Raw genomic sequence first — 57,671 nt, 5'->3', positions numbered from 1 at the left:
GCTCGTGCCCGGCAAGCCGGAAGAAAGCCCGCTCTACCTCGCCTCGACACGCCAGCATGAGGATGACTGGGAGCCGATGCCGCCGAAGGAGGCGGACAAACTTTACGCGGAGCAGCTTGCGTGGATCAAAGACTGGATCGCCGGTGGCGCACCGTGGCCGGATGAAGCGAAGCGGAATGCCATCGCCAAAGCCAATGCGAAGAAGTGGAGCGCCGAAGACGGCATCACGGTGAAAACGACGGGCGCGCTGTCACCCGAGTGGGCGAACCGGCGCTACAAGCCGGAGGCACTGTGGGGCTATCAAAAAGTACAGAAGCCGGAAATCGAAACGCGGAACGGCGAGAATCCAATCGACGCACTGATCGCGATGCGGATGCCGGAAGGTGTGAAGCCAGCGAGCGCCGCGGATGCGCGCACCTTCATTCGTCGTGCGACCTTCGATTTGCTCGGCCTGCCTCCGACGCCGGAAGAGATTGCGGCTTTTGAGAAGGCGTTTGCTCAGGATGGGGATGCAGCCACGAAGGCTTTGATCGACCGGCTGCTTGAATCACCGCACTACGGCGAACGCATGGCGAGGCACTGGCTGGATGTGGTGCGCTACGCGGACAGCAGCGGTTTTGCTAACGACTACGAACGCGGCAATGCGTGGCGTTACCGCGACTATGTGGTGCGCAGTTTCAATGAGGACAAGCCCTATGATCAGTTCATCAAGCAGCAGATCGCAGGCGATGAGATGAAGTCGAACGATCCGGAGATGCTCATCGCCGTCGGCTTTCTGCGCATGGGGCCGTGGGAACTCACCGGCATGGAGGTGGCCAAAGTGGCTCGACAGCGTTTCCTCGATGACGTGACGAACAGCGTCGGTGAAACCTTCCTCGCACACTCACTGCAATGCGCTCGCTGCCACGATCACAAGTTCGATCCGGTGCCAACGCATGACTACTACTCCATCCAAGCCTGCTTCGGCACCACGCAGCTTGCCGAGCGACCCGCGTCGTTTCTGAAGTCGGAGAACACGGCTGGATTCGAAGAAAGCAAGTATCTGGAGACACGCCGGATCGAGCACATGGCCGTCTTGAAACAGCTCGACGATAAGATGCTCATCAATGCGGAGAAATGGTTCGCTGAAAAGAAGCTCGACCGCACGGTCTGGGACAAGGCGGTGGCCAATGCTCGGAAGTTTGTGCAAGGCGGCGGCCAGATGAGGAAGGCACGCAGCTTTACCGGAGTCTTCGAAGTGGCACGCAGCGCATTGCAGAAGCAAGGCCTGCCGGAGGGTCAGTATCCGCCCAAACTCGTTGGATTCACGCCGGAAGACTTCGGCAACGAACGTGTGGCGCGCAAAGGTCTCGAGCGGCTCAAATGGGAACTCGACCGCTACGAGCCGTTTGCCTTCAGCGTCTATGATGGCCGCACGCCGCAGATGGTCAGCGTGAACCAGCCAATGCGCATGCCGAAGGATCGCATGACCGAAGGTGAACTCGAGCAAACCGCGATCCTCGGCGGCGGGGATCCGTTTTCCCCCACGAAACCGGTGAAGCCGGGCGTGCTGTCGATTCTGAACACGATCGAGTTTCCTGACGCCATCGAAGGACGGCGCACGATGCTCGCCAACTGGATTGCCAGCGCCGACAACCCGCTCACCACGCGCACCATCGTGAACCGCCTGTGGCTCTGGCATTTCGGCCAGGCCATCGCTGGAAATCCCAACAACTTCGGCAGCACCGGCAAGAAGCCCACGCATCCCGAGCTGCTCGATTTCCTCGCGGCAACGCTGGTGGAAAAGAAGTGGAGCCTCAAGGAGATGCACCGCCTGATCATGACGAGCGCCGCGTATCGGCGGAGTTCGGAGCTGCAGATGGCGGATTCCAAGTTGAGCCGCGAAGACGCCGAGAAAAGCTATGCCGTGTTCAAACCGCGGCGGTTGATGGCGGAAGAACTGCGTGACGCGATGTTGAGCATCACGGGCGAATTGAATCCAGTGATGGGCGGCATTCCGAACCGGCCGGAGATCAACATCGAGGTGGCGATGCAGCCGCGCATGGTGATGGGCACGTTCGCCTCCGCGTGGGTGCCGAACCCGCTGCCCCAACAACGCCATCGCCGCAGTTTGTATGCGCTGAAGATTCGCGGACTGCGCGATCCGTTCATGGAGGTCTTCAACGAACCCGCGCCTGATTTTTCCTGCGAAGCACGCGATGTCTCAACCGTAACGCCGCAGGTCTTCAGCCTGTTCAATGGTCAGGCGAGCTATAATCGCGCCCTGGCGCTGGCGAATCGGGTAATGAAGGAGAAGGCAACTGATGCCGTCGGACGAGTCTTTGAGCTGACATTCGGCAGGAAGCCGGCGGCGGACGAAAAGGCGCTCTGCGAAGCGCATTGGAAGCAAATGGAAGCCAAGCAGGCTCAGATCTCTTTTGCGAAGCATCAACCACCGCTCACCGTAAAACGCGAAGCGGTGGAGGAGAACACGGGCGAGAAGTTCAGCTTTCATGAAAAGCTGCCGGCCTATGCCGACTTCGTTCCCGACCTGCAGCCTACCGATTGCGATGCTAAAACACGGGCGCTGGCCGACGTGTGTCTCGTCCTGCTGAACTCGAACGAATTCGCCTACCTCTACTGAGCCATGAACCGAAACTTCTTTCCCTGTGCCGGAGCACGTGCGCTGCATGCGCCGACGCGACGTGAGTTTGTCTATGGTCTCGGCACCACACTGGGCAGCGTGGCATTGACGTCATTGCTGGCCGCCGAGCAAAAAGGCCCGCTGGCGCCGAAAGGCCAGATGGTTCCCGCCAAGGCGAAGAACTGCATCTTCCTCATGATGGAGGGCGGACCGAGCCACATCGACTGCTTCGATCCGAAGCCAGTGTTGGAGAAGCTGCATCTCAAGGAGTTCACGCGTGAAGGGAAGATGAAGTCGGCGATGGAAAGCGGGAAGCGCTACTATGTGAAATCGCCGTTCAAATTCGCGCAGCACGGTCAGTCAGGCGCGTGGATGAGTGAACCGTGGCAGCATCTGCCGAAGGTGGCGGATGAGATGTGCTTCTTCCGCGGCTGCCAGGTGGACTCGGTAAATCATCCGACGGCGATGTATCAGATGAACTGCGGCAATCGCTTCGGTGGCGATCCGGCCATCGGCGCGTGGGTGACGTACGGCCTCGGTTCGGTCAACCAGGACCTGCCGGGCTTCATCGTGCTTCCGGAGGTCAGCTACCCGCAGGGCGGCAGCGCGAACTGGGGCACTGGTTACCTGCCGGCACAGTTTCAAGGCACTGCGCTGCGGTCCAAAGGTTCGCCCATCCTCGATCTGCAGCCGCCGCAGGGCATCACGCCGGAACATCAGCGGGCAAACTTGGATCTGCTGGCGAAGCTGGATGCGACGCACGCGGCGGATCATCCGTGGCATGACGAATTGAAGGCCCGCATGAACAACTACGAACTGGCCTTCCGCATGCAGATGGAGGTGCCGGAGGTGATCGACCTCGAACAGGAAGACGCGAAGACCAAAGAGATGTACGGCATCGGCAAGGACGCCACGGACGCGTTTGGCCGGAAGTGCCTGCTGGCACGCAAACTCGTGGAGAAAGGCGTGCGCTTTGTGCAGCTCTACAACGGCACCTGGGACAGCCACGACTACATTGAACGCGCGCACGGCAATCTGATTCGCGGTGTGGACCAGCCAATCGCCGCACTGATCACCGACCTGAAGCAACGCGGTTTGCTCGACGACACGCTGATCGTTTGGTGTGGCGAATTCGGTCGCACGCCCGACAACGGCGTGCGCGGCGGCACGGCTTACGGTCGCGATCACAACCCGAAGGCGATGACCGTCTGGATGGCCGGCGGCGGTTGCAAGGCAGGGCATACCATCGGCGCCACCGACGACCGCGGCATGGAGGCGATCGAGGAAGTGCGCCATGTGCGCGATCTGCACGTCACGTTGCTGCGTTTGCTCGGTCTGGATGACAACAAGCTAACCTTCTACCACGCCGGCAGATTCAAGCAGCTCTCGCAGATCGGCGGGAATCCCATCGACAAATTGATCGCATAAAAAGTGAGCGAAGGAGGCGGCACGGGACGTTCCCTTTGCCCAATGAAGAAGTTCGTCCTCCTCATCTGCCTGGCCGCACTCGCGGGTGCCGCGTGGGTGGCCCTGAAACCCTCCCAAGGAACCCAAAACACCCTAACCGTGTTTTGCGCCGCGGGCTTAAAGAAGCCGGTGGAGGTAATCGCCCAAGCCTACCAAAAGGAGACCGGCAACGAAGTGCGGCTTCAATACGGCGGCACGGGCACGCTGCTAAGCCAGATCAAAATTACTCAGCAGGGCGATTTGTTCATCGCCGCCGACGATGGATCGCTGGCAGATGCCAAGAAGATGGGAGTGACTCGCGAGGAGTTCCAGTTGGTGAAACAAAAGCCGGTGCTGGCTGTGGCCAAGGGCAATCCCAAGAAGATCACCAGCCTTTCCGCGCTGAAGCAGGACGGCATCAAGCTGGCGCTGCCAAACCCAGAGGCGGCGAGCATCGGACGCGTCACAAAGCGATTGCTGGGAGCCGAATGGGACGCACTGGCTGCCAAGGCCGCCGTGATGAAACCAACCGTCACAGAGATCGCCGCGGACCTGTCCCTCGGAGCTGTGGACGCGGCCATCCTTTGGGATGCCACTGTGCCGCAGTTTAACGGAGTGGAAATCGTCGCTCTGCCAGAACTGGCCAAGCACGCGGAATTTGCAACGGCGTCGGTACTGGCCTACTGCACTCAGACTGCAGAGGCAATGCGCTTTGCGAGATACCTTGCGGCCCCAGAAAAAGGAGGAGGCGTCTTCCAAAAACACGGTTTCAACAACGTTCCCGGGGACAAGTGGGTCGCCAGACCTGATTTGATCGTCTACAGCGGCGGTGTTAACCGGCCTGCCATCGAAAAGCTGCTGCAGGATTTCGCCACGCGCGAAGGCATCACGATGACAACAGTTTTCAACGGTTGCGGTATCCTTTGTGCGACGATGAAAACTATGGGTGACAGCAGCAACCCGAAGTTCCCCGACGTCTATTACGCGTGCGATGTGTGCTTCGTGCCCCCCGTTGCCGAGCAGTTTCCCGAAGCCGTCATGCTGACGGAGGCGGAAATTGTCATCGCCGTTCCTAAGGGCAACCCGCAGAACATCCGCACGCTTGCAGATCTGGCACGCCCTGGCCTGCGGGTGGGCTTGTGCAACGCGGAACAGTCCACTCTCGGCTTCCTGACACGGTCGATGCTGAAGTCTATGAATCTCTGGGACAGCGTGAGCAAAAACTCTTCATCTCAGGTGCCCACGGCCGATTTCCTGGTCAATCAAATGCGCACCGGCTCGCTCGATGCCGCCGTGGTGTATGGCATCAACATTCATGGAGACCCGACGCACTTTGACGCCGTGCCATTGCCAGCCGACAAGTCAAAGGCGGTGCAACCTTTTGCGGTGCGCCATGATTCACCGAATCAGCAGATGGGCCATCGTCTGCTGGCTTATCTGCGTGAGCACCACGAGAGCTTTGAGACCGCTGGGTTCGTCTGGAAAGGTAATACAGCTCCGGTTAAGAGCGCTGATATCGTGCTGCCTGAGTGGTTGAAACAGAAGCAATAGTTCTGGCAGGACGATCATCCTGCCTTGAGGACCTGCTCCAGACCGCTCGCGAGGAGATCGTGCTGCCAGTTCATAAGGTGACCGGCCGGATTGCCATCGATGACCAGTTCTTCAATGGTTCCCCGTGATCCAAGCAACGAAGGTTCGATTTCGAGTCCTTGTGCCACTTTCTCCCGGTGGGCACAGAGCTTGTCGATCTGATCCCGCTGCGCATCACTGAGGCGTCCTTTGATTTTCTTCGCACGCATCGGCCAGTCCGCAGACGAAGACGCCGTGATAGCTGCCACGATATCGAAAAACTCTTTTTTCCAGCGAGGGCGCCAGCCATTGGGAGGATTCAGCGACTGTCCCGTCTCAAATTGTTCGGCATAGGCAACCATCTGCTTGTTGGACATGATCTTGAAGCAGGGGGTGTCCCGCTCCTTTGCAATGCCTTCACGCCAGTCCCACATGGCTTTCAAAATGGCCAGACCTTTGGGATGCAGACGCCCGCATCCCTGCACGCGCCAAGGGTCCTCACGAGCCACGTTGTCACGCGCGGCCACGTCTTCCTGCAATGAACGACAGCTTTGGTGGAACCACTCTTCACGGCCTTTTTCACGAAGCTGCGCAACGAACTTGTCCGCAATCGGCAGCAGATAGCGCACATCATCCACGGCATAGGAGAGCATGTTTGGCGGGAGCGGACGACGGCTCCAGTCAGCCTTTTGAGAAGCCTTGCAGAGATCGAGATCAAAGTTGTTCTTCACCAGCGCCGCGAGGCCAAACTGGCGCGCCCCAAGAAGACGTGCTGCGATCTGCGTGTCACGAATCACCCGCGGGCTCCAATTATAAGTGCGCCGAAGCATTGTCAGATCATAATCGGCACCGTGGAACCACAATTCGTGTGCATCGAGCAATTCCAACAACGGCGAAACATCGGAAATGGCGAGCGGATCCACCAATGAATAACGACCGGCACAGTTCACCTGAAGAAGACAGAGCTTTTCGTGATAGTGATGCAGGCTGTCGGCCTCTGTGTCGAGGCAGCAGCGCTTGTCGAGACTCTCTGCGAGCCAGACCCGCATTTCACCGACCCATCGTTCGAGATGAGCCGACGTATCGATGAATTCGTAATCCGCCTGTGTTAAACCGACTTCGCTCATTTGAGTCCCATCAGGAGGATTTCAGCATTGTTGCTGGTGCGGTTGATGTTGCGAATCAGCGTCTCGAGAGCCTCTACCGCAGGGATGGCAGCAAGCTGTTTGCGCACCTGGGTGATGCGCCTGAACTCGTCAGGGTGATAGAGCAAATCATCACGGCGTGTGCCGGACTTAAGCAAATGAAGCGCAGGAAATATCCGGCGTTCGGAGATTTCACGATCGAGCGTGGCCTCCATATTGCCAGTCCCTTTGAATTCCTCAAAGATCACCTCATCCATCCGGCTCTCGGTTTCGATCAACGCGGTGGCGATGATCGTCAGGCTGCCGCCTTCCTCAACATTGCGGGCAGCGCCGAAGAACTTCTTGGGTTTCTGCAATGCCTTGGTGCCAACACCTCCTGACATGATGGCTCCTTTTCCGCCCTGCATGGCATTATAGCCACGTGCGAGACGCGTGATGCTGTCGAGCAGGATGACGACATCTTTTTTCATTTCAACCAACCGGCACGCTCGCTCACGAACAATCTCGGCAACCTGGCTGTGCCTCTTCGGGCTCTCATCGAAGGTAGAACTGTATATCTCACAGCCCTGCACGGTCTCCTCAAAATCAGTGACCTCCTCTGGACGTTCGTCGAGCAGCAAGACAATGAGAGTGATCTCTTTGTGATTTTGCGAAATCGACTTGGCAATGTCCTTGAGGATCACTGTCTTGCCCGAACGGGGCGGTGCACAAATTAGACCTCGCTGCCCCTTGCCCAACGGCGCCACGATGTCGAGAATGCGGGAACTGACAGCACAAGGCTTGGCGGTTTCCAAAATGATGCGCTTGTTGGGAAAGGTGGCCGTAAGCTTGTCGAATTCGGTGGGTATCTCCCAATTCTCGATCGGCACCCCTTCAACTTCTGTAATGCGATCGATCGCCAGATATTTGTCCCGATCTTTGGGCGCCTTGGCAATGCCGGTGATTTTCTGACTCGGGCGAAGATTAAATTTCCGCACCAAGAACAAAGGAACAAACACATCCTCCGGCAAAGGAGCGAAACTATACTTGGGATACCGAATGAGTCCGTAGTTGTCCGGCCCAATTTCGAGTATGCCTTCAACCTTGAGGCGGGTCTTGTGTTCGGCCATCCATGAGCACACGTCATAAATAAGCTGATGCTTAGTGCGGCTGGCATTCAGTCGAAACCCGACCGAATCAGCGAGTTCCAATAAGTCCGCGAGCGAGTTGTTTTGCAGCTCATTGATCGACACTTCCTGAGGAAATGGAGGCTGCGCACCTTCCGCCTTGGGCGGTTCTGCCGCCTGCTGTTCCCCAGCGTCGGGTGCAGACAACGTGATGGATGCGCTCTGCCCCTGCTGCTCAGAATTTGACTGAGAGGGATCAGCAGGAGAAAGGGATTCCGGCTCTTGTTGGGCGACGGGAGCCGCAACCATGGCGGGGGATTCGGTAGATTGGTCGTTCATGCTTGCAAGAGTGGACTTGCCAGCGTCAGCACCTGAGCATCAAGAGAGGCCAGAGAACCGTCATTCCAAATGACGGCATCGGCTCTTTCAACCTTGGCTTCGATGGGCCACTGGGCATCCAGAAACTTGTGAACGGTCTGTTCATCGAGTCCCCGGGTTTCCATCATCCGCCTGACCTGCACCGACCGGCTGGAAGCCACCACGATGACAAAGTCTGCTGAAACTGTAGATCCAATCTCATAGTGGAGGGGAACTTCCGCAAGGAAAAGATTCACTCCTGTCTTCACTGCGTCTCTTCGGCCCATCTCAAGCGCGGCGAGAACGGGCGGATGTATTAAGGCTTCCAATTTCTGCCGAAGCAAAGGGCGCGGAAGAACTGTGTCACGCAACCATCTGCGGTTAGCCTCGCCGGTAGGCAACTGCGCTTGCACTCCAAATGACGCAACCAACTGCTGAACCACCTCTCTATCTCTCAATATCCCCGCTACTGCATCGTCCGCAGAGAAAGTCCTCACAGCCGAATGAAGGCTGTGCCCATACAGACTTGCCATGAAGGCACTTTTGCCACAGCCTGCCCCGCCAGTGATAATCCATGACTTCATGAGTTGGGTGAACGGTAATCAATTCAGCGGGACGTCCAGCGCAAAAAATTAGGCAGGAGGCTTTTTACAGCACCCCTGCCTAATTGAACTTTCGGAGAAAAATAACCTAATTTACGGAGCTGCCACGGAAGGCAACAATGTGCCTACTGAACCAGGCCCTGCTGCTGCATCACCTTGCTGAGGAGCGACTGATTTAATTCGCTGACCCGAAGGATCGATCAAGTGCGCTGTGACAAAAATCATGAGATTGCGTTTGAAATGCTGCTCAGATTCAGTCTTGAACAAACGTCCCACAAAAGGAAGGTCTCCAAGAAGTGGAATTTTATCCTCCACATCCTGAACATCTTCGCGAATCAACCCGCCCAAAGCCACGGTCTGACCATCCCAAATTGACACACCTGTGGTGACTTTACGAACCGAGAAAACCGGCTGGTTGATCACATTGGGCGTAATCAAACGCTCCGGCTGACTAATTGGAATGTATGAAGTATTTCCAGGGGGAATACCAGCCGTCAACTGAATCGGGAGAACCGATTGGCTGGATGGAGAGAAGATTGGTGAACCATAATTGATGAAACCATCAAATTCCACCACTTCTGGCGACAGGCTAAGTTCAATAGTGTTTCCATCGGCGCCAACCGTTGGCTCAGCTTCAAGGCGGACCCCAGTCTGGCGCATTTCAAAAGCCGTCGGTGTTGTGGGAGTAGCGATTTGCTGACCGCCACCACCACCCAGGCTGAGATTACCACCATTTCCTTGCGGCAACTGCGGCGGGTCGAATTCCGTTGGGTAAATGAACTCACGGGTGACTTCCATCGTAGCACGAGTACCACTTTTGGTGGTCACACTTGGAGCACTCATCAAATCCACCCCTTTTTTCTGGCTCAAGCCGCGAATAACCATTTGGAACTGAGGGTCTGTGAAAATACCAGCAGCTGAGAAAATCCCAGGAGCGACATTTGAAACGCCAGTTGTCGCCCCCGTCGTCAGCAGATTGTCAATGCTGTTGTTGCTGACCGCGTAGTTACCAGAACGCAGACCAGACGAAATTGGGCCAGAGCCTGTTGGGAAAACTGGCGTTGTTCCAGCTGGCGGAAGCCCCGCCCCATTTGGAACAGGTCCTGCAAATGCGCCAACGATCGGAATTGCAGGAAATACTACAACGGGAGGGGTTCCCGTTGCTACTGAGGGACTCACATAATTACTCGTGAATGGATAATTGGCGGGAGAGAATGCGTTGCCAGATCCTGTATTTCCCCCTCCCAAGAAGACATTGTTTCCATTCATTCCAACGCTGCCGAGGAGCCAGTCAAATCCCAGTTCCTCTGTGTTCTTCTGAGTCACTTCGACAAATTTGGACGTAATTACAACCATCTTAGGTGCCGACTTTGTGGTGGACTCAACATAAGCCTCCACCAAATCCAAATTGGGTTGAGTATTCCTAACCACCAATTGAGAAGTGGCTGGATTATAGCTAGCCGAGGAGCCTTCGGGAAAAGTAATGCCAGCTGCTTCCAGAATCTGCTTGGCAGACTTCCTCGCTATCAATCCACTGCCGCCACCGCCACCACCGCCAGCTGCAGCAAAAGGGTCTGCCGGAGCCGCAGGAGCTGCAGCACCCACATCTCCCCCGCCTGAACTCAGGAAGTCTGGGGGCACTCGGTAGCTGCGAGTGTACTGCTCACTGGCATTCTCGGAAAGCGGCACCACAAGGACAGCATGCGCCTCAACTTTATACTTCATCTGAGCAAGTTCAGTCACATAACGAAGCGCCTCAGACATCGGCACATCCTTCAAATCGAGGCTGATCGACGCATTACTTGGCGCATCACCCGTTCTGAGAATGATGTTAACACCTTTAACTCCGGTGTTGTCCGTGAAGGTATCCAAATCACGGCTCTTGACCCGCAAGTACTCAATAGCTTCTTCAATGGTGGCTCCTTGGAATTGCACTGTGGGGAAAATGATTCTGTTCATCTTCTCCGTGAGGTAAGCACCCGGGCTGCGTCCCACACCATAATCGATGGTCACAGCTGTTCCTTGAACCGGAATTTTGTCTTCCCAAGACTCAGCCACTTGGGCCAGCATCTTGGCGCGGTTTTGGTTATATGCAGCCTTGAAGTACTCCATGCGTTTACGCTCGGCGTTTTCCATACCACGGCGGGCTGCACCATTGTATGGATCCACGCGCAGCACGTCTTGATACTGGCTGATTGCCGTATCATAGTTGCCGATTTCCACAGAGCTATTAGCGAGCAGAAGTCCTTTTTGAACTTTGCCAACATTCTCAACGTGCTCCGGGGTTAGAGCCGGAGGCCAGCGATCTGGATCCTCCAATTGTTTCAAAAAGGAAAGCGCTCCCTTATGGCCAGGGATGGTAACCAAAGCACCTTCAAGCAATTGACGAGCCTCCTTGTAATTGCCAACCTTGGCGCGTTCACGTGCAACCACGACACTACAATCTGCATGTTTTAGCTGCGCAAGATCAAGCCAGTCACGCGTGAGCGGGGCATTAGGGAGGGCATCAATCGCCGCCTTATAAGAGCCTAGAGCTCCTTCATAATCGCCTTCGCTGAAAAGCTTATCGCCACGATCCATGGCGGTGCGGGCATCCTCGATACGAGCATAACGACGAGCGATCTCGCGATTAGCCATTCCTGACACGGAACTTTGAGCCATGATCGACGGCGCTGCCGCAGTCAAAACGAGGAGGGAAAGGTTGAACACCAGACGGGAGTGATGGGTCATAAAGCGAACTGACAGCATTTTTGTGGTAAAGTAAGATTACTAGCAGAAGGGGGAGAGCTTTGGCGAGTTAATTTTTCAATCGGTTGAAAAAAGGCGATGTGTTATCCTTGCTGAATTTCAATGGTTTCAGAGGTAGGTTTGCCATCTTTTCCGAGAGGCGCGATAATCGCTTTGGTCTCCTCCAATTTTGTGATGTAATAAGTGATACCTAGGCCAGGAAGAACGAAGGTTTTGCCCTCCCGAACACCTGGTATGATGTGGCGCTTCTTCCAGCGAAATTCCAAGACGGCTTCATACTCCGCAAGATTGATCTCCTTGCCTTGGACAAGTTCAAATTCCTTGTTGGAGGACAAGTCGAGAGCTTTAAGAACAAAAACATCCATCTGCCCGAGAGTCGGGTGCTGAATGGTGTCTTTTTTTGACGAGAGAATCTTGAAGCGCACCACTCCTTTTTCAAAACCAAACGGCTCGTTGATGCCGGCAAACTTACTACTTTTTGGCTCGGGGGCCAACCGTTGGATTTGGAACGTTTTACCATCCCCGCTGACCATCTTTAGGATATAATCGTGGCTAACCCGCTTCTGCAAATAGAGCTTGGTCGTGTAGGGCGGCATCGAATTCGCATCCCTCGGATTGGTCTTGGCGTTAAACTCCTCCAGATTGGAAAACCCGTCATCGTCAGCGTCCAAATCCCCCACATTCGGGGAGAAAATGTGAGGAAGCTGGGCTTCCGGTGGGCTTTTGGACCGATCACCCACCAGAAAAACATTTGTCATTGGCTCACGGAACTTTGGCTCGGCAAGGGTCAGATCAAACAGTTCATTGTCCTTCATCACCAGGAGCACCGACTTGTTCAACGGTACGGCCTTGCCGTTGCGAACAGGCGAAACCCATGAGTATTTTTTCTTGATGGTATTGGTGGCATCCTCGACCGCCTGGGTGTTGGGAGCGCTCAGCTCGTTTCTAGACGTAGCCTGCGTCAGAGCAAGACTGTCCTCGAATCCTTGAGATTCGAGGACGAGATAGACTGCCACGCCAATTGCGAGAAGGGCGGAGATCGTCAGGATAATTTTTTCGTAGCTTTTCTGCATGGTGCGATAAGGCAGCAGGGGTGAGTAAAAATCGGCAAAGATGGGTGATTGGCAGAAATGGAAATCCTAGCCCTTGGCGGCGTCCAGAAACTTAATCAAATCGATCTCCAGCCTGACCTTCAAATCCTCTTCGCCCACGACGGACACCGCATCATCAGGCGCCGCAGGTGGAGGCTTGATCACATCTGATGCAGCAGCCGCAGACTCAGCGGAAGCCGCTTCGGCTGTCCCAGCCCCTCCATCAGTTGGCAGCGCCTCAGGAGGTTTTACATCCGAGCGAAGGGGCCCTTCCTGATGCTGGTTTTCGATGCGCAGCAGCCGCAGGGTCGTAAAATACTTCATTTCGGAAGGGTTGGCAAGCCGGCTGATCAGGAGCTGGAGCGGGCCTTGATCCAAGGTCAGGACTACTGAAATCTGCCTTTTCTCGTAGATGCCGGCGGCTGTTTGCTGCCGCCCCTGCATCCCCGCTGTATTGTTGCCCTGCACCGAGGTCTGCCCCTGTTCGACAGCCAGCTTCGAACGCTCCAACAAATCCACGGACTTTACACCACACTTCAAGAACAGTTTCACCAGCTCGTCCATCGCATCGAGAAAACTTGAGAGCTCGGCGGCTGCGGCTGCGGATTTCGGCAGCCCTGTAGTATAATCGTCGAACCCAAAGGCAAACTCAGATGGTAGCTGCATTCGGGAAGCCGCCTCCGCACGTATCTCCGCAATTTTGGTCTTGAGCTTTGCCTGAAACTCGATGTCCTTGATCGCCTGAACTGGCGGCTGAAGGTAAAGCAGGGCACCACCGAGCTGATTGACCATGGACGCATACTTGTCGACCAAGGCCTGCTTGGCCTTTAGATTGCTCTCGGTTGGAGCCAGGGGAGCCCCCTGTAGTGCAGCCACCTGACTGCCCATGCTCAAATATCCGTCTTTGGTTTCAGAGTAATTGCTCCATTCATCAAACACCAAATATCCCAAGGCAAGCGAGCCTGCGATAATGACGCCAAGAATGGCAGCGAGCGGTTTGTTTTCACGAATCCAGTCCATGGTCTTTATTGAAATTTCAAAGGAGAGCTCAGAGGCATTTTAATCTCGAAGTGGTAGGCGTAGCGGTCTTCCTCGACCCCGCTGTCAACTTTCACGTATTGATCACGTTTGGTTTCAAAATCTGGCACGAGGAAGGCGTCCATTTTTGCCACCTTGGCGGCAAAGTCATAAACCACCTTCTGCTCGCCTTCCGTGTTCCTGCGATACAACCCTTGGAGACGCAGTTCATAGACAGGAGCCGCATTAGGGTCCGTTGCAGCGGCCGCCCCTCTTTTCTCCTCGTTACCCCCACTCCAAAGAGCAGCCGTGAGCGGCTTCCCGTCTTTGGTCACTTCAACCACAGTCAACCAGATGAGGTCATTGTCGAACTGCTGATTGAGGCCATTGAGCAATCGAACCCACCAAGAGCGGTCGGTTACCGCCTGCTCCAACTGCGAGCTCCTCTGGCGCAACTCCTCTTGCTTGGCTTCCAACTGACGAATTTGATTCGCCAGATTGGTCAAACGAGTACCTTCCACCTGGATGGCTGCTGCACGGTCTTGAATTGCCACCGTGGCGTTTTTAAACCAGAAGAGAGAGGCTCCAAGCGCACCCATGATACAAAGCCCCGCCAAGACCAGAGCCGGCGCACGACGTGCCGCATCACGCGAAGAGGCCAGAGCATCTGGAACCAGCTCGATTTCACACGGGCAAGCGCCCATGCCACGCAAGGCCAGACCCGCCAGTTCACCAAGTGCCGGAGCATCCACCTGGGCGGCTTCCGCGCTCACACCACGATCCAACTGAACACCGCGGAGGCCGTTGAACAACTCGACGGGAAGTTTCAGTTTTTCTGCAAAGAATTCAGCTATGTAACCCGCCGCCGACCCGCCGCCGGCCAAGAAGACCCTTTTCGGAGCACTGCCACCCTGCTGGCTGCGATAGAAAGTAATCGTCCTCATGATTTCGGCATGGAGCCGGGTCATTGAGTTGCGCATCACCTTGGACATGGCGTTCACCCCTTCATCCGGATGATCTTCAACCGCTCCACCAAGAGCAACAAAGCCTTGCGAGCGCTTCTGGCGCTCCGCCTCGGCAAATGGAACATTGAACTCCTTGGCAATCGCGTTGGTGACCGCCGCACCTCCGACGAGCAGATTGCGGGTAAAAAAGCGATCTCCATCGACAAACACCAAGTTGGTCGAACGAGCTCCCAGGTCCACAACCAAAGCGGGCTCATCGACATCGGGATAGCTGTAACGGAACGCGTTGTAGAGCACGAGAGGCCCCACATCGACACCCACCACCTTGATCCCACAAGAGACGACTTCCTCGTACATCTCGTTCAGCGGCTCGCACTTCATCGCGGCGAGCACCACCTCGACCTCACCAACGTCCGATTTGGCGACCACTTCGTAGTCCCACGAAACTTCGTCCAACTGCCACGGAACATTCTGACGCGCCTCAAATTCGACGATCTGGGCCAACTTGTCCCCTTGCACCGGAGGAAGTTTCACAAAGCGACTGAACACGGGATGGCCAGGCACTGCACACCATGTTTTTTGCCCTTTAATTCGCAGTTTTCCCACGAGTTCGCTGAGCGCCACCTTGAGTTGCGGAAGGCGGCTGACATCCACTGAAGGATCGCCATCCATCTCCACAATCTCATACTTCTTCAGAATCAGGTCCCCCCCCGACGTTTTGCCGAAGACCGCTCCACTGACACGTTGGGAGCCGAGACTGATGACTGCAATGCTGTTTGGATCTGCCATGCTGAAATGTTTCTACGCGTGATCTGCCGGGGATGGATTTCTCGGGCGCTTGTTACTTCGCCTTGACCGGCACATCGTAGTCACCCCACAAAATGCTAAACGGGGTCTGCGCCTTGCTCAAAAGCATGCCCTGTAAAAAGGCAAAACTGTCCTTCTTCTCCTCCCACCAAGGTCCTTTGCCCAGATTTGTGTCACCTGCGATGCGCTTACCCTCGGCAAAGACCTCAACCCCCCATCCTTTGACATCAGATGAAACAGTCACCACATCCTTTTGAAAAACGGACTTCATCGTAGCAGGCGAGATATAAGCAAGGGCATGATTCTCACCAGCGGGTATGCTGACAAGATCCAAAGTTCCTTCGACAACCTCAAATTTGCCATCTGTCGTCGTGTGTTGTAGCGCCACATAGATGGCCATTTGGAGCGAATCATACGTTCCTTTGTTACCGCCTGCACTGACGGGGAGTTTGACATCGAACTCGATGTCCACCTCTACCCAGTTTTTTGGCCGCCAACGCTTCTCCCGCACATTGCCGGCTGAAAACTGCGGGGTCGGCTGCTCAGCGACCGTCACACGCTTGATGTCCACCTTGATCGCAGGCAAAGTTTCCTGAACTGCAGGAGCCTGGGCATGGGACGCCGTAGCGAGGACGAGGAATGCAAAGGCCGTTGTGAGGAGTTTCATGAATGCTTTCGGTTGTTCTTGTTAATTTAGGGTTTTATCAGCAAAACACCCTGCGCATCAAGCAGGGATTCTCAGAAAGTCGCGAAAATACTCCACCATGCGTGAAAATCCGTCTTCGAAGGACACTTTGGGTTCCCAATCCAAAGGTTCTCGCGCCAGCGTGATGTCGGGTTGACGTGCTTTCGGATCGTCCGCAGGCGGTCGCAAAGTTCGATTTGGGATTTGCTGCCGGTGATCTTAAGATTGGCCTTGGGCAAGTCCATCAACGTCATCTCGGTCGGATTGCCAATGTTCACCGGTTCGTGATGGTCACTTACAGAAAGGAAAGCCGGCAGGTTCCGTCACATCGGCAGACTTCTTTTCAGTCTTCTTTTAATTGCAAATTGAGAAGGCGTTCGTTGGAGAACGGGCGGAATCGCGAGGCGAGCCCATGATGGTTGAAGCAAAAGACCATGTGACACCCCCGAAATCATCTCGAGCTTGTGCGACAAGGCTTTTACCACGTAAACTGGCCCTCCACCATGCTCACCTGCACCCGACTCGCCATCCTGTTTCTCTTCTCCATTGTCCTGCCCGCCTGCGGACCTTCCTCGGACGTCGAATCAGAAGTTGCTGAACTCGAAAAAAAGAACAACCAGGCGCCGGCCAAGACACCGAACGACACCCCGCCTGCCCCGCCCCTGACGAAAGCCCCCGGCCCAGTCACCAACGACGTAAGGGCCGAGATCATTCTGCTCGTGCCGGATGTCCGAGTGCCCATGCATGAATTCCAGCGCAACGGCCTCGCCATGCTGGTCGGCAGACAGGCAGGCTACATGCTCACCACCAAAGATGCCGCAGGCAGCAGCGCGCAGCAGATCGAGCAGTTTCGCCAGGCCATCGCTGCCAAGCCCGCAGCCATCATCGTCGAACCTATCGATCCCCCGGCGCTCGCCGCCCTGATCGTCGAAGCTCAAACCGCCGGTGTCATCGTCATCGGTTTGGACAAGCGCATGCTCAAAGAGGGCTGTGCCAGCATCGTTTACAGCGACCAACGTCTTCTCGGACGCATGGCCGCCGACACCGTGATCGAGGCCCTCAAGCGCAAAGCGACGGAAGAAAGCCAACCCGAAGTCAAAGGACGTGTTGTTCAGTTGCGAGGTGCCGCTGACGACCACGACTCCGCTGAAATGGCCGAGGGTTTCAGCGAGGGCCTGCGCACCCAGCCCGGCGTCATTCTTGTCCATGATACTCCGGCCGACTGGAGCGCAGAGGCAGCGACGCAGCGCACGGCCGAGGCGTTTCGTCTTCAGAAAAACTTCGACGTAATCTACGCACACAACGACGCCATCGCGGTCGGTGCGGCGAAAGCCGCTGAAGCCGCAGGGCAGCGTGAGAGCATCTTTATCATCGGCACCGACGGAATTTCCGGCCAGAAGAAGGGCATGGAACTCGTCCGCGAAGGGGAGATCGACGCCACCATCGTCCGTCCCGCCTTGGTCGATCTCGCCTTGCAAATCGTCGTCAAACTCCGTGCCGACAAGACCTTTAAGCCCGAGCCTGCGTACGAGATCCAGCCGGTGGCCGTCGTTCCGAAAAACGTCGAACAATCCCTCCGCGTCGGCACCTACAAGCTGCCGCGGCTGTAATGGCACCCGGCTCCTGATCAGGCACCCCCCTCTCAATTCAGGTGTGCGCATAAAAACCGCCCATTTCCGGCGGTCTGCGGACAAAAACCACCCACCGTTCCCCTGCCTCAATCTCCGTGATTGCCGCCCTCTGCCACCGTCGTAATCTTCACTCTGCCATGGTACGCCCGTTTGCCACCATCCTCCTGACTCTCCTCACCCTCCCCTTCTTGAGGGCCCAGGAAGCCGCCGCACCCAAACCGGACGCCAAGGAGCAGCTCGAAGCCGCGCAGAAACTGCTCAAACAAGTCTCGCCTGGCGTGTTTGATCTCAACGGCATCCAGATCACCGCCGCCACACGCGAAGTGCGCATCCCGTGCAACATCCTGCATCAAAAGCTGCCGATCGAATACGCCCTGTGCAACGACACCGGTGAAAAGCTCCACGAAACGATCCTGCAGACTGCCGTTCGTCCCATCCAGATTCAGCTCGCCCTGCTCCTTGCCAATTATCAGCCTGCCACCCTTGGCATTCTCGACAAGCTCGATCCCAAAGAAGAGCGCCCCTACCGGGCCAAAGACACCGAGCCCAAAACCCCCGGCGCCAACCGCCTCGCCATCCACGTCGAATGGAAGGACGGCGACAAAGTGAAACGCGTCCCGCTCTCCGACTTCATTCAGGACATCGACAAACGCAAAACACCCGACGACCTCGACACCTGGATCTTCAACGGCTCTCAAATCGACGAGACCGGCTTCGTCGCCGAACAGACCGGATCCATCATTTCCACCTATGTGGATCTCAGCGCCATGATCAACTCCCCTGCCAAGGGCAACCATCGCGACGATCTCTGGATCAGCATGCCCTCCAACATCCCGGCGGAAGAGACACAGGTCACGCTTATCATCACTCCCGCGAAGTAGCGCCCACTTGAAACTTTAAACCTGAAACTTGGAACTCCACCGACCATGAAAATCCCAACCCTTCTTCTCACCCTGGCGCTTGGCACCGCCTCCGCCTTCTCCCAGGCCACCACCCAGCCAGACCGCAATGCTTCCCTCAAACAGGAGCTGCGTCTCGGCGTTGAACGCGGTCTCAACTTTCTCCGCTCGAAGCAAAACCCGCAGACCGGTCAGTGGGGTGAGGCCGAACCCGTCGCCATGACCGGACTCGGCATCATCAGCTTCATGCTCGATCCCAACCGCAAACCCGGCGACCCCGTGCCTGCCGAAGTCGAGAAGGCCACGAAGTTCCTCATCAGCAATGCCAAGCCGGACGGCGGGATCTACGTCAAGGCACGCGGCAACTACAACACCGCGCTCGCCCTGACCGCGCTCATGCTCAATCCCAAGCCTGAAAACGAAGAGGTCATGCTCAAGGCACGACGCTACCTCGTCCACAACCAGCTCGACCTCGACGAAAAGGGCAAGCAGGACAACCCGCTCGACGGCGGCATCGGCTATGGCGATGACAAAGGCATGCACGCCGACCTTTCGAACATGACCTTCGCCCTCGAAGCGCTCTACTATTCCCAGGCCCTCCTCGCCGACAAAGGCGACGCCGCCAAAAACGAGCCGCAACTGAACATCAGCGCCGCCATCGACTTCATTCAGCGCTGCCAGAACCGCCCCGAGAGCAACAAGGCAGGCTGGGTCAGCAAAGATCCCGACGACGCCGGCGGCTTCATCTACAACCCCACCGAAACCCGCGGCGCCAAAGTTGAAAACCCTGACGGCAGCATCGCTCTTCGCAGCTACGGCAGCATCAGCTACGCCGGACTCCTCAGCTTCATCTACGCCGGCTTGGAAAAAGACGACCCGCGTGTCAAAGCCGTCATTGAATGGCTGGAGAAACACTACAGCGCCGACGAAAACCCCGGCCTCGGTGCCGCCGGTCTTTACTACTACTACCAGACGATGAGCAAAGCCCTCAGCATCGCCAAGATCGACTTCATCAAAACGAAAGACGGCAAGCTCATCGACTGGCGCAAAGACATCACCGAAAAGCTCCTCAGCCTCCAAAAAGGCGACGGCTCCTGGGCCAACACCGAAGGCCGCTGGATGGAAAGCGATCCCGTCCTCGTCACCAGCTACATCCTCATGGCCCTCGGCCGCATCCATCAGACGCTCTAAGTCCCCTGGGCGGTTCCGTAGTACCGGCTTCAGCCGGTCAAGTGCGCTGACAAAAGCCGCGCTCCACATCGCTCTCGACACGCGACCATCGCCTCCGGTAGTCTCACCGGCATGTCGCTTCATGCCCGCAGTCTCCTTCTGCTCCTTGCGTTTGTGTTAAACACGGTGGTGCAGGCGGAGAAACCGCAACTCACCACACGAGTCTTCAAAATCCCTTCCGACCTTTTGCCGGTGGGAGGCAGCCCCAAGGGAGGTGATGCAGGGGCTGCCGCAGCAGCCGATCCTTTTGCTGCAGGTGTTACACCAACCGCCCCTGATGACTCCGTCTCCCCCCGGGCCACCGCCAAAGCGATTCTCGAAGCCCAGGGAATCACCTTCCCGAAAGGAACCAGTGCGACATTCGATCCCACCACCGGCCTGCTTTCCATCACCAATACCCAGGCCAATCTCGACCTCGTTGAAGCTTACGTTAAGGTTCTCTCACTGGACTCGCCGTGCACCATCGCCTGCATTGTCACCGTCATCGAAGGTCCTGGTGAAATCATCCGTCAGGCCAATGCCGCCGCGTCGCACACGACAGACGCCTCCAAAGAACTCGCCACGCTGCTCGGCCACGCGAAAAAACCCGGCTCCAACGTTCGCGTCGTCGGAGATGCCTTCCTCGAAACCAAGTCCGGCACCCGCGCCATCACCAATGCCGTGCGCGAGCACGTCTATGTCTCCGCCCTCGAAATGGATGCGAAGAGCCGTTCATCCGCCGTCCAGGAAATGCGCCCGATCGGCCTGCATCTGGAATATGAGCCGACCCTCGGCGCGGATGGCGTCACCATCGATTCCACCCTCAGTTTGGAAGTTCACCCCGCCCCTCCGGCGGAACGTCAGTTCAGCCTCACCGAGCCCATCACCGGCAGCACCGCCGAGTTTCCCACCACCGAGATTCACTGCGCCCATTTCACCACCGCATTCACGAGCACCAGCGGCAGCACCAAACTCGTCGGCATTACCAAGGCCGTGGGCACGCCCAAACAGAGCGAAGACACTCTGTGGGCCGCATTTGTCACCCTCACCGTGCGCCGGGTCGAAAGCCTGCCCTCTCCTGCAGCAGCGACCGCGCCGGTCGCGCAAACACCTTCCGGACTGAAGGCCGCCGCATTCAACGTGCCCGACGGTTTGTTTGAATCGTTCATGGAACAGCCTCAGCCAGTGCAGGCGTGGTTCGAAGCCAACGGCATCACGCCGGTCAAAGGAGCCTCTGCCAGACACACCCACGGCCTCCTTCAAATCATCAACACTCCCGACAACATTGAGCGCATCGCCGCCCTGATCGATGAATGTCTCCGTCTATGCCCCAGGACGGTCGCGTTCACGTTGCACACGCTTCAGGCACCTGCCGCTTTCCTGCGGAACCTCACGCGCCAGATCGTCGCATCAGCCGATGACGCTGCCATGCTGGCAGCTGTGGAAGACGCGATGGCTCGTGGCGATGCCACTTTCATCGACTCCATCTTCCTCGAAACCAAATCCGGCATGCGTGCCTCACATGAATCCCAACGCGAACACGTTTATGTGTCTGAATTCGGTACCGATGACAAAGGCCAGCCTCATCTGGCTTTTGAGATGCGTCCGGTCGGATCCATCCTTCAAATCGAACCTGTCGTCCGGGCCGATGGACTCACGGTGGAGATCGCCCTGGACAACGAACTGCATACGGCTCTGCCGGAAACACGTCACGATCACTTCCGAGATCCTGCCTCAAACAAGGCCTTCGAGATGCCAGCCGTCGATTTCCATCTCACCAAAACCATCACCGGCATTAGCGTGACGAAAGGTGGAACGAAATTGATCTCACTCAACAAACCCACCGGTCGCGGCGACGCCGATGTGCTCTGGGCCACGTTTTTGAAATGTGATGTCGTGCCGCACGTGGCAAAGAGAGTCACGTCGGCTCCTGAAAAACCACGCCCTCTCATATCGCCGAGCCCTCACACCGACGAACAGTTCACCCGCGCCTTTCGTGTAGATCCACTGGTGATGGAAGACTTGATGAAACCAGAAGCGGGTTCCACAAAGAGCGCCAAACAAGTTTTTGAAGACGCTGGTATCTCATTTCCTGAAGGAGCTTCTGTTAGCTACGGTCCTGCCACCAGCCAGATCATCGTCCGCAACACTTCCGAAAACCTCGATAAAGTGGCGCAGTATCTCGAAAACTTGGACGATCGTTATCGCCCGCTCAACACCTCCTTCACGGCCCATGTCCTCCAAGGCCCCGGCCCGTTGCTGCGCCGTCTCACGGCCCAAGCCGCTGCGAAGAGCAATCATCGCGCCGAACTCGATGAACTGCTTGCCGCCGTGAAGGCCGGAACCGTGCAGCATCTCAACACCGCACGCATTGAAACCAAGTCCGGCACCCGCGCCACTTCCACACAGGCCAATGAACACATCGCACTGAGTGAAATCAGCGTGAACGACAAAGGAGTCCCCCGATTCGAGCAGGAAATGCGTGAGGTTGGATTCCGCGTCGAACTCGAACCCACCGTAGGTGCAGACGGCGTCACCATCGAAGTCACACTCGCTCCTGAGTTTCATACCGCTCCACCCTTGGAGCATCGCGAGTTCGTCATCGACACCCAAGGCCGCCGCCTGGAGTTCCCGCTCACGGATTACTTCATCGCCAAGACCACGACGTGCATCACCATGCCCGACGGCACCGCCCGTCTGCTCTCCCTCTACAAGCCCATGGGCAGGCCTGAATTCGAAACGGAAGACATCCTCCAGGCCGTCTTCATCACCTGCGACATCCTGCGAGTCGGAGAATAGGAACACACCCATCGCTGTTCCGTAGTCCCGGCTTCAGCCGGAATCAGACCGGCTAAAGCCGGTACTACAATACAAAAGCCAGTCCCGCTGCTGCCATCACTCCGCAAACTCCGTGTAGTGCTTCCGTCGCGGCGGCGAGGTGACGAGTGCCTTCTGTTTCCACAGCGTGGCCAGATGAAAATCCTTCTCGCAGCCGATGCCTTCCTGATAGCAGTTCGACAGATTCTTCATCGCCTCCACCACGCCTTCTTCGGCGGCAGCCTGGATGGCGGCAAAGCCGGTTTTGCGTTCCTTGGTGGTCTGACCGTGATTCAGGAGCACCATGCCTGCGAGATTCTTCGCCGGAGGATGCCTGTCCGTCACGCGTGAGAGCGTGTCGTAAACCTGCTGCCAGAGCGCGGGGTCAGTCTCCGCCTTCCGCCAGAGTAGATGCGCCGCCAGATACGCCTCCAGCGGATGCTTGGAACGGCTCATGAACGGCAGCACGAACGCGCCCGCCTTCTCAACATCCTCCGACAAGCCATGGCCTTGGAACAACGCCTCGGCATAGTAGAAGCGTGCATCGCGCCGCTGACTGGCCTCGAACGCCTTTTGATACAGCACCGTGCTGCGCGCCGGATCTCGCGGCATGCCATAGCCTGCGGCGAGCAAGTGCCCCTCAAGCAGCATTGCCGACACGCTGCCGCGCTCCGCGAACTGATGCACCGGATCCGCCCATGACGCATCGAGCCATTTGCCCTCGGCAAACAGCTGCCGCGCCATGCGATCGCACAACGTGTCGGCAAACGGTTTCCAAAACGTCTCCTGCGGGAACTCGCAGACAACACCCAGCAGCACGGTGAGCGCGGGCTTGAAGTCCTGCGTGTCCTCGATGCCGCGCATCCTTTCGAGAATCTCCAGCCGTGCCTCATCCATCTGCTCGGCATGCGTGAAGGCAGGCTTCAGCGCTCGCAGCGAGGCCGCTTTGAGAAACTGATCCTCCGAGGGCAGCAGCTCGTGGATCTCAATCCTGTCGTCCGCATCCGTGATGCGCCACACGTCCGCCTGATCACGCTGCACCGTGCAGGCGAGCACGCCCGTGCCGCGCGCGATCCGGGCACCACGCTGAACTTCAAACTGAAACGGCTGGGAGACCTTGATGAGATCAAAGGTCTCCACCTCAGCCTTCGCTCCGGCGGCCACGCTGATGCGCCGCAGCGGCCAGCGCGCGCGCATTTCCTCTTCCTGCCGCAGCAGCGCTTCCATCGGAGAATGGTCCAGTTTGAAAAACATCCCCTGCCCTGCCGCCACGTGATCCAGCAGCGACGCCACAGACACCTCGTTCCACGAGCGCACAAACGCCGCCGCACGTTCCATCGCACCCCGCTGGGCGGAGAGCTTGGCATCGGCACGCCTGTCTCCAGCCGCTTTCGCTTTCTCAAACGCCGCCAGAGCCAGCTTGATGTCCGGCTGCGTGCCGTTGCCATACTCATATCGCTCACCCAGCGGCATCCACGCGGAGGCCTCGCCGAGTTTCACCGCCAGTTGCAGTCCCTGCAGGGCGCTTTCCGTGTAGCGCGCCGGATTGTCCACGTCATCGACCACGCGAACGAAATCGCGCAATGCGTCATGACTGCCGCCCTCAACCGCCTGCCGCAGTAGAAACACCACTTCATCGCCAAATTCACCCGAAGCACGAAGGGCCAGCGCGAGCTGATGCATCGCCTCGACATTCCCCGCCTCCGCCAGCGGCATCAGCACATGCGAGGCCAGCACCGGTGCACCGGCTCGCAGCAGGCATTGACAGGCTCGCACACTGTCCTGCGGCGGAAGATCCGGAACTTTCACCGCTACCGATGTCGCAACAGCCGTCACGGGCTCCGCAGTCGCCGCCGACGTCGATGCAGAGAGGTGGTCCAGATGATGCGGCCAATAGACTATGCCGGCGATCATCGCCCCGCAGACCACAAGGCCGCTCAACAGAAAAGACGAGGATTCCTCCTCGTCAGGCTGGGGTTTCGTTTCGGCCGCCGCTTCCAGCTTCACCGTCGGTCTCGCGACGGGCTTCGGAGTCATCTGAGCTCCTTCGGCTGCCGGAGGCACGCCGTCCAGAATCACCTCACCCACCCGCTGCCCGGGACGCGGCTTTAAAGCCACCGGCTTGAGCAAGTAGCTGCGACGACTTGATCGGGGCCCCGCCAGGGGTTCCTCCATCGCCTCCGGTATCGGAGCTTCCTCCTCCGTGGCAAGATCCAGATCGAACACCTCGCCGCCGATGCCGAACTTGAAGGGCACTTCCACCTCAACTTCGCCGGAGATGACCCCGTTCACCGAGAACTGTGCCGCTGCGTAGAGGGCCACGATTTGAAACGTCCTGTCGCCGGTTCGATACAACGTGCAATGCTTCGGTAAAACACCCGTGCCCTCAATCATGATTTCGCATTCCGGCGCGCTGCCCATCACCAGCGACGAAAGCCTCGGACACGAAATCCGGTGCTCACCGTCTGGAGTGCGTAATGTCAGAACCGTCTTGGACATCGGCGCCGATTATGATGAATCGCACGACAGCGTCGAGTCATCATTCAAACAAAGAATCTCAGACTTCCTTACTTTCCTGCACCCAGCTCCTTGTAGTAGCGCTTCACGAGTTCGCGAAATTCGGCAGGCACCGGATCACGATCCACGGGCGCGAGGTTTTTCCCGGCGTCCTTCTTCGAGAGTTCCTCAACGACTCGATCCCGCAGTTCGATGAGAGGCTGGGTGATGCGCTGGTTCAGCACGGCGACCTGCGGAGCTTCGTTGCTGCGCTTGAGGTTGATGCGCAGTTCGCGTGCGCGGTCGAGCACCTTGGCGGCTTCGTTGCGAAGTTCAGGATTGTTGAGAAGCTCCTCCACATTGCGCAGGCGGTCGCTCCACTGGTCGTAGCCGTTGCCGGTGAAGACGCCCTTGTCGGTTTCTTCCTTCGAATCTTCAAAGAAAAGCGCCTCGGGCACCGAACCGCCAACGATCTGCGGACGGAAGCGATCGTTGTCGGAATCGCGATCCGTGGTGCGCCCGCCGGCGAATTGATCTGGCGTGTTGTTGCCGCCGCGATTGTCGCCCGGCCGTGATTGACCGTTGCGAGGCTGATTCGCGTCGGCGGTTTGCTGCCGCCCTTCACCACGCCCTTGTCCGGGTTGCTGGCCCTGACCTTCGCCCGGCTTTTGTCCCTCGGGTGAATTCGCATTCGCCTGTTGCTGACCCTGGCCTTGCTGACCGGGTTGCTGTCCCTGCCCTTGTCCCTTGCCTTGCTGCTCGCCCGGCTTCTGGCCTTGCCCTTGACCTTTTTGGCCTTCACCAGGCTGTTGTCCGGCTTCAGCCATCTTGGGATCCTGTCCCTCGCCTTGTCCCTGACCTTTCTCTCCGGGCTTTTGACCTTGGCCTTCGCCTTTTTCACCGAGTTGCTGACCGTCTTTGCCCTCACCCGGCTGCTTGCCATTCTGAGCGGTCTTCGGGTCTTGGGGCTGGTCTTGTCCCTGTTCGCCAGGCTTCTGGCCCTCCTGACCTTCACCGGGTTTCTGACCGCTTTGAGCCATCTTGGGATCTTGCGGTTCACCTTGGCCCTTGCCGTTAGGATCTCCATCCTTGCCGGGCTGCTGACCTTTGTCGGCGCTCTTTGCGTCTTGAGCCTCACCTTCGCCCTTTTTACCGGGTTTCTGGCCCTTCGGGTCTGACTTGTCGGACGAGTCAGACTTGTCCGACTTCGCCGATGCCTGCTGGGGACCTTTTTGACCCTCTTGACCTTTCTCCCCCCCCTCCTGCTCCTGCGCTTCCTTGATCAGTTTGTCGAGTTCGTTCTTCGCCACACGCAGCGCTTCGCTCTCACTGCCGAGCACGCTCTCCGCGGCTTTCTCAACGCCCTTCTGCAATTCATCGACCGCATTCGCGGCTTTGCGCTCGGCTTCCTTCGCCTCGGCTTGTGAGCCGTAGCGAAGTTGATCGCGCGTTTCCTGTAGATTTTCCTCCAGTCCGCTCGTCTGCGCTTTGCGAACGGCATCGTAAAGATTGCGATGCAGCAGCGGCTCGCTCTGCTCAGCCTGCTCGCTGAGTTCGCGCATGCTGTTGAGCAGTTTCTCAACGTTCTCCTGCTGCTCGGTCACCTGACGCGCCTGCGCCTGGTTTTGCAAACTCTGCGCGATGTCGCTGTCGGCGGGCTTCTGATTCTCGAGCGCTTCGCTGATCTTCTTCTGCGTCTCCGCCGCCTCGCGCGCCTGCTGACGGAGCTGCTTCACTTCTTCGGCGAATTTCTTGCTCGTTTTCTGGCGGAAGTCCTCCTGCATCTTTTCCAGTTCGCGCTGCGCACGCGTGGCTGAGTTCGCGGCATCGGCAAGCTTCTCCTCTTTGAGCTGCTCGGCCGCCTCCATGACCTTTTCACGCGTTTGATCGAGCTGTTCCTTGGCCTCGGCCATGTTCTGCGCGTTCTCAGGTTTCTCCATGCGGTCTTTAAGATCATCGAGGTCACGAAGAAGCTGCTCCTGCTCGGCCTGAAGACGCTTGAGCTGATTGTCGAGCTCTTCCTTCTCCTCTTCCGTCTTCGCCTGGGCGATCTGGTTTTGCAGCTCCTTCATCTTCTCCGCCAGCGCCTCCTGACGACGGGCGAGCTCCTTGAGGCGGTTCAGCACCTGCAAATTCTCCTGCTGCTCGGCGGTCTGTTCCTCCGTGGCTGCCTTCTCCTCCTCATAGCGCTGCTCCTTCTGCTTCATCTCCAGATCCATGAGCTGGTTCTGCTTCTGGCTCTCGCTGCCGGACATGGATTTCGACGGTTGATTCTGCCGCATCACCTGATGCTCGCGGCTCTGCGCACGATGCAGCCATTCCAGCGCGCTCTGTTCATAAGTCAGCGCCTGATTCAAAGGCGAACGCTTCTTCTCCTCCGACGCTTGTTGCAGCGGATCGAGCGCGTCCTTCATGCTCTTCCACGCTTCGGTGAGCGCGTTCTTCGCCTCGGCGTCCTCGACTTTCTCCATCGCTTCCTTCGTCTGCTCCAAGGCGAGCCCCTGCGATTGATGCACAACGTCCACATCCGGCGCGGCGGCTTCCATCACGCGTCCGGCATTCGTGTCGCGAATGATGCGCCACGTCGCATTCACGATCTGCTTCTGCAGTTCGACGAGCTTGTCGCTCTCGGCCTTTTTCCCGGGCTCACCGGGTTCACTCGGCGGCGCTTCCATCTCGCGAAAGATGTCTTCAAAGTGGCGCACGTCGGCAAAGAACATGTCGCTCATCGCACGGCGTACTTCGCCCTTCGGTCCGGTGTCCTCCGCCCAGAGGTAATAGCTCACCAACTGCCGCGGTTGCGCGTTTTCCTTCTCAAGCGTCAACTCGGCGCGCACATCCTGCTTCTTCAGAGGCTCGGTGATGGGATGCTTGAAGAGGATCTCCTTGCTGTTGCCGTTGATGCTGAAGACCGCGCCCGACTTCGTCACACCGAGATCGTCGGAGACCTTCGCTTCGACGGGCAGCTCCTGAATGCTCGACACCTGCAGGTCGCGCTTCGGAAAGACGACCTCGATTTTGGCAAGCTGGTTCGACTGCACCGTCACCTTGAACCACGGCGGATTCTTGTTCGCACGATCCGCCTCGTCCACGAGGTGCAGGCGATACTTCTGCGACTTCTCGGCCGTGAAGACACCTTCGAGTACCGTCGGATCTTCGCTGGAAGGCGTCAAAGTGATGATCGACTTGTCCTCGCCAAAGAGTTCGGCGGCGGTGAGATGCGGCCCAACGGGCGAGGCTGGCTTCGTAGTAGCTTGAAGCGACGGCTTTGCAGCGGGTTTGGCAAATGGATCGGACGCAACCGACGCCGGCTCAGGTGTGGGCGGCGTGTCGATCAGCGGTTTGTTGACCTTGATCTTCCACGCGATCTTCGAGCCTTCGAGTGCGGTGACTTTCTGCGTGTTCTTCGTCTCCTTGGAGGGAAGCTTGGTGTATTCCGGCGGCATCACGATGACATCCGCGCGAACCAGCGCCGGATAATCAAACACGGTGATCGTGTGCTCCTTCGACTTCTGGTTCGCAAACTCGACGTGGTATTTCGTGTCGGCATCCACCTTGCTGATCAGGCCGCCATAGACCTGCTCGTCCACCGTCAAACGCATCGGCAGGCGCTCGCGAACTTTGCCATCCGGCTCGCTGACGATCAGCATCGCGTCGGCGGGCACGGGCCCGTTGAAACGTGCCTCGATGATGAGCCGTGATCCGCGCTCGACCTCGGCATCACCGGGAGTCAGCGTCGCTTCAAACGCAGTGGGTTTTGAAGCCGTCTCGGCGACCTGCTGCGCGACCTTGGACTTTTGATCCGGCATGTTGAGTCGCAGTGCGACATCGATGGCGACAAACGCGATCACCGCGAGCCACGCGGCGGCCAGCGCACGGGTGTAGGGCTTGTTGGCGACTGTGACCGGCCAGTTCTGCGTGGCGGCACGTGCGAGCGCGTGATCGATCAGCCGCTCGTGCAGGAAACCTGTGGGCTCGTCGGCCTCCGGCTCATGCTCGATGGCCGTTAGGAGCAGCGAGTCGAGCGCGGGATGTTTCTGCTCGATGACGCGTGCGATCTCATGATCGCTCCAGATGTTCCGACGGCCTTTCAGCCACGCCACGAGACACAGCACGATCAGCCCAAGCATCGACCAGCGGTCCCAGCGCTTCGACAGGGCGTGACCGTTCAACGCGGCCAGCAGAAAGGTTCCGCGCACGAGAATCCCGATCGCAAAAGCAGCGGCGAGATGGCGGAGCAGTCGCGCGCGACGCAGGGCCTCGCGAACTTCGGAAATGCGGGCTTCGAGAATGGTGCGTGCGATCATGATGACGGGTTACGCGGTTTGAGCTGGGACGCTGTGCCTTGAACGGCCTGCGATGGCTGTTTCGAGCAAAAGCACGGCCAAAAGTAGGATCAAGAACCACCACCATAGGTTCTGGCGCTGTTCGGTATCGGTGGCGGTGAGGCGCTGGTCGGTGGTCTCGCTTGTGGCGGCGGTGTCGGAGGCGCTGGCGAGCTTGATGCCGTATTCGGCGAGCTTTTGCGGTTCCAACGGCAGGACGCGGCCTTCGTCAGGCGGGAGATTGACGGCGACGACCTGGGTATGCGCGGGGCTTTGCACCTTGTGAAGGCCGATTCCGGTCGCGGTGAAGGTTTCGCCCGGTTTCAGGGTGTGCGTCTTGTTCTCGGGATCGGTGATGGTGTGTGTCTGCGTGGCGTCGAACGGGAGCGTGTCTCCGACGAGCAATGTGGCGGCGGGGTCGTGGCTGAATCCGGCGGCGGCGAGCCAGCCGTAGAGCAGCGGCACGAATTTCGTACTGAGCGCGAACTGGCTGTCGCCCGGATGCCAGCCTGAGGCGAGCACGATGAGCGTCCCTTTGCCGATGCGCCCACTGAGGATGGCCGGATGGCCGTTGTCGAAACTGGCAAGCGTTTCGAGCGACGATTGCGGCTTCTTGAACTCGATCAGCCGATGCTTCCAAAAGCGGAGCTTGGTGAAGTCTCGCAGCTTGGGATCCGCGAAGGGTTTGAGAAGCGGGTGCTCGGTTTTGACGTTCGCGAGCATGCGATACTCATCGTCGGTGTCAGGAGCGACGGTGAGGTCGAGGCCGGTGACCGCTTTGAGCAATGTGGCGTCGGAAGGCACGGTGACGAGAAACCCGCCGCGCTCGACATAGTCGCGCAATCCGGCGGCCGGGGCGTCGCCAACGATGAAAAGGACGTCCGGGGCCTGCGCCGGGAGTTTTTCATCCGCCGTGAGCAGCGGGGCGAGCGTGTCAGTCGGCTGCAGGGCGCGGGCGAGGTAATAGAGCGGTGCAGAGGCCTCGTCACGCGTTGCGTCCTTGCCGAGGAGGTGGATGCGCACCGAACGCGGCTGCGGTGGGGCGATGAAGATGCGGTTGTCGAAGTCGAAGGTGTCGCCGCTGAGGTTGAGCGTGGTGGCGTTGGTCGAATTCGGCGGCGCGGTGAGGATGCGCGAGGCACCGGGCGGGATCTGCGCGGTGATCGTGTCGGTTTTGGGCGCGTCTTTCCAGGCGAGCGTGAAGTCGCGCAGCGCGGAGTCGCGCGTGTTGCTCAGCCGAATGCGGATGAGCGCATCGGTGCTGCCGTTCTCCTCGCGGGCGGCGAGGGCCATGCTGAAGTTGTCATTCGTGGCCGGATCGATGCGATGAACCTTGAGCGTGAGTTCCGCAGGCCAGGCAATCGTGCGCAGCGCGTCGAGGTGCGTTCCCTCCTGAAGATCGGTGATGAGATGAATGCGCTTCTTCAGCGTGGCCGTGCTGGAATCAAAGCTCGGCACCGCGGCGATCAGCGCGCGATCGAGCTGCGTGGCGCTCCAAGTGGGCGTCAGGTCTGCGAGCCGGCTTTGCGCGGCTGTGACACGGTTCGCGGGTGTGTTGCGATCTTCTTCGAAGCCCCACACCGTCGTGAGATCACGATCAAACACGGCGAGCGCGATGCGATCGGTGAGCTTGGCGGCTTTGAGCTGCTTTTCGGCTTCGGCGACGGCTTGCTTCCACAAATCAGCACGACGCATCGAAGCACTGCGGTCGAGCACGATGAGCGTGGCGTGGTTCGGCGATGCCGATGCGGTCGATTCATTTTGCACGAAGGGCCGCGCGAACATCAGCGCCAGCAGAATGAGCGCGAGGCAGCGTAGCAGGAGCAGCAGCCAGTTTTCGAGACGGCGTTTGCTGACAGGCACGGGCGTCTGCGCATCGAGGAAGAGCAGCGAACTGAACTCGACGCGATCCTGCGGCGGACGACGGCGCAGATGCAGCAGGATCGGCGCGATGATCGCGGCGGCACCGGCGAGGTAGAGTGGAAAGAGCCAGTTCATGAAGTGAAATTGGATTGAATCCTTCTCTTACTCCTACTCTTCCTCCCTTGAATCGCAGTCCAGAGGACAATCGCAAAGGGAGGAGGAGTAAGAGTAGGAGGACGAGGAAGAGTTCATGCGGCGACGCGTGCGGCGGAGGATTTGGACGCCTTCTTGCGCTGACGGGCGCTGAGGAAATCGAAGAGGACTTCTTCAAGCGGGCGGTCTGTGGGACAGAAATGGTATTCGACGTTGTGGCGGTCGGTGGCGGCTTGAATTGTGTCGCGATGCGCCTGCAGTCGCTTGAGGTAGGTCTCGCGGGCGATTTGCGGATCGATGAACCGCTCGGTGCCGGTCTCGGCGTCGCGGAAGTGTGCGGACTTCTCGAAGGTGAAGTCAATCTCGGCACGATCCATGAGATGGAAGAGCACGAGGTCGTGGCCCATCGCGCTGAGAAGCGCGAGCTGCTTCTCCAGATGTTCGACGGGTGCGAGGAGATCAGTGATGAGGCAGATCATGCCGCGTTTGCGCAGCAGATCGGCCAACTGGCCAACGGAGAGCTCGAGCGAGGTGCCGGCGGCCTTCGCGGGGCGTTCGAGCTCGGTGATGATGCGACGCAGATGACCGGGGCGGTTGCGCGGCGGCAGATGCTCCTCGATGCCATCGGCAAAGGTGGTCAGTCCGGCCGCATCGCCCTGCTTCATGAGGAAAGACGCGAGCGTAGCCGCCAGCGTGGCCGCGTATTCGGCCTTTGTGTAGCCCTGCGAGCCGAACTTCATCGACTTGCTGTGATCGATGACGAGCTGGCAGCGCAGGTTCGTCTCGTCCTCGAATTTCTTGATGTAAGTGCGATCGCTTCGCGCCAGCACCTTCCAATCGATGTAGCGCGGATCATCGCCCTGCACGTAGGCGCGGTATTCGCTGAACTCGACCGAGAAGCCGTGATAGGGACTTCGGTGCATCCCCTTCCACAATCCCTCGACGACGACCTTCGCACGAAGCTCAAGCGACTTGATGCGCATGAGCGCCGCGGGGTCGAGGAAAGACGTTTGTGAGCTGCGAGCGGGTGCTTGCACGGTATTCACGGGATTGGAGAAGGGTTAACAGAATCCCCAAGGCGAGCGCATGCGGGCTCAAGAAGCGAAACAAGCGAACCTCCCGGCTTCGAACCATCCTCAGAATGCAGAAGCTGCTTCAAGAGCTCTGCTTGCTTTCCTAGCACTGAATCATCAAACAGCTTCAGATACTGCGCCGCATTGATTCGAGCATCTCCAGAACCGAAATCATCTTCGTCGGCGATCACATCCAACAACTGTTTCAGCAACTGTTCACTCTTGGACCGAGACCTGAAATACCTGTCGGCAATCACACAAGACTTAGCGGATGCCAGGACTAGAAGCTCACGAATGTCGTCTAATGACAGATCTTTCTTCGTGATCAACTGGGACGCCTGAGCATTCAGACGACTGTCATACTCATCGCGACTGAGCCCAGCCCCGAAAGGCGACCGCAGGAGGCTGTTGAGTGAGAACGGCATACAGTTCGAACTTTGTGCGCCTTAGACCTTCACCGTCTCCAACAGCTTCGCGATCACCTGCTCCACCGTCACGCCTTCGGCTTCGGCTTTGTAGTTCACGAGGATGCGGTGGCGGAAGACGGGGAGGGCCATGGCGCGAATGTCGTCGGCGGTGACGTGGGTGCGGTTGTGGAGGAGGCACCTCGTCTTCGCGCCGAGGACGAGGTTTTGGCTGGCACGGGTGCCGGCACCCCAACTGATCCATTGATTGACGAAGTCAGGAACGCCTTCGCGGCCGGGGCGGCTCGCCGCGGAGAGACGGACGGCGTAGCGGGCGACATCTTCAGCGATGGGGACTTTGCGGACGACCTGCTGGAAGGCGAGGAGTTCGTCGCCGGTGAAGAGACGCTGCACAGGCTCGCCTTTGCCCGCCGTGGTGCGGGTGACGACGGAGACTTCATCGTCCTCGCTGAGATAGTCGATGACGATGTTCAGCATGAAGCGGTCGAGCTGGGCTTCAGGCAGCGGGTAGGTGCCCTCCTGTTCGATGGGGTTCTGCGTGGCGAGCACGAAGAAGGGTTCGGGAAGGTGCATCGTTTTGCCGTTCACGGTGACCTGATGCTCCTGCATCGCTTCGAGCAGCGCGGCCTGTGTCTTCGGCGGCGTGCGGTTGATTTCGTCGGCGAGGATCATGTTCGCGAAGACGGGCCCCTGGGTGAACACGAGCTGGCGACCGCCTTCGGGCGTGTCTTCGAGGATCTCGGTGCCGGTGATGTCGGAAGGCATCAGGTCAGGCGTGAACTGGATGCGCTGGAAGCTGAGGTGGCAGACATCGGCGACCGTTTTGATGAGCAAGGTCTTCGCGAGACCCGGTGCGCCGGTGATGAGGCAATGACCGCCGCTGAGCAGCGCGATGAGCATCTCATCAATGACATGCAACTGGCCCACAATGACCTTCCCGACTTCCGCAAAGAGGCGCTGGCGAGCGGTGGCGAGCAGTTCGACGATCTGGCGTTCGGTGAGAGGGGCGGGAGACGGCGGAAGGTCGGGAGGGGCGCTCATGAGATGTGTGGACTATCAAACAGCGGCGAGGGTGCCAAGTTTTCATCCACGGCGCGGGAAGACGAGATTGATCGCGCCGCTGAGTCTCAATCCGTTTACCGCAGAGGGGCAGAGAGGCGGAGGACGCAGAGATTGAATCCATCCATTCTCTGCAATCTCTGCTCCTCTGCCTCTCTGCGATAAAATCGAACCGCCCAAAGTTCACCGGCGGGACGACTACTTCGACCAGGCGGGCTCCGGTTCCCACGTCTTCTCGCCGTGGCCAACACCGATGAGTTCGGCTTCTTCTTCCTCCTCGGTTTGCTCGAGCAGCGGGGCGAAGCGTTCGGAGCGGAAGCCGAGTTCCTGCTTCACGCTGGAGTGCGGATCGTCGGGATTGTGGAGTTCTTTGAGAAGAATGAGGATGTCGAACTGCGCATCGGCCAGCTTGATCTCAGCATCGTCATTGACCGTGAACTTCGGATTCGAGCGACCGGCACGAAGCGCACGCACGGTGTAGATCTGATCCTTCTTGGGCAGGGACTTGTAGAGGTCAAAGACCCAGGGCTCGAATTGATCGTCGATGCACACGACCTGCTGACCGGTTTTGAACATGCGGGCGATATAGCGTCGCGAGGCGCAATCGCAAGAGGCTCCGCCGCAACTTTGTCGGAGCATCGGCGTTTGAGGGCGCACGTCTCATGCACCATCACTTTCTCCGTTTCTCCTTCGCCCTGCTTGCTGCGCTGGTCATTCCGCTGGCCTGCCACGCCCAAGTCCAGCTTCCCGAAGGCTTTCACAAACTCGATCTCACCGTGGACGGTGTGGCACGAGGCGGATTTGTCTATGCGCCGACCGCGGCGAAGGAAAAACCAACGCCGGTCGTGTTTGTCTTTCACGGCCACGGCGGCAACGCGATGCAGATCGGTCGTTCGATTCCGATGTACAAACTCTGGCCGGAGGCGATCTCGGTGTATCTACAAGGCTTGAACACTCCGGGCAGACTGACGGACCCCGAGGGCAAGAAGCCAGGCTGGCAGCACGGCGCGGGCGCGGAGGGAGATCGCGATTTGAAACTGTTCGACGCGGTAATGGCGAACTTAAAGGAGAACTACAAGGTGGATGCGAAGCGCATCTTTTCGACCGGACACTCGAATGGCGGCGGATTCACCTATCTGCTGTGGGAGACGAGGCCGGACGTGCTTTGCGCGGTGGCACCGTCTGCCGCAGCATCGGCCCGACTGGCTGACAGGGCGTTCAAGCCGAAGCCATGCATGCACATTGCCGGAACGCAGGATCCGCTGGTGAAATACACCTGGAAGGAGATGGCGATGGCCAAGGTGAAACAGATCAACCAGTGCGAGACGGAGGGAAAGCCGTGGGCGAAGGACTGTACGCTCTTCCCATCGAAGGTCGGAGCGCCGTTCGTAGCGTTCATTCACCAAGGCACACACAAGTTCCCCGAGGAAGCGCCGGCCTTGATCGCGAAGTTTTTCAAAGAGCAGGCCGCCGCCGTGAAGTGACAGTCTAAAGTCGATGAGGAACCGGCGCTAAGCCAGCGCTGCCTTCCATTCGTCTTCTTTGAAGCCGACGAGATAGACCTTGCTCTTCGCATCGATGGCAAACGGACGTTTCACGAGGTTGCCGTTTTCGGAGAGGAGTTTGAGCGCGTCGTCGGTGCTCATGCCGGGCAGCTTGTCCTTGAGACCGAGAGCCCGGTAGTCCATGCCTGAAGTGTTGAAAAGGCGACGCAGATCACCACCGTGCGCGGCGAGCATGGCTTTGAGTTCAGCCAGCGTGGGCGGTGTTTCGCGAATCGCGATTTCGTCGAAGGGAACGGCGTGAGCCTTGAGCCACTTGAGGGCGTTCTTGCAGGTGGAGCAGCCGGAGTAGGCGTAGATCTTGAGCATGGGCATATGTTAATGAGGAATGGCTTTCATCCACGGTTCGAATTCAGGCGGCAGTTTGGCTTCGAAACTCAGCGGCTGGTCGTGAATGGGATGATTGAAGGCGAGCTTCCAAGCATGGAGCATCAGGCGGGGAACGCGGACGCGTTGCTTGTTCGGCTGTGCGTAGATCGGATCGCCGAGGATGGCGCACTGCAGCGCCTCTCGCATGTGAACGCGGATTTGATGCGTGCGGCCGGTGAGCAGGCGGCACTGAATGAGGGCGCAGCCCTGGTCCACCGCGAGCCGTTTCCACTCGGTGACGGCTTCCTTTCCCGCCCCGTCGAGGAGAATGGACATGCGTTTGCGATCCACAGGATGCCTGCCGATGTAGTTCTGGATGCGTCCGCTCTCGTCATTTGGCACCCCATTGACAACGGCGAGGTAAATCTTGGCGATGCGCCGCTCGGAGAAGGCCTCGGTCAGGCGGCGATGGGCGATGTCGTTCTTCGCCACGACCATGCAACCGCTGGTGTCCTTGTCGAGACGATGGACGATGCCGGGACGCATCTCGCCGCCAATGCCGCTGAGGTCGTCGATGTGATGCAGCAGGGCATTCACCAGCGTGCCATCGGGATTTCCTTCCGCCGGATGAACGACAAGCCCGGACGACTTGTCCAGCACCACGATGTCGGTGTCCTCATACAAAATCGTCAAAGGAATGTCCTGTGCTTTGATCTCGACCGACGCTACCTCCGGCACCGTGAGACTCACTGCATCCCCGCTCTTCAGCGTCGTCCCGGCCTTGGCAGGCTTCCCATTCAAGGTGGCGTGGCCTTCCTTGATCAAGTCTTGTAGCCGCGAACGCGACATCTCCGGCAGGCGCCTCGCGAGGTGCTTGTCAAAACGATCTCCAATGTCAGGGGTTTCAGTGATGCTCCAATCCACGGCGACATACTCATGATTCAAATTAATCAAGCAATCTGTAATTTCTGGCATTTGCCATGCGATGCAGGTAGGAAGCCATTCCCCTAGTCCAGTTGATCCCAGTCCTCGAACAGTCCTATCTGAGCACCTGCCCTGTCTGTCAGGGGCAGATCGATGTGACGTCGCTGGAGCCGTTCACGAAGCTGAAATGCCCGTTTTGCGGGCAGATGGTGAGGGTGCGTCGCCGATTTGACCATTTCATGATCATCCGCCAGATCGGCGAGGGCGGGATGAGCCGCGTGTTCGAGGCTGAGGATGAAACGCTCGGACGACGAGTGGCACTGAAAATCCTCAACCGGCAGTATTCCCGGGATTCCGTGCGGCTGGAGCAGTTTCGTCAGGAGGCCCACATCACCGCGAACGTCACGCATCCGAACGTCATCAAGCTCTACTCCGTGGGCTATGACCAGGGCTATTTCTACATCGCCATGGAACTCGTCGGCGGTGGCAGCCTGGAGCAGCGCATCCGGCGCGAAGGCCATCTCAAGGAAGCCGAGGCCCTGCGGATCGGCCGCGAAGTGGCCGAAGGGCTCCGGGCCGCGCAGCAGCTCACGCTGATTCATCGAGACGTGAAGCCTGCGAACATTCTCTTTACCGAAACCGGAACTGCCAAGGTGGTGGACTTCGGTCTGGCGCTGTTCGTGGATCGCGGCGGGGATCAGTCCGGTGAAATCTGGGCCACCCCTTACTATGTCGCACCCGAAAAGGTCATCGAGAACAAGGAGGACTACCGCAGCGACATCTTCAGCCTCGGCGCCACGCTCTATCATGCCATGACCGGCAATCCGCCCCACAAGGCGGACACGAACGCCATCGAGGATCTGCGCCGGGTGAAGAGCAAACGAGTGACCTTGGGAGAATCCGGCCTGCGTTTCTCGCCGCGCACCGAGCACGTCATCAACGGCATGCTCAGCTTCAAACCCGAGGAGCGTTTTGCCAATTACGACGAAGTTGTGGACGAAATGCGCCTCGCCGAAGGCCTGCTGGACCGGGGCAGCATCCAGCGCAGGCTGTTTTCACGGCGGGCCAAGCTGATCGGCTCCATCGCCGCAGCCATCATGCTCGCCTACGGAATGGGCTGGTTGCTGCGCGAAGGCGGCGGGCGCCGCCAGGGTCGCGCAATTCAGCTTTCCACAGCCAACGAGCGTGATCTGGACGGCAGCGGCGTGACCCTGAAGGCGGAGAAAGCCGGTGAAAAAACCGTCTCCGAACGCTTCACCGATGCGCGTCGCGAGATGTTGGAGGAGCAGAAATTCGCCACGGCCGAGGGAACATTTGCCGATCTGGTCAAAAGCTCCCCCCAGCCCACGCAAAACTGGGCGCTCTTCAATGCCGCGCTGTGCAACATCATGCTCGGCAACAAGTTCCCCGACAGGAAACAAAAGGCCCAGGAGCAGCTGTCCCAGCTCTCCACAGGACCCGATGTGAACGGCCTGGCTTCGTTCTTTGCCAAGATCAAAGACCGCATGTCGCGAGACTTCGCCTTGGGCACCCCGGTGGAATCGCTCGGTTATCGGACCGACAACGAGGAAATCCTCGGCTACCTCCTGCATGGAATGGCCGAATGGCATTTCGGCACCTACAAGACCGGGGCCCAGGGGTTGGAATACTTTCAGGATCATCTTCGCGACGTCAAAGATCCCGACACGGCATCCGCGACCGCCGCCTCATTGAAATGGATCAGTTTGTACAGTTCCCTCGTGAACTACTACCAGCCCGACTTCGCGCTCGCTGAAAACGCCTTGAAGCCGCGCAGTTCGGGCACCATCGGCGAACTACGCTCCGCGCTGGATGAAATCGAGGCGACCCGCAAGAAGCTCAAAACCAACGGTGCTTTCCGAACAGAGATCGATGAATGGAAGGCCTGGCTGAAACGCGAGATCGCCCGCATGACCGTTGAGGAGCAGGAGCGGCAGATGGAGGAGGACAAAAAGCGCCGCAAGGCCGACCTCGAACTGCTCGCCGACGTCAACTCACTCGTCCCTTCCCTCGTGCAGGGATATGATTACTCACGCGCCATCGACATGCTCGGCGGAACCCGCCTGGAGACTGCGGACGTGCGCAATGCGCTCGACGGCCGGCTCTACGTCTACACGCAGGCCCGCGATTTTGTCCGTCAGGTCATGATCGATCTCAATCGCAACGGCTGGAACGGAACCATCTCACGCCGGGAAGGCGGGCAAATGACCGGGCGCGTCACCTGCAGCACCGATGGAACAGTCGTGAGTGTGACATTGGAGCGCGGCACGCTTTCCCTGCCATTCGAGAGTCTCACGCCGGAATCACTGGTCGAAATCGCGCAAAGCTTTGCCTCTCAGACGACGGATTCCACCGACTACTACCACCGCCAGGAGATCATCGCCTCCTTTGCACGCCTCAACGGTCTCACCCAGCTTTCCGCCACCATCGCTGCACAACTGATGGAAGAAAACAGTTCCTTCCGCGCGCGCTGGATGAAGGTCATGGCCGCCGGCATTTGAAATCAAAACCCCGTTTGCCTCACGACAAACGGGGTTCTCAAAACGGTCTCTAAAGACTGGCGGCGTTACTTGATCTCCTGCGCCCAGAAGATGTGCCAGTCGTCCAGGTTGTTCAGATCGACGGCGCCCGGATTCACGCTGCCGTCATCGGCGATGCCATCGGCGTCGAGGATGGTCTTGCGGGTGGCGTCATCGTGGATGTAGCCCATGATGGATTGGTTGTGCTTGTAGATGTCGCCCTTGGTGAGCTTCACGCCGGGCTGGGCTTTGATCCAGCTTTCAAGCTGCGGATAGCTCGGCTTCGTGGCGATGAAGGCCTTGAAGGTGTCGATGTTGATGCCCAGCGCATCGAGCGTCATCTGGTCATAACCGCAGCCGATGCCGGGATACTCAGAGTGCAGCTTGCCGGCGGCGGCCAGCGAGGCCTTCTGCCAAAGGCGGGGAAGATGAAGGACACCGAGAGGGCCGGCGATGCCGGAACTGATGAGAGGAACGATCTGGCTCATGATTTGTGTTGGGTTGGAGTTTCGCGAATGACATTTGCCACGGCAAACGCACGCCGACTTTGACGGGCGCGCCTGACAGCGGCAAGAAGAAACGCTTCCGCCCTGTTATCCTCGTCCCCTTTTTCATGAAAAAAACCTGTCACCTCGCCCTCGTGGCGCTGCTGGCCCTGCCATGCTTCGCTGCTGAGACCAAAACCACACCCAAGTCCGCGCTCGAATTCCACAAGTGGTCCGGCGATCTCAACGTGCCTGATCCTGTCGCCGTGACCGTCGATCCGCAGGGTCGCGTGTATGTCTCCGCCACCACCCGGCGCAAGGCCGCCGATCTCGACATCCGCGAGCATCCGATGTGGATTCCTGACGACGTCTCGCTGACGAGCGTGGATGAAAAGGAAGCCTTCCTGAAACGCGAACTCGCGCCCGGCAAGCTGCGCCTGCCCCGCGGCGGACTCAAAGACCACAACAAGGACGGCTCCATCGACTGGAAGGATCTCACCGTTCACAGCGAGCGCATTTATCAGCTTCGTGACACCGACGGTGACAGCACGGCTGACAAGATCACCGTCTTCGCCGAAGGCTTTAACAGCGTCGTCACCGGCATTGCCGCAGGCATCCTGTATCACGACGGCTGGGTTTACGTCACCGTCGCACCCGACCTCGTGCGTCTGCGTGACACGAACGATGACGGCGTCGCCGACGAGCGTGAGATCGTAGCGCACGGCTTCGGCATGCACATCGCGTATGCAGGCCATGACATGCACGGACCGCGCATCGGCCCTGACGGGCGCATTTACTGGAGCATTGGTGACAAAGGCGTGAACGTGACGAGCAAGGAAGGCAAAAAGTGGTATTATCCGCACGAAGGCTGCGTCATGCGCTGCGAACCGGACGGCAGCGGCTTTGAAGTCTTCGCGCACGGCCTCCGCAACGTGCAGGAGATCGCGTTCGACGACTTCGGCAACATCTTCGGCGTGGACAACGACGCCGACATGCCCGGCGAGCGCGAGCGCTTCGTTTATATCACCGAGCGCAGCGATTCCGGCTGGCGCTGCGGTCATCAGTATCAAAAGGACCACAGCCGCTGGATGCGCGACGGTATTTGGCAGCCTGCGCATCCCGGCCAGCCGCTTTTCATCACGCCTCCACTCGCGAACTACTCGAACGGCCCCGCCGGATTCGTGCATGAACCCGGCACCGCGCTAGGCGCTTCGTTGCGCGGCCAGTTCATCCTCGATCAATTCCCCAGCGGTGTCATGACCGCGTTTCAAATCGTGCCCAGCGGCACGACCTTCGCGATGAAGAACGAACGCGTCATCCACAGCGGCATCATGGGCATCGGTCTCGCCATCACACCTGAAGGATCGCTTCTCCTCGCCGACTGGGAAGGCGGCTATCCGCTCGATGAAAAAGGCGCCATCTGGACCGCCGACGATCCCACTGGCAAAAACAGCACCGAGCGCCTCGAAACCGCCAAACTCATTCGCGCAGGAATCGATGCCGCCGGAGTTGAACTGCTTTCGCATCCCGATCAACGCGTTCGTCTCGGCGCTCAATTTGCCTTGGTCAAACGTGGCGACTTCAAAGAGCTCGAGGATGTCGCTTCGAATCCAAAATCAAAACAGCTCTCCCGCATCCATGCCATCTGGGGCCTCGGTCAGGGCCTGCGTGCGGCCAAGGTAGAAGGGTCAGTGCTCACTTCCCTTCTCACCGACTCCGATCCTGAAATCCTCACCCAGACCGCCAAGATTCTGGGAGACGCGAAGACGGATGGCAAACCGTTGATCCCGCTGCTCGCGAGCAAATCGTCACGCGTCCGCTTTCACGCCGCGATCGCCCTCGGCAAACTCGAAGAACCGTCGGCGGAGAAAAGTCTTCTCGCCATGGCTGCGAAGGAAAGCAGCGATCCGTTCATGCGTCACGCCATCGTCACCGGCCTCGCCGGCTGCGCCAAAGAATCGGAACTCGCATCACATGTGAAGGATAAAATGGCCTTGTGCACTCTGCTCGCCCTCGCGCGACAGCATTCGCCCCGCGTCGCAGACTTCCTCGCGAACAAAACGCTCGCTGATGAAGCCGAACGCGCCATTCACGATGACGCTGGGATTCCCGAAGCACTGCCTGCTTTGACCAAGCGGAACACGCGTCGCGGACTCAACGCCTGCCTGCGTCTCGGCATCGCGGAACCGGTGATCCAGGCCGCCTTGAAGCCTTCCGAACTGCAAAGTGAGGCGCTCGATATTCTGCTCACCTTCACGCAGCCACCACGCCTCGACCGCATCGACGGCATGGCCCACGAAACCGCTCCACGCGATGAGAAGGCTTTCGCCACACTCGTTCAGCCGCATCTCGACGCGTTGCTGGCGATTCAAGACGGAGACCTCAAAGCCAAGGCCGTTGAGCTGCTCATGCAGCTCCAGCTCCGGGTCGAACCGGGCGCGCTGCAGCAGATCATCGTCGACAAAAGCGCACGCGGTTCGTTGCGCGCCGAAGCCCTGAAGCTCATGGCCGCCCAGCATTCTGCGGCACCCGAGTTCGCCGCAGCACTGGATCTCGCGCTCGCCAAAACATCACCGTCAGAACTGCGCCATGAAGGCTTGAAGCAGCTCTTCACACACCAGCCTGAACGCGCCATCACCGAAGCCGCCGCAGCACTCGAAAACGGCGACACCACCACGAAGCAGCTCGCCCTCGCCCTGCTCGCCACATCGAAGGACGACGCTGTCATCGGACATTGGCTCGATCTGCTCGCGCAAAACAAGGCTCCCGCGGCCATCCAACTCGACATCCTCGAAGCCGCCGCCGCGCGCGACACTCTGAAGTCCAAACTCGCAGCCATCCAAACCAACAACACCGAGCTTCTCGAAGGCGGCGATGCCGTCTCGGGCCGCGACATCGTCACCAACAATCTCGGAGCCAACTGCCTCGCCTGCCACACCATCGAAGCCAAGGAGGGCAGCCAGGTCGGCCCGAATTTGAAAACCATCGGCTCGCAGAAGGACCGCGCCTACATCCTCGAATCCCTCCTCAATCCCGTCGCGCAGATTGCCCCCGGCTACGGCCTGGTTTCCATCACGTTGAAGGATGGCAAGATCATTTCGGCTGCGCTCGACAAAGAGGACAAAAAGCAGATCGTCCTCCGCGCGCCCGACGGAAAAACAAAGACCATTCCTCGCGATCAAATCGCCACCCTCACCCCGCCCATCAGCGTCATGCCGCCCATGCTCGGCATCCTCACCAAGCCGCAGATCCGCGATGTCGTGGCCTACCTCGCGAGTTTGAAATCGAAGACGAGCAAGAAGAAGTGATCACTTCGCCTTGGGCGGCAAGACTTCGGGCGTCAGCGTGATCGCTGCCGTCGGCGTTGTTCCTTTGCCCAAACGTCCGCTGTAAAGATCGATCGCGCGCTTGGCGATGATGTCGATCACCGCAGGCTGAAGCGTACGAGCTGCGACATTCGAGACAGCCACGCTGGCCCACATGATGGGCGATTTGAAACGCAGCGCCTGCCAAACGGGCAGGATGCGCTTGTACCATTTGTTTGCGGTCTGCAGCTTTTCGTGTTTCGCGATCTTGTGCGTCATCTCCCACGTCTTGATCGCCGTGCTGGCACTGACATCGACGAGACGGCCAATCGAACGCGTTTGCAGGAAGTCCGCCACGTCCATCGCCGCGAGATGGACCGCTCGCGAGAACTGGCTGAGCCCCGGCGCGAGCAGCGCCTCCTGTTTTCCCGGGTGATAAATCGCTGCGATCTCGCGCACGAGCTTTGGCACCTCATCGACGAGAGGTGGCAGCCATTCGGGATTCAGGTTCTTCTGCCAGCGCAGACGGTTTTTGCAATCCTCCACGGCCTTGTGCGCGAGTTCGTCCGCGATGCCGCACTCGGGATAGACGTAACTCTCCAACGCATGACGCGCCGCACGCAGATCTGCCGCGAAGCGCAGCAGCTTCCAGATCACAATCGTCGCCGCGCCGACGAGAACGCCGGCTAAAAACGTCAGGATGTGGCCCCAAGGCATGCGCGCACGGGACAGCGGCGCAGGCGGAGTGTCAAGATGACGAAAGTGGCGAGACAGCCTGCTTGCAGGGGAAGATTGCCACGCCATAAATGCGCCCCTCATGTCCTCCATTTTCGAACTCTTCTCTCTTCAAGGAAAGACCGCCGTCGTCATCGGCGGTACCGGCGAACTCTGCGGCGCGATCGCCGAAGGTTATGCCTCCGCAGGCGCGGAAGTCGTCCTCGTGGGACGCGACCAGACGAAGGCGGACAAGCGTCTCGAAACCATTCAGGCCGCCGGTGGGCAGGCCTACTTCGTCTCCGCCGACGCGAGCCGCAAAGCCGACCTGCAAATCCTGCTCGACCAGGTGCTGGAACGCTCCGGCGGCTGCGACATCCTCGTCAATGGCGCGGGCGTGAACTCCGCGACGCCCTTCCTCGACATTCCCGAGGACGAATACGACCGGATCATGAACATCAACACGAAGGGCGTGTTCCTGGCGTGTCAGGTGTTTGGAAAGCACTTCGTCGAAAACAAGGTGCCCGCCTCCATCATCAATCTCGGCTCCATGTCCGGCCTGCTGCCGCTCAGCCGCGTGTTCACCTACTCGATGTCGAAGGGCGCCGTTCACAATCTCAGCAAAAATCTCGCCCGCGAATGGGCGCCGCTCGGCATCCGCGTGAACACGCTCGTGCCTGGTTTCTTCCCGGCGGAACAGAACAAAAAAGTTCTCGTGCCCGAACGTATCGCCAAAATCATGAGCCATACTCCGATGAACCGTTTTGGCGAAGCCAAGGAACTCGTCGCTGCGGCACTGCTGCTCGCAGGTGCCGGCAGTTCCTTTATCACCGGCCATGAGATGGTCGTGGATGGCGGTTATTCGTCGATGACGATTTAAGCTGCGAAGCGTTGCGATAGAATCGCGGAATCATTCTCGTAAAGGTCAGTGGTAAGACCTCTAACCACATGACCTTTTCGACCATCAAACCCCAGCGCAGCCTCGTCGAGGAAGTCTGTGCCCGCATCGCCTCGGAGATTCGCGACGAGATTGGCGGAGGTGACGGCTGGCTGCCGCCGGAGCGCGATCTGGCGCTCAAACTCGGCGTGAGCCGGCCCGTCGTGCGCGAGGCGACCAAGCGGCTCGAACTGCAGGGCCTTCTCGAAGTGAAGCACGGTGTCGGAACCAAGGTCGTGGACAAGCTTCACAAGCCGCTGAATGGCTCGCTGGCGCTGCTGATCCCTGACGACAAGGAGCGGCTTCGCCAGCTCATCCAGGTGCGCTTCATGCTGGAGCCGGAGAACGCACGACTGGCCGCCGAAAACGCCAGCGCGACGCAGATTCGCAAACTACGGGCGGCCTTGCAGCAGCTTGAAGCCGCGGAAGACTTTGAATCCGCCGTGCTGGCGGACATGACGTTTCATCGCGAACTTGCGGCAGCATCGGGCAATCAAATCATCACCCTGCTGCTACACTCGCTCTCGGAACTCATTCAGACGAGCCTCAGCCGCGGTTACAGCCGCACCTCGACGGCCAACGCCGTGCGTCAGCATGCCGCCGTGCTTACCGCCATTGAGAAACACGATCCCGAAGCCGCCGCGCAGGCGATGCGCGAGCATCTCATCACGGCCGAGACCGATCTGGCGTTGCCGAAACCGAAAAAGTCCAATCGCGCATGAAGGCCGCCCTTTTCACATTCCTGACCCTCACCACGAGCGCACTGGCTGTCGAGACCGATGCCGCGAAGCTGTTTCACGAACAGGTGGCCCCGATTTTGGTGAAGAACTGCGTCGAATGTCACAACGATGTGACCACCAAGGGCGGCCTCAACATGGAGACGCTGGAGACCACGCTCAAAGGAGGCGACGACGGACCATCCATCGTTCCCGGCAAGGCCTCGGAGTCGCCGCTTTACACGATGATCGTCCCCGAGTCCGAAGGCGACAAACCGGAGATGCCGAAGAAGAAACCCGCGCTCTCCGCCGCCGAAACCGAACTAATCAAACGCTGGATCGACATGGGTGCGGCATGGCCGCAGGAGATCGTGCTCAAGGAAAAACCCAAAGGCGATGTCACGCATTGGGCCTTTCAACCACTGAAGGCGTCCAAGCATGCCTCCATCGACGCGTTTCTGAATGAGAAGCTCAAAGAGAAGGGGCTTGCGATGAATCCGCCCGTCGATGCGCGCACCTTCATCCGTCGTGCGAGCTTTGATCTGATCGGACTGCCGCCGACGCCGGAAGAAGCAGCGGCCTTTGAAAAGGAGTTTGCGAAGGATCCCGACGGCAGCATCAAACGTCTGATCGACCGACTGCTGGCCTCGCCGCGTTACGGCGAGCGTTGGGCGCGCCACTGGCTGGATGTGGTGCGTTTTGCGGAGAGCCACGGCTTTGAAATGAACCGCGCGAGGCCGAACGCATGGCCGTATCGCGATTACGTCATTCGTTCGCTCAACGAGGACAAGCCCTATGACCAGTTCGTGCGCGAACAGATCGCGGGCGATCAACTGGGTGCGGATGAAGGCACGGGATTCCTTGTCGCGGGTGCATGGGATCAGGTGAAAGGCCAGGATCCGGTGCTGCGGGCGAATCAACGGGCGAATGAGATGCATGACCTCGTGAGCACCACGGGCAGCACCTTCCTCGGCCTCACGATCGGGTGCGCACGCTGCCACGATCACAAGTTCGATCCGGTGCTGCAAACCGACTACTATCGCGTGCGCGCCATCTTCGAGGGCGTCCAGCATGCCGAGCGCGAGCTGCGACCTGCGGACTGGGAGCAGCGGCAGAAAAAGGCAGACGGTGTGCGCGCCGAGATCGCGGCGATCGACTCGACGCTGTCGCGTTTTCAACCGAAGGCACAGCTGACCCGGCGTGTGCTCGTGGACGACGATCTTCCGCCTCCAACGAAGCCGGATGCGATTGGCTGCGTGCAGATCGAGCAGCCAACGAATGGCAAACCCATCGAGTATTCACCGGGAACCGAAGCGGGTCAGGCATCCGATCCGGGTGATTCGACGCGCCTGCCGAATCTCGGCGAGAGCTACCGCTACTGGAGCGCGAAAACGGATGAAGCGGGCAAGGATTTCTTCTCGTGGAATCCACGAGTGGACGGCAAGCAGCGCATCTGGCTGTCCTGGGGTGCATGGACGACGCATGCGAGAGACGCGCGCTACATTCTCGACCTCGATGGCGATGCGAACACCAAGGAGGACCAGAAGGAGATTGCCGTGGTGAATCAAAGCCAGTTCGCCGATGGCAGCGGCGCGATTCCACAGCAGAAGCGCTGGAGCGGATTCAAGTATGCTGGAACGCATGCGATGACGAAGGATTCGATCGTGATCCTGCGCAGTGGAAAGCTCGGCGGACCGACGGTGGCGGACGCCGTGCTGTTTGAACAAGCGGACAATGCGCAACCCGCGTCGCAGCCGCATTTGCGCGCACCGGTGACGCATCTGGCGAATCGCGAGAGCTTTGATGCGGTGAAGGCGAAGTTCGTGCGCTTCACGATTCGTGCGACGATCGGCGGGCAGCCGTGCATCGACGAACTGGAAATCTTCTCCTCCGGCAAGAACGTCGCGCTGGCAAAGCACGGCGCGAAGGTGACCGCGTCGGATGTTTATAGTGACGGATCGAATCCGATTCATCAAATCGCGCATGCGAACGACGGTCTGTATGGCAACGCTAAGAGCTGGATTTCGAAGAACGCCGGCAAAGGCTGGCTGCAAATCGAACTGCCGCGCGAGGAAACGATCAGCAGCGTCGTGTGGAGCCGGGATCGCGGAGAGAAAGGCAAGGTGTATCAAGATCGTCTCGCGACGGACTACGTGATCGAGACTTCGCTCGATGGGAAAACATGGAAGGCGGTGGCGTCATCCGCAGATCGTCTCCCGGCTGATTATCGGGACCGCATTCGCGACATCCCGACCTTGAGCGGCGTGTCCGGCGACAACGCCGCTGAAGTGAAGAAGCACAGCGAACGACGCGCAGCACTGCAGCGTGAACTGAAGGAGCTGACGAACTTCCCGATGGCCTACCTCGGCAAGTTCGAACAACCCGGCCCGACCTTCCGCCTGCAACGCGGTGATCCACTCACACCGAAGGAGGAAGTGGCTCCGGGTGCGCTGTCACAGTTCGGAGCGAAGCTGGATCTGCCGAAGGACACGCCCGAAGCAGATCGTCGCATGGCCCTGGCGAAGTGGCTTACGGATCCGAAGAACCCGCTCACCGCACGCGTGATGGTGAACCGCCTCTGGCACTACCACTTCGGCACGGGCATCGTCGATACACCTAGTGATCTTGGCTTCAACGGCGGCAAGCCTTCGCATCCGGAATTGCTCGACTGGCTGGCGGCGGAGTTCATGAAACGCGGCTGGAGCATCAAGGAGATGCATCGCCTCATCATGAACTCGAAGGCCTATCGTCAGTCGAGCGACGCAAACGATGCGGGTTTGAAGGCGGATTCGAGCGCACGGCTGCTGTGGCGATTCCCCATGCGGCGCATCGAGGCGGAACCGCTGCGCGACACAATCCTCGCGGTGAGCGGCGTGCTCGATCTGACGATGGGCGGCCCGGGATTCGATCTGTTCGAACCGAATGACAACTACGTGAAGGTGTACCAGTCGAAGCAGGAGTTCGGACCCGACACGTTCCGGCGCATGATTTATCAGAGCAAGCCGCGCGTGCAGCTCGATGACACGTTTGGCGCGTTCGACGTTCCCGACGCGGGACAGATCGCACCACGACGCACGTCGAGCACGACACCGTTGCAGGCGCTCAATTTCCTCAACAGCACGTTTGCTATGCAGCAGGCGGGCCTGTTTGCCGCACGGCTTGAAAAGGACGCTGGCAAAGCGGCCGATGCGCAGGTGAAGCGTGCATTCCAACTGGCTTATCAGCGCGATCCGCGTGCGGATGAACTCGACGCGTCCACGAAACTGATATCACAGCACGGCCTGGCGATGTTCTGCCGTGCCCTGCTCAACACGAGTGAGTTCATGACCCTCTATTGATTCCTGTTATGCGAAATCATCTTCTCTCACGTCGCACGTTTTTGAATCAAAGCGTCAGCGGACTCGGCAGCATCGCGCTGACATCGTTGCTGGCTCAGAAAGGCCTGCTGGCGAGTGAACCGATTCGTCCGGTGATCGATCCGGCGCATCCGTATGCACCGAGGCCGCCGCATTTCGAGCCGCGGGCCAAGAACGTGCTCATGATTTTCTGCTCCGGCGCGCTGAGCCATGTGGACACGTTTGATTACAAGCCCGAGTTGGTGAAACGCCACGGCATGCCGCTGCCGGGTGCGGCGGATTTGATCACGTTTCAAGGAGCTCAAGGCAATCTGGTGAAGCCGCTGTGGGAGTTCAAGCCGCGCGGGCAAAGCGGGAAGATGATCAGCGATCTGGTGCCGAACATCGCCGAGTTCGCCGACGACATGTGCTTCATCCACTCGATGACGGCGAAGTCGAACACGCACGGCCCGGCGGAGAACCAGATGAGCACAGGCTACATCCTCGACGGCTTCCCCGGCATCGGCTCGTGGGTGACGTATGCGCTCGGCTCGGAGTGCGATGACATGCCGGCCTTCGTAGCGATTCCCGATCCGCGTGGCGTGCCGCAAATCGGTTCGCGGCATTGGAACTCGGCGTTTCTTCCAGCCGCATTTCAGGGAACGGCGTTCAATGCGAGCAAGCCGATTCCCAATCTGATCCGGCCAGCGAGCGTGAGCGAAATGGCAGACCGCGACACACGCGCTCTGGTTAATCTCTTGAATCGTCGGCAAGCGGAGGAGCATCCGGCGGACAGCGATCTTGCCGCACGCATTTCATCGTACGAACTGGCCGCGCGGATGCAGATCGCGGCGTCGGAAGTCGGCAACATGGCGGGCGAGAGCAAAGCCACGCTCGATCTTTACGGCGCGAACGACAGCAACGAGATCAAGGCAGGCTTTGCCAAGAACTGCCTGCTGGCGCGGCGACTGATCGAGCGCGGCGTGCGCTTCGTGCAGCTTTTCAACGGCTCTTACGCCATGGGCGAGGGCGTGGGCAACTGGGACGGGCACAAGACGATCGAGAAGCAGTATTCCGTGCACGGACCGATCCTCGACCAGCCGGTGGCCGGGTTGCTGAAAGACCTGAAGGCCCGCGGGCTGCTGCAGGACACGCTGGTGGCCTTTGTCACCGAGTTTGGCCGCATGCCGACCTTCCAAAAGGGCGCGAACGGTCGCGATCACAATCCGAAGGGTTTCACGGTCTGGCTGGCAGGCGCGGGCGTGAAAAAAGCCTACAGCTACGGGGCCACGGACGAATTTGGCTATCAGGCCGCCGAGCGGGTAAGCTCCATTTACGACCTGCACGCGACGATTTTGCACCTGGTGGGCATCGACCACGAGCGCCTCAGCTACTACAACAATGGCATCGAACGTCGGCTCACGGATGTGCATGGGCATGTCATCCGGGACGTTCTGGCCTAGCCCCCCTGCCCTGCCGTCGCGAGAAAGAAGGGGAAAAACCGTTTGATTTCCTTCCCGAAGTCTCCACCATGCGCCTCCCCAAAACCTGACCCCATTCCGTACCTTAATCATGGCAGTTGTCATCCGTCTCCGTCAAGATGGCCAAAAAGGCCGTCCAGTCTTCCGTATTGTCGCGGCTGACCAGCGCTTCCCCAAGGAAGGCCGTTTCCTCGAAATCCTCGGCACCTACGATCCCCAAAAGGGAGTGAAGGGCGCCATCGTGAAGCTCGACCGCGTCAATGCGTGGATCGCCCAGGGAGCCAAGCCTTCCGACACGGTGAAGAGCCTCATCAAGAACGCCGCAGCAGCCGCCACGGCTTAATTTGCCATGGACGCGCCGGAAGCCCTCCGCGAGTTCCTTTCCTACGTGGTGGCGAATTTGATCGACCACCCGCAACAGGCGACTATTGCGATCGGCACCAATTTAAACGGTGCGGTCACCTACCGTGTGCAACTGGCGCAGGAAGACGTGCGCCATGTCATCGGCAAAAACGGGATGACCATCAGCGCGATCCGTTCCCTGCTCAACACAGCGGCGGACAAACACGGGATCAAGATCTCCCTCAAGGTGGGATCGCTGCGCGACGAAGATGCGGAAGCCGCCGCTTCGCCGACTGACGAGATCCGGACACCGGATGCCGGGCAGGCATAGCCTCGCCCCTCGCCTCTCACGCGCACCTGCTGCCCGCCCACCAGCCCAATGCGGCGGCGGTTATCCCCAGGATGATGCTGCCTATGGCATTGATCACTGCAAGCCACGAATGCTGGTTCAGGAGCAGCAGCCAGGAGTCATTGGAAAGCGTCGAGAAGGTGGTGTAGCCCCCCAGCATTCCCGTGGCGGCAAACAACCAGGTGCCGCTGCTTTTTTCCTTCATCACCGGCAGCGCAAAGAGGAAGCCCAGAACGAAACTGCCGAGGATGTTCGACACGAACACGCCCCACGGAAAAACGGACTTCGGCAGCAGACGCGCCATGCCGATCACTGTGCCGTATCGCAACACAGATCCGACGCCACCGCCGAGGAAGACAAACAGAAGATTCTTCATGCCGCCACCTCCCCACGTCTGGAACCACCGATCGTCTGCGGCGCGATGCGTGCGCGCCAAATGTAGCGCTGGAAGAGAACCTTGACCGAAGCGGTGAGCGGCACCGCCAGAATCGCGCCGAGCAGACCGCCCAGCAGCAGGCCCCAGACGAGCACCGAGGCGATCACCGTCATCGGATGCAGTCCGACTGCCTCACCCACAACACGGGGCGTGATGAAGAGCGCATCGATCTGTTGAACCAGGGCAAAGACCGCAGTCACCACGAGCGGCATGATCCACCAAGGATCTCCAGGCACGAGCGCACTGCCACCTTGAACAGCCGCGATGATCACGGCCGGAATCCAGCACAGTGCGATGCCCAGATATGGAATGATTCCGGCAATGCAGAGCGCCAGCCCGATGAGCAGACCAAAGTCCAGTCCCACGATCACCAGACCGATTCCCGTGGCGATGCCGTTGATGACACTGACAAAAAGCTGTCCGCGGAAGAAGGCGACGAGGTAGCTGTTGATCTCGTTCAAACAGCTCACCACTTCGTCTTTGAAGGCAGATGCCCGCAGCGGCAGGTAGTCGGACCACGACTCTTGTATCTTGGCGCTCTCGATCAGGAAGTAGTACAGGTAGAGCGGCACAATGATGAACGAGAGCATGAAACCAAACACACCCAGGAAGCCGCCCACGCTCGATTTGACGAACGTCCAGGCCATGCCTGAAATCTTGGGCAGCACCGTTTTCAAATCTCCCTTGAGAAGCCGTTGAAGATCGAAGGTGTCCCCCGCGGCAGCTTCAGCGCCGGGAGTCGCATCTGCGGACTCCGCCGTCGCGGCAGGCGCGGTCGCCGCATGAGGCAGCAGGGTGATGTCATAATCTTTTTCGATGCGAGCTGACAGGTCGATCACCGCCTTCTGGGCCTTTTCGAAGTACACCGGAACACGCTCGGCCAAATGTCGCGTCGGGTCATCCAGCTTTACCACGATCCACCAGCCGAGACCGCCCATCGCAAGAGTGAATACCGCAAACGCAAGGAGGACGGAGCGCTGCCGGTTCAATCCACGCCGCTCGAGCCACTCCACGCCCGGCTCCAGCAGATAAGCCAGCACACCGGCCACCGCGAAGGGCACCAAGATCGGCTGGAGAAAGGCGATCACCTGCGTCGCCAGGTAAATCAGACCGATCACAAGAGCACCGATGACCGTGATCGACAACGCGGTCACAGCGGTCCATAACGCGTTGCGCTGAAAGGCGGTGGGCAGATTCTTCATCGGGAGAGAGGCGCGCATCGTAGCGAGTCACCGGGCTTTGGGAACTCCAAATCTGCCCGCAGATTGGACAGCACCTGCACAACGCGTATCCTCGCGCTGCCATGTCCCGCCCCCAGCCCCAGCCCGTTGATCCGGCCGAACTCCCGCAGCTAGCACAAGCCACCATGCGGTCCGCCAAGTTTCCGATGCTCGCCACCGTGGACGGTGACCAGCCGCGCCTGCGTCCTGTCTCCCCCGTGCGCACGGACGGCTTCGTTGTCTATGTCGCCAACCTGCGCCGCTATGGCAAAACACACGAACTGGCGGCCAATCCGAAAGCCGAGCTTTGCTACAAGGATGATCAGGACAATCAGGTGCGCATCACCGGCAGAGCCGAGATCCTCACCGAACGTCCTCTGCTGGAGGAGATCTGGGCCGCCAACCCGTTGCTGCGTGCCTATCTTGGCAACATCGACAATCCTGAACTGATCATCTACCGCTTTGTCCCCACTCAGGTTCGCTACATGCGTGAGTGGGCTTTGGAGTACTTTGAAGTTCCGTTTTAACGGACCCTGGTTCTGTCGTTCATGAGTTGGTGAGGTCTCAAAACAGGGCCGACAGGTGTTCAATTGCGCTGCCACTGTGAATAAACTTCATCTTTGTGAATAAATCCTTGCCAGTGACTCCACGCTCTGACAATCTCCGGCAATTACCGTGATTCATTCAAATAATCACATTCAGGGAACGGTACGCTTGGCTCTCTCCCGCGCCAAAGAAAAGCTGTCCCCGCCTTTTTCAACGCAGGCAAACACTATAACCACTCAACTACCATGGACCGTGACGACCATCCAGCATCGGTAATCTCCCCCGACATCTCCACCCGCACGTCCGACTTTGGCCCCGTTTCTGTGAATTCTTCATCTCCTACCACCTCCAGCTCCCGCCGCCGCCGCTCCGGTCCGATTTCCGCCACCAAGACTTTCGTCCTCGATACCAACGTCCTGCTGCACGATCCCGCCTGCATTCACCGCTTTGCCGAGCATCACATCTGCATTCCGGTCGATGTGCTCAGCGAGCTCGACCGCTTCAAAAACGAGATGACCGAACGCGGCTCCAACGCCCGTGAAGTGCATCGGGCGCTGATGAAGATTTTCGCCACGAAGGGCGCCTCCGTCACCACTGGTGTTCCCACCGACGGCGGCGGAAGCATCCGTGTCGTGGTTTATGATCCGGATGTCGCCTGCGAGGTGCCCAGTGTTCAGGAATTTCAGCGCATCTTCCCCGCTTTGGAGAAAGCCGACCACCGCATCCTCGCCTGCACCCTCTGGTTGCGCGAGCAGGTCTCTCCTCCGGTCATTCTCGTCAGCAAGGACCTCAACATGCAGCTCAAGGCACGTGCCGTGGGCATCGAGTGCGAGGACTACCTGCATGACAAGGTTGAGCCGCGCGAGGTGGCGAACTTCGACATCGCCCGTGTCGAGATCAGCGCCCACGAGCTGCAGCGCTTCGCCAGCAGCGGCCGCCTTCAGCTGCCGGAAAACCGCTTCGCAGGCATGGTCGTCAACGACTACGCCCTGCTCTCCGCCGGAGAAAAGGCCACCATGCCAGCAAAGCTGAGCGCCTCCGGCGAGTTCGTGCGCCTGCATCACACTCCGGAGTCCATCAAGGTCGGCCAGGGCCGCGCCATCAAACCGATGAACCTCGGCCAGGCCTGCTTCCTCGATGCACTGCTCGATCCCGACATCAGTCTCGTCACCTGCTACGGCCAGGCCGGCACCGGCAAGACACTGCTCGCCGTCGCCGCCGCCCTGCAGCAGGTGTTTAACCGCACCTACCACGGCCTCACGGTCAGCCGGCCCATCGTCGCCATGGGCCAGACGGTCGGGTTCCTGCCCGGATCCCTGCAGGAAAAAATGCGTCCGTGGCTGCAGCCGGTCTATGACGCGCTCGATCTCCTCATGCGTCCGATGGAAGGCACGCAGCAGGGCCCCACGCGCAAAAAGAACCGCTTCATGCCCGAACCGCAGCAGCAGATCGCCGCACCCGCCGCGCCGTATGACCCGCTCATCCAGCAGGGCGTCATCGAGGTCGAGGCGCTGTGCTACATCCGTGGCCGCAGCATTCCGGACCGCTTCTTCGTGCTCGACGAAGCCCAGCAGCTCACCCCGCTCGAGGCCAAGACCATCGTCACCCGCATGTCCCGCGGTTCCAAGCTGGTGCTCGTCGGCGACCCGGCACAGATCGACAATCCCTATGTCGACAGCCGCAGCAACGGTCTCGTTTACACCCGCCAGCGCATGCGCGGGCAGGCCTTCGCCGCCCACGTTCCGCTCGTCAAAGGCGAGCGCAGCGCCCTCGCGGAAGCCGCCGCACGCCTGCTCTGATCACAGAACAGGCTCTGGAAACTACGGAAACGGTGTCTTCCAAAAGAAACGGAAGCATCCGCAACACTCGCCCAATCTTTTTTGAAACTGCCTCAGGGGTTTTGCGTTAAAGCACGCCACACGCAGGCTTGGGACTCCAACCTCCGCGTTCCATTAACTCAATCCAACTCAATCGCAGATCATGAAAGCCATCGCATCCACCCTCGCCATTCTCGCCCTCGCCGCCACGCTGAACGCTGCTGAAGGCGACGCCAAGAAGCCTGAAGGCGACAAGGGCAAACCAAAGATGAATCCGGAACAAGTGTTCGCCAAGAAGGATGCCGACAAGGACGGCAAACTCAGCAAGGAGGAATTCCTCAAGGGTTCCAAGGACGCCGCCAAGTCAGAGGCCGCATTCAGCGCCAAAGACAAGGACAAGGACGGATTCCTTTCCAAGGAAGAGTTCACCGCCGCTCCGAAGAAAAAGAAGGCCGCCTGATCCGGTCGCCTCTTTGACTCAAACACAGTCACCCACGCCGCACCCGCCCCGCGCGAGTGCGGCTTTTTTATGGTCGTCTTGGCAGACCTCCTCGGACCGCTCACAAAAAACAGTGATAATTTATCGAAACGGAATGAACACTTTTTCGTTTAACACGGCCACACGCAGGCTTGGAACTCCAACCCCCGCGTTCCATTAACTCAACCCAACTCAATCGCAGATTATGAAAGCAATCGCATCCACCCTCGCCATTCTCGCCCTCGCCGCCACGCTGAACGCCGCCGAAGGCGACGCCAAGAAGCCTGAAGCCGGCAAGAAGAAGGCCCCGAATCCGGAAGAAATGTTCAAGCGCCTCGACAAGGACGGCAACGGCTCCATCAGCAAGGAAGAATACATGGCCTCCCCTCAGGCCAAGAAGGACGAAGCCAAGGCCGCCGAACGCTTCGGCAAGATGGACAAGAACGGCGACGGCTCCCTCTCCAAGGAAGAGATGACCCCGAAGAAAAAGAAGGACGCCTGATCCGGCCCCCTCTTTGACTCCAACAAGTCACCCACGCCGCATCCGCCTCGAGCGAGTGCGGCTTTTTTGTGACCGCGTTCAGAAAATGCATTGTCCACTCATGTCCGTCGACCTCTTCTCCATAGTCCTTCCCTTTTAAAGCTCTCTCGTTGCCTCACGCTCCAGCCTGCCGCTTGATGCGCTTGTTATTCCGGCAAAGCGATCACCGGTGTCCAGTTCATCTGCACGTTCTTCTTCAGGCACCACTGCCTAAATCGCTGGGAAACCACCAATTCCTCGCGTCGGCCACGGTCTTTGGGCGTGCCCCATTTCTCTGCGGTGAGGGCAAAGTCCGTGCCGTTCATCGCGGTGAGATCGGTGGCATTGTACTTTAAAATCACCTGGTTGACAATGATCTCGTCGGGCATGCAGCCCGTGGAATAGTCGTCCTTTACAGGATTGCCTTCTTGGTCACACAGCGGCATGGAAACTTTCGGCATTGTTCGGTTTGCCCAGATGCACCAGAAATCATTCTGATGATAGCGCGGGTCATGCACAATGACGGGAAGGAAGCCCAGTCCTTGAAAACTTTCCTGCTCCAATTCCGAACGCGTGGCAGCGGTGCAAACCAGGCCTGACAGGCAGCCCAATGCGCCGACGACCGGAAGTTTCTTCGCTGCCTTTTCAAGCCCCCATTGATCCCAATCTTTGCCGCCCGTCCCGTCACACCCGATTTCCTCAGATGCGATCGTGTATAGAAAGCTTGCGCCTTCGATATCCTGATCGTCAAACTCATAAGAGGTCTTGACGGTGAAATGACTGTAATCCCCCGGCTTCTGTTTTTTTCTGCATGCGAGTGAAGGCATGGGCCTCAATCCCAACTCCTCCTTCAGGAACGCAAAGATTTCATCCAGCTTCGGATCGCCCTCCAGCAGCTTGACGTCCAGGCATACCCCGCTCTTGGAGATGAGCTCCGGGAAACGCATGGCGACACGCTCGAACACATGAGCAGCCAGATAGCCGTTCAATGGGCGGTTCTTTGGTTCTTTTCTCAAAAGATAAAATTCCAGAAACTTCTTCATGGGAGGAGATTGAGCTTCGCACGAAAGCCGTCCACGACATTGGCCAGCTTTTTAACATTTGGATCATCATGATTGGCATAAAACTTCGCCAAGTCTGCCAATAGATCCGCTGGTTCACCTTTGATTGCTTTTTCTGAGTACGGGATCACTGCTTTCAAGCCTTCCTCCAGCAGATCATGATCTTCCTTGCTGAGGACCGCCCCGGCCACGTCATCCACATGGAAGTTATAGCCTTTTTTGTTCATGTACTTGATGAGCCGTTTTGGGATGATGTGATGCACCTTGGCGTAGCTGTAACCCTTCACCATGATCTTGAAATCGTCGCCGCTGTTGATGATCCATTTGCCGGTTATGGGGTCGGACGCCGTGGAAACGGTGGAAACGGGGTCAGGCGACATGAAAGCGTAGGAGAAACGGACTTCAAGACTGCTCGCGCCGTAGGGGGAGGCGATTTGGTATGGTGGGGGTGCTATGAAAACACCATCCAACACACCACGCTTCATC

The 57,671-nt window shown here is 58.8% G+C and carries 43 protein-coding genes (1 of these 43 running past the window's edge); 20 read left to right on the top strand and 23 right to left on the bottom strand.

Annotated features, from left to right (window positions below; all coding sequences use genetic code 11):
• The 3 genes in view from KDL09_RS08825 to modA are tightly spaced (at most 42 nt apart) and all read left to right on the top strand, a layout consistent with a single transcriptional unit that may run on beyond the window.
• Positions 1 to 2,623, top strand: the 3' portion of a protein-coding gene (locus KDL09_RS08825) for a PSD1 and planctomycete cytochrome C domain-containing protein (protein ID WP_294384020.1). 209 nt of this gene lie to the left of the window's left edge; 2,623 of the gene's 2,832 nt are visible here — the last part of the coding sequence; the start codon falls outside the window, past its left edge; its stop codon occupies positions 2,621 to 2,623.
• A gap of 3 nt (positions 2,624 to 2,626) precedes the next feature.
• Positions 2,627 to 4,051, top strand: coding sequence for a DUF1501 domain-containing protein (locus tag KDL09_RS08820; RefSeq protein ID WP_294384019.1), 1,425 nt, complete (start codon positions 2,627 to 2,629; stop codon positions 4,049 to 4,051).
• Positions 4,052 to 4,093: 42 nt separating this feature from the next.
• The gene (modA, locus tag KDL09_RS08815) at positions 4,094 to 5,620 is read left to right on the top strand and encodes a molybdate ABC transporter substrate-binding protein (RefSeq protein WP_294384018.1); all 1,527 of its coding nucleotides are present in this window, start codon (positions 4,094 to 4,096) and stop codon (positions 5,618 to 5,620) included.
• Between the two features lie 14 nt (positions 5,621 to 5,634).
• Here modA and KDL09_RS08810 read toward each other — a convergent pair whose 3' ends face one another.
• The 8 genes from KDL09_RS08810 to KDL09_RS08775 all read right to left on the bottom strand — a co-directional run bounded on the left by KDL09_RS08810 (position 5,635) and on the right by KDL09_RS08775 (position 16,143).
• A complete protein-coding gene (locus KDL09_RS08810; protein WP_294384016.1) occupies positions 5,635 to 6,765 on the bottom strand; it encodes a ribonuclease D in 1,131 nt (376 codons plus the stop codon).
• Entirely contained in the window at positions 6,762 to 8,228 is a 1,467-nt protein-coding gene (gene rho / locus KDL09_RS08805; protein ID WP_294384014.1) for a transcription termination factor Rho, read from the bottom strand. The genes KDL09_RS08810 and rho overlap by 4 nt, the downstream gene beginning before the upstream one ends.
• Positions 8,225 to 8,830, bottom strand: coding sequence for a dephospho-CoA kinase (coaE, locus tag KDL09_RS08800; protein WP_294384011.1), 606 nt, complete (start codon positions 8,828 to 8,830; stop codon positions 8,225 to 8,227). Before coaE ends, rho begins: the two co-directional genes overlap by 4 nt.
• Positions 8,831 to 8,941: 111 nt before the next feature.
• Entirely contained in the window at positions 8,942 to 11,578 is a 2,637-nt protein-coding gene (locus KDL09_RS08795) for an Amuc_1098 family type IV pilus outer membrane protein (protein ID WP_294384009.1), read from the bottom strand.
• Between the two features lie 101 nt (positions 11,579 to 11,679).
• Positions 11,680 to 12,669 carry an Amuc_1099 family pilus-like system protein gene (locus tag KDL09_RS08790; RefSeq protein ID WP_294384008.1) on the bottom strand — a complete coding sequence of 330 codons (990 nt, stop codon included), beginning with the start codon at positions 12,667 to 12,669 and terminating at the stop codon, positions 11,680 to 11,682.
• Between the two features lie 66 nt (positions 12,670 to 12,735).
• Entirely contained in the window at positions 12,736 to 13,707 is a 972-nt protein-coding gene (locus KDL09_RS08785; RefSeq protein ID WP_294384006.1) for an Amuc_1100 family pilus-like protein, read from the bottom strand.
• Between the two features lie 5 nt (positions 13,708 to 13,712).
• The gene (locus KDL09_RS08780; RefSeq protein ID WP_294384005.1) at positions 13,713 to 15,458 is read right to left on the bottom strand and encodes an Amuc_1101 family PilM-like pilus complex protein; all 1,746 of its coding nucleotides are present in this window, start codon (positions 15,456 to 15,458) and stop codon (positions 13,713 to 13,715) included.
• Positions 15,459 to 15,510: 52 nt separating this feature from the next.
• Entirely contained in the window at positions 15,511 to 16,143 is a 633-nt protein-coding gene (locus KDL09_RS08775; protein WP_294384004.1) for an Amuc_1102 family pilus-like protein, read from the bottom strand.
• 521 nt (positions 16,144 to 16,664) lie between these two features.
• On the opposite strand from KDL09_RS08775, the gene KDL09_RS08770 reads away from it, so the two are divergent.
• The 4 genes from KDL09_RS08770 (at position 16,665) to KDL09_RS08755 (ending at position 22,699) form a co-directional block, all read left to right on the top strand.
• A complete protein-coding gene (locus tag KDL09_RS08770; protein ID WP_294384002.1) occupies positions 16,665 to 17,771 on the top strand; it encodes a substrate-binding domain-containing protein in 1,107 nt (368 codons plus the stop codon).
• 158 nt (positions 17,772 to 17,929) lie between these two features.
• Complete coding sequence (locus tag KDL09_RS08765; protein ID WP_294384000.1) at positions 17,930 to 18,673, top strand: YdjY domain-containing protein; 744 nt, start codon at positions 17,930 to 17,932, stop codon at positions 18,671 to 18,673.
• 45 nt (positions 18,674 to 18,718) lie between these two features.
• Positions 18,719 to 19,882, top strand: coding sequence for a prenyltransferase/squalene oxidase repeat-containing protein (locus KDL09_RS08760; RefSeq protein WP_294383999.1), 1,164 nt, complete (start codon positions 18,719 to 18,721; stop codon positions 19,880 to 19,882).
• A 111-nt stretch (positions 19,883 to 19,993) separates the two neighbouring features.
• Positions 19,994 to 22,699 carry a hypothetical protein gene (locus KDL09_RS08755; RefSeq protein ID WP_294383998.1) on the top strand — a complete coding sequence of 902 codons (2,706 nt, stop codon included), beginning with the start codon at positions 19,994 to 19,996 and terminating at the stop codon, positions 22,697 to 22,699.
• A gap of 96 nt (positions 22,700 to 22,795) precedes the next feature.
• Here KDL09_RS08755 and KDL09_RS08750 read toward each other — a convergent pair whose 3' ends face one another.
• The 7 genes from KDL09_RS08750 to KDL09_RS08720 all read right to left on the bottom strand — a co-directional run bounded on the left by KDL09_RS08750 (position 22,796) and on the right by KDL09_RS08720 (position 34,687).
• Positions 22,796 to 25,216, bottom strand: a complete 2,421-nt coding sequence (locus tag KDL09_RS08750; RefSeq protein ID WP_294383997.1) for a hypothetical protein — start codon at positions 25,214 to 25,216, stop codon at positions 22,796 to 22,798.
• A gap of 68 nt (positions 25,217 to 25,284) precedes the next feature.
• On the bottom strand, positions 25,285 to 29,520 hold the full coding sequence (locus KDL09_RS08745) for a DUF4175 family protein (RefSeq protein WP_294383996.1): 4,236 nt from the start codon (positions 29,518 to 29,520) through the stop codon (positions 25,285 to 25,287).
• 9 nt (positions 29,521 to 29,529) lie between these two features.
• Complete coding sequence (locus KDL09_RS08740) at positions 29,530 to 31,536, bottom strand: vWA domain-containing protein (protein ID WP_294383995.1); 2,007 nt, start codon at positions 31,534 to 31,536, stop codon at positions 29,530 to 29,532.
• 113 nt (positions 31,537 to 31,649) lie between these two features.
• Positions 31,650 to 32,591 (bottom strand): DUF58 domain-containing protein, encoded by a 942-nt coding sequence (locus KDL09_RS08735; protein ID WP_294383994.1) that lies wholly within the window; start codon positions 32,589 to 32,591, stop codon positions 31,650 to 31,652.
• Between the two features lie 5 nt (positions 32,592 to 32,596).
• Positions 32,597 to 33,052, bottom strand: a complete 456-nt coding sequence (locus KDL09_RS08730; protein ID WP_294383993.1) for a hypothetical protein — start codon at positions 33,050 to 33,052, stop codon at positions 32,597 to 32,599.
• A gap of 21 nt (positions 33,053 to 33,073) precedes the next feature.
• On the bottom strand, positions 33,074 to 34,093 hold the full coding sequence (locus KDL09_RS08725; RefSeq protein ID WP_294383992.1) for a MoxR family ATPase: 1,020 nt from the start codon (positions 34,091 to 34,093) through the stop codon (positions 33,074 to 33,076).
• 216 nt (positions 34,094 to 34,309) lie between these two features.
• A complete protein-coding gene (locus KDL09_RS08720) occupies positions 34,310 to 34,687 on the bottom strand; it encodes a hypothetical protein (protein WP_294383991.1) in 378 nt (125 codons plus the stop codon).
• Between the two features lie 86 nt (positions 34,688 to 34,773).
• Between KDL09_RS08720 and KDL09_RS08715 the strand changes: the two genes are divergently transcribed.
• Complete coding sequence (locus KDL09_RS08715) at positions 34,774 to 35,595, top strand: hypothetical protein (protein WP_294383990.1); 822 nt, start codon at positions 34,774 to 34,776, stop codon at positions 35,593 to 35,595.
• A gap of 27 nt (positions 35,596 to 35,622) precedes the next feature.
• Here the strand turns inward: KDL09_RS08715 and KDL09_RS08710 are convergent, their stop codons facing one another.
• Both KDL09_RS08710 and KDL09_RS08705 read right to left on the bottom strand, forming a co-directional pair.
• Entirely contained in the window at positions 35,623 to 35,982 is a 360-nt protein-coding gene (locus tag KDL09_RS08710) for an arsenate reductase family protein (RefSeq protein ID WP_294383989.1), read from the bottom strand.
• Positions 35,983 to 35,991: 9 nt separating this feature from the next.
• The gene (locus KDL09_RS08705) at positions 35,992 to 36,957 is read right to left on the bottom strand and encodes an RluA family pseudouridine synthase (protein ID WP_294383988.1); all 966 of its coding nucleotides are present in this window, start codon (positions 36,955 to 36,957) and stop codon (positions 35,992 to 35,994) included.
• 188 nt (positions 36,958 to 37,145) lie between these two features.
• Between KDL09_RS08705 and KDL09_RS08700 the strand changes: the two genes are divergently transcribed.
• Positions 37,146 to 39,425, top strand: coding sequence for a serine/threonine-protein kinase (locus tag KDL09_RS08700; protein ID WP_294383987.1), 2,280 nt, complete (start codon positions 37,146 to 37,148; stop codon positions 39,423 to 39,425).
• A 65-nt stretch (positions 39,426 to 39,490) separates the two neighbouring features.
• On the opposite strand, the gene KDL09_RS08695 is transcribed toward KDL09_RS08700, so the two are convergent.
• Positions 39,491 to 39,931 carry a DUF5069 domain-containing protein gene (locus KDL09_RS08695; protein WP_294383986.1) on the bottom strand — a complete coding sequence of 147 codons (441 nt, stop codon included), beginning with the start codon at positions 39,929 to 39,931 and terminating at the stop codon, positions 39,491 to 39,493.
• A 125-nt stretch (positions 39,932 to 40,056) separates the two neighbouring features.
• Here KDL09_RS08695 and KDL09_RS08690 point away from each other — a divergent pair, with 125 nt between their 5' ends.
• Positions 40,057 to 43,236 (top strand): PVC-type heme-binding CxxCH protein, encoded by a 3,180-nt coding sequence (locus KDL09_RS08690; RefSeq protein WP_294383985.1) that lies wholly within the window; start codon positions 40,057 to 40,059, stop codon positions 43,234 to 43,236.
• On the opposite strand, the gene KDL09_RS08685 is transcribed toward KDL09_RS08690, so the two are convergent.
• Complete coding sequence (locus KDL09_RS08685; RefSeq protein ID WP_294383984.1) at positions 43,237 to 43,950, bottom strand: hypothetical protein; 714 nt, start codon at positions 43,948 to 43,950, stop codon at positions 43,237 to 43,239.
• A gap of 100 nt (positions 43,951 to 44,050) precedes the next feature.
• Between KDL09_RS08685 and KDL09_RS08680 the strand changes: the two genes are divergently transcribed.
• The 6 genes from KDL09_RS08680 to KDL09_RS08655 all read left to right on the top strand — a co-directional run bounded on the left by KDL09_RS08680 (position 44,051) and on the right by KDL09_RS08655 (position 51,089).
• Positions 44,051 to 44,827, top strand: a complete 777-nt coding sequence (locus tag KDL09_RS08680) for an SDR family oxidoreductase (RefSeq protein ID WP_294383983.1) — start codon at positions 44,051 to 44,053, stop codon at positions 44,825 to 44,827.
• A gap of 68 nt (positions 44,828 to 44,895) precedes the next feature.
• On the top strand, positions 44,896 to 45,606 hold the full coding sequence (locus KDL09_RS08675) for a FadR/GntR family transcriptional regulator (RefSeq protein WP_294383980.1): 711 nt from the start codon (positions 44,896 to 44,898) through the stop codon (positions 45,604 to 45,606).
• Positions 45,603 to 48,938 carry a DUF1553 domain-containing protein gene (locus KDL09_RS08670; RefSeq protein ID WP_294383978.1) on the top strand — a complete coding sequence of 1,112 codons (3,336 nt, stop codon included), beginning with the start codon at positions 45,603 to 45,605 and terminating at the stop codon, positions 48,936 to 48,938. The genes KDL09_RS08675 and KDL09_RS08670 overlap by 4 nt, the downstream gene beginning before the upstream one ends.
• Positions 48,939 to 48,946: 8 nt before the next feature.
• Positions 48,947 to 50,398 (top strand): DUF1501 domain-containing protein, encoded by a 1,452-nt coding sequence (locus tag KDL09_RS08665; RefSeq protein WP_294383977.1) that lies wholly within the window; start codon positions 48,947 to 48,949, stop codon positions 50,396 to 50,398.
• Positions 50,399 to 50,507: 109 nt separating this feature from the next.
• Positions 50,508 to 50,759 carry a 30S ribosomal protein S16 gene (gene rpsP, locus KDL09_RS08660; protein WP_294383975.1) on the top strand — a complete coding sequence of 84 codons (252 nt, stop codon included), beginning with the start codon at positions 50,508 to 50,510 and terminating at the stop codon, positions 50,757 to 50,759.
• A gap of 6 nt (positions 50,760 to 50,765) precedes the next feature.
• The gene (locus KDL09_RS08655) at positions 50,766 to 51,089 is read left to right on the top strand and encodes a KH domain-containing protein (protein ID WP_294383973.1); all 324 of its coding nucleotides are present in this window, start codon (positions 50,766 to 50,768) and stop codon (positions 51,087 to 51,089) included.
• Positions 51,090 to 51,105: 16 nt separating this feature from the next.
• Here the strand turns inward: KDL09_RS08655 and KDL09_RS08650 are convergent, their stop codons facing one another.
• Together KDL09_RS08650 and KDL09_RS08645 are read right to left on the bottom strand one after the other, a co-directional pair.
• Positions 51,106 to 51,483, bottom strand: coding sequence for a CrcB family protein (locus KDL09_RS08650; RefSeq protein WP_294383971.1), 378 nt, complete (start codon positions 51,481 to 51,483; stop codon positions 51,106 to 51,108).
• Positions 51,480 to 52,763: an AI-2E family transporter gene (locus tag KDL09_RS08645; protein ID WP_294383969.1), complete on the bottom strand. Its 1,284-nt coding sequence runs from the start codon at positions 52,761 to 52,763 to the stop codon at positions 51,480 to 51,482. Before KDL09_RS08645 ends, KDL09_RS08650 begins: the two co-directional genes overlap by 4 nt.
• Positions 52,764 to 52,846: 83 nt before the next feature.
• On the opposite strand from KDL09_RS08645, the gene KDL09_RS08640 reads away from it, so the two are divergent.
• The 4 genes from KDL09_RS08640 (at position 52,847) to KDL09_RS08625 (ending at position 56,106) form a co-directional block, all read left to right on the top strand.
• On the top strand, positions 52,847 to 53,290 hold the full coding sequence (locus KDL09_RS08640) for a pyridoxamine 5'-phosphate oxidase family protein (protein ID WP_294383967.1): 444 nt from the start codon (positions 52,847 to 52,849) through the stop codon (positions 53,288 to 53,290).
• Between the two features lie 264 nt (positions 53,291 to 53,554).
• Positions 53,555 to 55,108, top strand: a complete 1,554-nt coding sequence (locus KDL09_RS08635; protein WP_294383966.1) for a PhoH family protein — start codon at positions 53,555 to 53,557, stop codon at positions 55,106 to 55,108.
• 181 nt (positions 55,109 to 55,289) lie between these two features.
• Entirely contained in the window at positions 55,290 to 55,586 is a 297-nt protein-coding gene (locus KDL09_RS08630; protein ID WP_294383965.1) for a hypothetical protein, read from the top strand.
• A gap of 223 nt (positions 55,587 to 55,809) precedes the next feature.
• On the top strand, positions 55,810 to 56,106 hold the full coding sequence (locus KDL09_RS08625) for an EF-hand domain-containing protein (protein WP_294383964.1): 297 nt from the start codon (positions 55,810 to 55,812) through the stop codon (positions 56,104 to 56,106).
• A 185-nt stretch (positions 56,107 to 56,291) separates the two neighbouring features.
• Here the strand turns inward: KDL09_RS08625 and KDL09_RS08620 are convergent, their stop codons facing one another.
• Positions 56,292 to 57,167 carry a hypothetical protein gene (locus KDL09_RS08620; RefSeq protein WP_294383962.1) on the bottom strand — a complete coding sequence of 292 codons (876 nt, stop codon included), beginning with the start codon at positions 57,165 to 57,167 and terminating at the stop codon, positions 56,292 to 56,294.
• The coding region (locus tag KDL09_RS08615; protein WP_294383960.1) for a hypothetical protein at positions 57,164 to 57,671 on the bottom strand (508 nt) is incomplete at its 5' end. The genes KDL09_RS08620 and KDL09_RS08615, both read right to left, overlap by 4 nt.

It is taken from the genome of Prosthecobacter sp., from assembly GCF_020439865.1.
In the GTDB taxonomy this organism is placed as follows: domain Bacteria; phylum Verrucomicrobiota; class Verrucomicrobiia; order Verrucomicrobiales; family Verrucomicrobiaceae; genus Prosthecobacter.
Note: the sequence above shows the minus strand (reverse complement) of the source record. Positions and strands in the feature narration are given on the sequence as shown.

What these genes read in the sequence shown, in the direction of transcription:
- KDL09_RS08820 (WP_294384019.1), top strand. Translation starts at nt 2,627, where the DNA reads ATGAACCGAAACTTCTTTCCCTGTGCCGGAGCACGTGCGCTGCATGCG.
- modA (WP_294384018.1), top strand. Translation starts at nt 4,094, where the DNA reads ATGAAGAAGTTCGTCCTCCTCATCTGCCTGGCCGCACTCGCGGGTGCC.
- KDL09_RS08810 (WP_294384016.1), bottom strand. Translation starts at nt 6,765, where the DNA reads ATGAGCGAAGTCGGTTTAACACAGGCGGATTACGAATTCATCGATACG.
- rho (WP_294384014.1), bottom strand. Translation starts at nt 8,228, where the DNA reads ATGAACGACCAATCTACCGAATCCCCCGCCATGGTTGCGGCTCCCGTC.
- coaE (WP_294384011.1), bottom strand. Translation starts at nt 8,830, where the DNA reads ATGAAGTCATGGATTATCACTGGCGGGGCAGGCTGTGGCAAAAGTGCC.
- KDL09_RS08795 (WP_294384009.1), bottom strand. Translation starts at nt 11,578, where the DNA reads ATGACCCATCACTCCCGTCTGGTGTTCAACCTTTCCCTCCTCGTTTTG.
- KDL09_RS08790 (WP_294384008.1), bottom strand. Translation starts at nt 12,669, where the DNA reads ATGCAGAAAAGCTACGAAAAAATTATCCTGACGATCTCCGCCCTTCTC.
- KDL09_RS08785 (WP_294384006.1), bottom strand. Translation starts at nt 13,707, where the DNA reads ATGGACTGGATTCGTGAAAACAAACCGCTCGCTGCCATTCTTGGCGTC.
- KDL09_RS08780 (WP_294384005.1), bottom strand. Translation starts at nt 15,458, where the DNA reads ATGGCAGATCCAAACAGCATTGCAGTCATCAGTCTCGGCTCCCAACGT.
- KDL09_RS08775 (WP_294384004.1), bottom strand. Translation starts at nt 16,143, where the DNA reads ATGAAACTCCTCACAACGGCCTTTGCATTCCTCGTCCTCGCTACGGCG.
- KDL09_RS08770 (WP_294384002.1), top strand. Translation starts at nt 16,665, where the DNA reads ATGCTCACCTGCACCCGACTCGCCATCCTGTTTCTCTTCTCCATTGTC.
- KDL09_RS08765 (WP_294384000.1), top strand. Translation starts at nt 17,930, where the DNA reads ATGGTACGCCCGTTTGCCACCATCCTCCTGACTCTCCTCACCCTCCCC.
- KDL09_RS08760 (WP_294383999.1), top strand. Translation starts at nt 18,719, where the DNA reads ATGAAAATCCCAACCCTTCTTCTCACCCTGGCGCTTGGCACCGCCTCC.
- KDL09_RS08755 (WP_294383998.1), top strand. Translation starts at nt 19,994, where the DNA reads ATGTCGCTTCATGCCCGCAGTCTCCTTCTGCTCCTTGCGTTTGTGTTA.
- KDL09_RS08750 (WP_294383997.1), bottom strand. Translation starts at nt 25,216, where the DNA reads ATGTCCAAGACGGTTCTGACATTACGCACTCCAGACGGTGAGCACCGG.
- KDL09_RS08745 (WP_294383996.1), bottom strand. Translation starts at nt 29,520, where the DNA reads ATGATCGCACGCACCATTCTCGAAGCCCGCATTTCCGAAGTTCGCGAG.
- KDL09_RS08740 (WP_294383995.1), bottom strand. Translation starts at nt 31,536, where the DNA reads ATGAACTGGCTCTTTCCACTCTACCTCGCCGGTGCCGCCGCGATCATC.
- KDL09_RS08730 (WP_294383993.1), bottom strand. Translation starts at nt 33,052, where the DNA reads ATGCCGTTCTCACTCAACAGCCTCCTGCGGTCGCCTTTCGGGGCTGGG.
- KDL09_RS08725 (WP_294383992.1), bottom strand. Translation starts at nt 34,093, where the DNA reads ATGAGCGCCCCTCCCGACCTTCCGCCGTCTCCCGCCCCTCTCACCGAA.
- KDL09_RS08720 (WP_294383991.1), bottom strand. Translation starts at nt 34,687, where the DNA reads ATGTTCAAAACCGGTCAGCAGGTCGTGTGCATCGACGATCAATTCGAG.
- KDL09_RS08715 (WP_294383990.1), top strand. Translation starts at nt 34,774, where the DNA reads ATGCACCATCACTTTCTCCGTTTCTCCTTCGCCCTGCTTGCTGCGCTG.
- KDL09_RS08710 (WP_294383989.1), bottom strand. Translation starts at nt 35,982, where the DNA reads ATGCTCAAGATCTACGCCTACTCCGGCTGCTCCACCTGCAAGAACGCC.
- KDL09_RS08705 (WP_294383988.1), bottom strand. Translation starts at nt 36,957, where the DNA reads ATGCCAGAAATTACAGATTGCTTGATTAATTTGAATCATGAGTATGTC.
- KDL09_RS08700 (WP_294383987.1), top strand. Translation starts at nt 37,146, where the DNA reads ATGATCATCCGCCAGATCGGCGAGGGCGGGATGAGCCGCGTGTTCGAG.
- KDL09_RS08695 (WP_294383986.1), bottom strand. Translation starts at nt 39,931, where the DNA reads ATGAGCCAGATCGTTCCTCTCATCAGTTCCGGCATCGCCGGCCCTCTC.
- KDL09_RS08690 (WP_294383985.1), top strand. Translation starts at nt 40,057, where the DNA reads ATGAAAAAAACCTGTCACCTCGCCCTCGTGGCGCTGCTGGCCCTGCCA.
- KDL09_RS08685 (WP_294383984.1), bottom strand. Translation starts at nt 43,950, where the DNA reads ATGCCTTGGGGCCACATCCTGACGTTTTTAGCCGGCGTTCTCGTCGGC.
- KDL09_RS08680 (WP_294383983.1), top strand. Translation starts at nt 44,051, where the DNA reads ATGTCCTCCATTTTCGAACTCTTCTCTCTTCAAGGAAAGACCGCCGTC.
- KDL09_RS08675 (WP_294383980.1), top strand. Translation starts at nt 44,896, where the DNA reads ATGACCTTTTCGACCATCAAACCCCAGCGCAGCCTCGTCGAGGAAGTC.
- KDL09_RS08670 (WP_294383978.1), top strand. Translation starts at nt 45,603, where the DNA reads ATGAAGGCCGCCCTTTTCACATTCCTGACCCTCACCACGAGCGCACTG.
- KDL09_RS08665 (WP_294383977.1), top strand. Translation starts at nt 48,947, where the DNA reads ATGCGAAATCATCTTCTCTCACGTCGCACGTTTTTGAATCAAAGCGTC.
- rpsP (WP_294383975.1), top strand. Translation starts at nt 50,508, where the DNA reads ATGGCAGTTGTCATCCGTCTCCGTCAAGATGGCCAAAAAGGCCGTCCA.
- KDL09_RS08655 (WP_294383973.1), top strand. Translation starts at nt 50,766, where the DNA reads ATGGACGCGCCGGAAGCCCTCCGCGAGTTCCTTTCCTACGTGGTGGCG.
- KDL09_RS08650 (WP_294383971.1), bottom strand. Translation starts at nt 51,483, where the DNA reads ATGAAGAATCTTCTGTTTGTCTTCCTCGGCGGTGGCGTCGGATCTGTG.
- KDL09_RS08645 (WP_294383969.1), bottom strand. Translation starts at nt 52,763, where the DNA reads ATGCGCGCCTCTCTCCCGATGAAGAATCTGCCCACCGCCTTTCAGCGC.
- KDL09_RS08640 (WP_294383967.1), top strand. Translation starts at nt 52,847, where the DNA reads ATGTCCCGCCCCCAGCCCCAGCCCGTTGATCCGGCCGAACTCCCGCAG.
- KDL09_RS08635 (WP_294383966.1), top strand. Translation starts at nt 53,555, where the DNA reads ATGGACCGTGACGACCATCCAGCATCGGTAATCTCCCCCGACATCTCC.
- KDL09_RS08630 (WP_294383965.1), top strand. Translation starts at nt 55,290, where the DNA reads ATGAAAGCCATCGCATCCACCCTCGCCATTCTCGCCCTCGCCGCCACG.
- KDL09_RS08625 (WP_294383964.1), top strand. Translation starts at nt 55,810, where the DNA reads ATGAAAGCAATCGCATCCACCCTCGCCATTCTCGCCCTCGCCGCCACG.
- KDL09_RS08620 (WP_294383962.1), bottom strand. Translation starts at nt 57,167, where the DNA reads ATGAAGAAGTTTCTGGAATTTTATCTTTTGAGAAAAGAACCAAAGAAC.